This window comes from Clostridium lacusfryxellense, from assembly GCF_018861735.1.
GTDB lineage: Bacteria > Bacillota > Clostridia > Clostridiales > Clostridiaceae > Clostridium_AD > Clostridium_AD lacusfryxellense.
On sequence record NZ_JAHLEB010000001.1, the window covers coordinates 115,344 to 173,014 of the forward strand.

General features: G+C 31.0%; 63 protein-coding genes, 1 pseudogene and 3 riboswitches (2 of these 67 cut by a window edge). Of the genes and pseudogenes, 46 read left to right on the forward strand and 18 right to left on the reverse strand.

Annotated elements, in window-relative coordinates; genetic code table 11:
* Positions 1-82, reverse strand: the beginning of a protein-coding gene (locus tag KPL55_RS00545) for an alpha-helical endospore appendage domain-containing protein (protein ID WP_216304752.1). 215 nt of this gene lie to the left of the window's left edge; the window shows 82 of its 297 coding nt (coding positions 1-82); the start codon lies at positions 80-82; its stop codon lies beyond the left edge, outside the window.
* 533 nt (positions 83-615) lie between these two features.
* Here KPL55_RS00545 and KPL55_RS00550 point away from each other — a divergent pair.
* A complete protein-coding gene (locus KPL55_RS00550; protein ID WP_216304753.1) occupies positions 616-1,263 on the forward strand; it encodes a hypothetical protein in 648 nt (215 codons plus the stop codon).
* Between the two features lie 60 nt (positions 1,264-1,323).
* Here KPL55_RS00550 and KPL55_RS00555 read toward each other — a convergent pair whose 3' ends face one another.
* Positions 1,324-1,575, reverse strand: coding sequence for an RpiB/LacA/LacB family sugar-phosphate isomerase (locus KPL55_RS00555; protein ID WP_246599250.1), 252 nt, complete (start codon positions 1,573-1,575; stop codon positions 1,324-1,326).
* Here KPL55_RS00555 and KPL55_RS00560 point away from each other — a divergent pair.
* Positions 1,527-1,910, forward strand: a pseudogene (locus KPL55_RS00560) (iron-containing alcohol dehydrogenase); the annotation flags it as partial. The gene KPL55_RS00555 and the pseudogene KPL55_RS00560 sit on opposite strands and share 49 nt — an antisense overlap.
* 97 nt (positions 1,911-2,007) lie before the next feature.
* On the opposite strand, the gene KPL55_RS00565 reads toward KPL55_RS00560, so the two are convergent.
* On the reverse strand, positions 2,008-2,175 hold the full coding sequence (locus tag KPL55_RS00565) for a winged helix-turn-helix transcriptional regulator (RefSeq protein WP_246599251.1): 168 nt from the start codon (positions 2,173-2,175) through the stop codon (positions 2,008-2,010).
* A 104-nt stretch (positions 2,176-2,279) separates the two neighbouring features.
* A complete protein-coding gene (locus tag KPL55_RS00570; protein ID WP_216304755.1) occupies positions 2,280-2,609 on the reverse strand; it encodes a rubredoxin-like domain-containing protein in 330 nt (109 codons plus the stop codon).
* A 314-nt stretch (positions 2,610-2,923) separates the two neighbouring features.
* On the opposite strand from KPL55_RS00570, the gene KPL55_RS00575 reads away from it, so the two are divergent.
* From KPL55_RS00575 to KPL55_RS00650, 16 genes are all read left to right on the forward strand, one after another.
* Positions 2,924-3,472 (forward strand): manganese efflux pump MntP, encoded by a 549-nt coding sequence (locus tag KPL55_RS00575; protein WP_216304756.1) that lies wholly within the window; start codon positions 2,924-2,926, stop codon positions 3,470-3,472.
* A 281-nt stretch (positions 3,473-3,753) separates the two neighbouring features.
* Positions 3,754-4,575 (forward strand): permease-like cell division protein FtsX, encoded by an 822-nt coding sequence (locus KPL55_RS00580; protein WP_246599252.1) that lies wholly within the window; start codon positions 3,754-3,756, stop codon positions 4,573-4,575.
* An 86-nt stretch (positions 4,576-4,661) separates the two neighbouring features.
* A complete protein-coding gene (locus tag KPL55_RS00585) occupies positions 4,662-5,429 on the forward strand; it encodes a DUF4931 domain-containing protein (protein ID WP_216304758.1) in 768 nt (255 codons plus the stop codon).
* A gap of 173 nt (positions 5,430-5,602) precedes the next feature.
* Positions 5,603-5,783, forward strand: a riboswitch (Lysine riboswitch).
* A 165-nt stretch (positions 5,784-5,948) separates the two neighbouring features.
* Positions 5,949-6,764 carry a transporter substrate-binding domain-containing protein gene (locus tag KPL55_RS00590; protein WP_216304759.1) on the forward strand — a complete coding sequence of 272 codons (816 nt, stop codon included), beginning with the start codon at positions 5,949-5,951 and terminating at the stop codon, positions 6,762-6,764.
* A 15-nt stretch (positions 6,765-6,779) separates the two neighbouring features.
* Complete coding sequence (locus KPL55_RS00595; protein ID WP_216304760.1) at positions 6,780-7,508, forward strand: amino acid ABC transporter permease; 729 nt, start codon at positions 6,780-6,782, stop codon at positions 7,506-7,508.
* A gap of 70 nt (positions 7,509-7,578) precedes the next feature.
* A complete protein-coding gene (locus KPL55_RS00600) occupies positions 7,579-8,319 on the forward strand; it encodes an amino acid ABC transporter ATP-binding protein (RefSeq protein WP_216304761.1) in 741 nt (246 codons plus the stop codon).
* 234 nt (positions 8,320-8,553) lie between these two features.
* Complete coding sequence (locus tag KPL55_RS00605) at positions 8,554-9,126, forward strand: glycoside hydrolase family 130 protein (protein ID WP_246599253.1); 573 nt, start codon at positions 8,554-8,556, stop codon at positions 9,124-9,126.
* Positions 9,101-9,262 carry a hypothetical protein gene (locus tag KPL55_RS00610; RefSeq protein ID WP_216304762.1) on the forward strand — a complete coding sequence of 54 codons (162 nt, stop codon included), beginning with the start codon at positions 9,101-9,103 and terminating at the stop codon, positions 9,260-9,262. Before KPL55_RS00605 ends, KPL55_RS00610 begins: the two co-directional genes overlap by 26 nt.
* 23 nt (positions 9,263-9,285) lie before the next feature.
* On the forward strand, positions 9,286-9,453 hold the full coding sequence (locus KPL55_RS00615) for a YfgJ family double zinc ribbon protein (protein WP_216304763.1): 168 nt from the start codon (positions 9,286-9,288) through the stop codon (positions 9,451-9,453).
* A gap of 327 nt (positions 9,454-9,780) precedes the next feature.
* Entirely contained in the window at positions 9,781-10,593 is an 813-nt protein-coding gene (spo0A, locus tag KPL55_RS00620; RefSeq protein ID WP_216304764.1) for a sporulation transcription factor Spo0A, read from the forward strand.
* 131 nt (positions 10,594-10,724) lie between these two features.
* A complete protein-coding gene (locus KPL55_RS00625; protein WP_216304765.1) occupies positions 10,725-11,087 on the forward strand; it encodes a 4Fe-4S dicluster domain-containing protein in 363 nt (120 codons plus the stop codon).
* A gap of 214 nt (positions 11,088-11,301) precedes the next feature.
* Positions 11,302-11,532 carry a hypothetical protein gene (locus KPL55_RS00630; protein ID WP_216304766.1) on the forward strand — a complete coding sequence of 77 codons (231 nt, stop codon included), beginning with the start codon at positions 11,302-11,304 and terminating at the stop codon, positions 11,530-11,532.
* Between the two features lie 219 nt (positions 11,533-11,751).
* Positions 11,752-13,497: an ABC-F family ATP-binding cassette domain-containing protein gene (locus tag KPL55_RS00635; RefSeq protein ID WP_216304767.1), complete on the forward strand. Its 1,746-nt coding sequence runs from the start codon at positions 11,752-11,754 to the stop codon at positions 13,495-13,497.
* A gap of 220 nt (positions 13,498-13,717) precedes the next feature.
* Positions 13,718-15,640 (forward strand): OPT family oligopeptide transporter, encoded by a 1,923-nt coding sequence (locus KPL55_RS00640; RefSeq protein ID WP_216304768.1) that lies wholly within the window; start codon positions 13,718-13,720, stop codon positions 15,638-15,640.
* Positions 15,627-15,968: a PqqD family peptide modification chaperone gene (locus KPL55_RS00645; protein ID WP_216304769.1), complete on the forward strand. Its 342-nt coding sequence runs from the start codon at positions 15,627-15,629 to the stop codon at positions 15,966-15,968. Before KPL55_RS00640 ends, KPL55_RS00645 begins: the two co-directional genes overlap by 14 nt.
* A 208-nt stretch (positions 15,969-16,176) precedes the next feature.
* Positions 16,177-16,338: a hypothetical protein gene (locus tag KPL55_RS00650; protein ID WP_216304770.1), complete on the forward strand. Its 162-nt coding sequence runs from the start codon at positions 16,177-16,179 to the stop codon at positions 16,336-16,338.
* Between the two features lie 151 nt (positions 16,339-16,489).
* Here KPL55_RS00650 and KPL55_RS00655 read toward each other — a convergent pair whose 3' ends face one another.
* Together KPL55_RS00655 and KPL55_RS00660 are read right to left on the reverse strand one after the other, a co-directional pair.
* Positions 16,490-17,002, reverse strand: coding sequence for a DUF3189 family protein (locus tag KPL55_RS00655; protein ID WP_216304771.1), 513 nt, complete (start codon positions 17,000-17,002; stop codon positions 16,490-16,492).
* Positions 17,003-17,094: 92 nt separating this feature from the next.
* The gene (locus KPL55_RS00660; RefSeq protein WP_216304772.1) at positions 17,095-17,850 is read right to left on the reverse strand and encodes a PHP domain-containing protein; all 756 of its coding nucleotides are present in this window, start codon (positions 17,848-17,850) and stop codon (positions 17,095-17,097) included.
* A gap of 1,035 nt (positions 17,851-18,885) precedes the next feature.
* Here KPL55_RS00660 and KPL55_RS00665 point away from each other — a divergent pair.
* On the forward strand, positions 18,886-20,979 hold the full coding sequence (locus KPL55_RS00665) for a cellulose binding domain-containing protein (RefSeq protein ID WP_216304773.1): 2,094 nt from the start codon (positions 18,886-18,888) through the stop codon (positions 20,977-20,979).
* 128 nt (positions 20,980-21,107) lie between these two features.
* On the opposite strand, the gene KPL55_RS00670 is transcribed toward KPL55_RS00665, so the two are convergent.
* Positions 21,108-21,965, reverse strand: coding sequence for an AraC family transcriptional regulator (locus KPL55_RS00670; protein ID WP_216304774.1), 858 nt, complete (start codon positions 21,963-21,965; stop codon positions 21,108-21,110).
* Positions 21,966-22,185: 220 nt separating this feature from the next.
* Between KPL55_RS00670 and KPL55_RS00675 the strand changes: the two genes are divergently transcribed.
* The 8 genes from KPL55_RS00675 (at position 22,186) to KPL55_RS00710 (ending at position 32,923) form a co-directional block, all read left to right on the forward strand.
* Positions 22,186-23,982 (forward strand): sensor histidine kinase, encoded by a 1,797-nt coding sequence (locus tag KPL55_RS00675; RefSeq protein WP_216304775.1) that lies wholly within the window; start codon positions 22,186-22,188, stop codon positions 23,980-23,982.
* A 2-nt stretch (positions 23,983-23,984) separates the two neighbouring features.
* Positions 23,985-25,589, forward strand: a complete 1,605-nt coding sequence (locus KPL55_RS00680; protein ID WP_216304776.1) for a response regulator transcription factor — start codon at positions 23,985-23,987, stop codon at positions 25,587-25,589.
* Between the two features lie 118 nt (positions 25,590-25,707).
* Positions 25,708-27,096, forward strand: a complete 1,389-nt coding sequence (locus KPL55_RS00685; RefSeq protein WP_216304777.1) for an ABC transporter substrate-binding protein — start codon at positions 25,708-25,710, stop codon at positions 27,094-27,096.
* Between the two features lie 81 nt (positions 27,097-27,177).
* A complete protein-coding gene (locus KPL55_RS00690) occupies positions 27,178-28,128 on the forward strand; it encodes a carbohydrate ABC transporter permease (RefSeq protein ID WP_216304778.1) in 951 nt (316 codons plus the stop codon).
* A gap of 39 nt (positions 28,129-28,167) precedes the next feature.
* Entirely contained in the window at positions 28,168-29,037 is an 870-nt protein-coding gene (locus tag KPL55_RS00695) for a carbohydrate ABC transporter permease (RefSeq protein WP_216304779.1), read from the forward strand.
* Positions 29,038-29,093: 56 nt separating this feature from the next.
* On the forward strand, positions 29,094-30,809 hold the full coding sequence (locus KPL55_RS00700; protein ID WP_216304780.1) for a glycoside hydrolase family 3 protein: 1,716 nt from the start codon (positions 29,094-29,096) through the stop codon (positions 30,807-30,809).
* Positions 30,810-30,840: 31 nt separating this feature from the next.
* Positions 30,841-31,950, forward strand: a complete 1,110-nt coding sequence (locus tag KPL55_RS00705; protein WP_216304781.1) for a glycoside hydrolase family 88 protein — start codon at positions 30,841-30,843, stop codon at positions 31,948-31,950.
* A 91-nt stretch (positions 31,951-32,041) separates the two neighbouring features.
* Positions 32,042-32,923 carry an HAD hydrolase-like protein gene (locus tag KPL55_RS00710; protein ID WP_216304782.1) on the forward strand — a complete coding sequence of 294 codons (882 nt, stop codon included), beginning with the start codon at positions 32,042-32,044 and terminating at the stop codon, positions 32,921-32,923.
* 240 nt (positions 32,924-33,163) lie between these two features.
* Here the strand turns inward: KPL55_RS00710 and KPL55_RS00715 are convergent, their stop codons facing one another.
* Complete coding sequence (locus KPL55_RS00715) at positions 33,164-33,856, reverse strand: sensor histidine kinase (protein WP_312887177.1); 693 nt, start codon at positions 33,854-33,856, stop codon at positions 33,164-33,166.
* Between the two features lie 104 nt (positions 33,857-33,960).
* Here KPL55_RS00715 and KPL55_RS26230 point away from each other — a divergent pair, with 104 nt between their 5' ends.
* The 3 genes from KPL55_RS26230 to KPL55_RS00730 all read left to right on the forward strand — a co-directional run bounded on the left by KPL55_RS26230 (position 33,961) and on the right by KPL55_RS00730 (position 36,994).
* Positions 33,961-34,503: an ABC transporter substrate-binding protein gene (locus tag KPL55_RS26230; RefSeq protein ID WP_312887187.1), complete on the forward strand. Its 543-nt coding sequence runs from the start codon at positions 33,961-33,963 to the stop codon at positions 34,501-34,503.
* Entirely contained in the window at positions 34,469-34,924 is a 456-nt protein-coding gene (locus KPL55_RS26235) for a type 2 periplasmic-binding domain-containing protein (protein WP_216304785.1), read from the forward strand. The genes KPL55_RS26230 and KPL55_RS26235 overlap by 35 nt, the downstream gene beginning before the upstream one ends.
* A gap of 394 nt (positions 34,925-35,318) precedes the next feature.
* Positions 35,319-35,398, forward strand: a riboswitch (glycine riboswitch).
* Between the two features lie 55 nt (positions 35,399-35,453).
* A riboswitch (glycine riboswitch) is annotated at positions 35,454-35,566 on the forward strand.
* 54 nt (positions 35,567-35,620) lie between these two features.
* Complete coding sequence (locus tag KPL55_RS00730; protein ID WP_216304786.1) at positions 35,621-36,994, forward strand: alanine/glycine:cation symporter family protein; 1,374 nt, start codon at positions 35,621-35,623, stop codon at positions 36,992-36,994.
* Between the two features lie 263 nt (positions 36,995-37,257).
* Here the strand turns inward: KPL55_RS00730 and heR are convergent, their stop codons facing one another.
* Complete coding sequence (heR, locus tag KPL55_RS00735) at positions 37,258-38,043, reverse strand: heliorhodopsin HeR (RefSeq protein ID WP_216304787.1); 786 nt, start codon at positions 38,041-38,043, stop codon at positions 37,258-37,260.
* Positions 38,044-38,234: 191 nt separating this feature from the next.
* Between heR and KPL55_RS00740 the strand changes: the two genes are divergently transcribed.
* Positions 38,235-38,840 (forward strand): lactate utilization protein, encoded by a 606-nt coding sequence (locus KPL55_RS00740; protein WP_216304788.1) that lies wholly within the window; start codon positions 38,235-38,237, stop codon positions 38,838-38,840.
* Between the two features lie 92 nt (positions 38,841-38,932).
* Here the strand turns inward: KPL55_RS00740 and KPL55_RS00745 are convergent, their stop codons facing one another.
* A complete protein-coding gene (locus KPL55_RS00745) occupies positions 38,933-39,304 on the reverse strand; it encodes a pyridoxamine 5'-phosphate oxidase family protein (RefSeq protein WP_216304789.1) in 372 nt (123 codons plus the stop codon).
* Positions 39,305-39,494: 190 nt separating this feature from the next.
* On the opposite strand from KPL55_RS00745, the gene KPL55_RS00750 reads away from it, so the two are divergent.
* The 9 genes from KPL55_RS00750 (at position 39,495) to KPL55_RS00785 (ending at position 44,640) form a co-directional block, all read left to right on the forward strand.
* The gene (locus KPL55_RS00750) at positions 39,495-39,992 is read left to right on the forward strand and encodes an RrF2 family transcriptional regulator (protein WP_216304790.1); all 498 of its coding nucleotides are present in this window, start codon (positions 39,495-39,497) and stop codon (positions 39,990-39,992) included.
* A 147-nt stretch (positions 39,993-40,139) separates the two neighbouring features.
* Complete coding sequence (locus tag KPL55_RS00755; protein WP_216304791.1) at positions 40,140-40,652, forward strand: RNA polymerase sigma factor; 513 nt, start codon at positions 40,140-40,142, stop codon at positions 40,650-40,652.
* Positions 40,649-41,107 carry a hypothetical protein gene (locus tag KPL55_RS00760; protein ID WP_216304792.1) on the forward strand — a complete coding sequence of 153 codons (459 nt, stop codon included), beginning with the start codon at positions 40,649-40,651 and terminating at the stop codon, positions 41,105-41,107. Before KPL55_RS00755 ends, KPL55_RS00760 begins: the two co-directional genes overlap by 4 nt.
* Positions 41,088-41,618: a hypothetical protein gene (locus KPL55_RS00765; protein WP_216304793.1), complete on the forward strand. Its 531-nt coding sequence runs from the start codon at positions 41,088-41,090 to the stop codon at positions 41,616-41,618. Before KPL55_RS00760 ends, KPL55_RS00765 begins: the two co-directional genes overlap by 20 nt.
* Positions 41,611-41,916, forward strand: a complete 306-nt coding sequence (locus KPL55_RS00770; protein ID WP_216304794.1) for a LiaI-LiaF-like domain-containing protein — start codon at positions 41,611-41,613, stop codon at positions 41,914-41,916. The genes KPL55_RS00765 and KPL55_RS00770 overlap by 8 nt, the downstream gene beginning before the upstream one ends.
* Positions 41,917-41,965: 49 nt before the next feature.
* Positions 41,966-42,334 (forward strand): family 43 glycosylhydrolase, encoded by a 369-nt coding sequence (locus tag KPL55_RS26505; protein WP_312887179.1) that lies wholly within the window; start codon positions 41,966-41,968, stop codon positions 42,332-42,334.
* Positions 42,307-43,572, forward strand: a complete 1,266-nt coding sequence (locus KPL55_RS00775) for a glycoside hydrolase family 43 protein (RefSeq protein WP_312887180.1) — start codon at positions 42,307-42,309, stop codon at positions 43,570-43,572. The genes KPL55_RS26505 and KPL55_RS00775 overlap by 28 nt, the downstream gene beginning before the upstream one ends.
* 141 nt (positions 43,573-43,713) lie before the next feature.
* Positions 43,714-43,890 carry a hypothetical protein gene (locus KPL55_RS00780; RefSeq protein ID WP_216304795.1) on the forward strand — a complete coding sequence of 59 codons (177 nt, stop codon included), beginning with the start codon at positions 43,714-43,716 and terminating at the stop codon, positions 43,888-43,890.
* Between the two features lie 582 nt (positions 43,891-44,472).
* Positions 44,473-44,640, forward strand: a complete 168-nt coding sequence (locus KPL55_RS00785; protein WP_216304796.1) for a hypothetical protein — start codon at positions 44,473-44,475, stop codon at positions 44,638-44,640.
* Positions 44,641-44,695: 55 nt separating this feature from the next.
* On the opposite strand, the gene KPL55_RS00790 is transcribed toward KPL55_RS00785, so the two are convergent.
* The 4 genes from KPL55_RS00790 to KPL55_RS00805 form a co-directional block, all read right to left on the reverse strand.
* The gene (locus tag KPL55_RS00790; protein WP_216304797.1) at positions 44,696-45,592 is read right to left on the reverse strand and encodes a DMT family transporter; all 897 of its coding nucleotides are present in this window, start codon (positions 45,590-45,592) and stop codon (positions 44,696-44,698) included.
* Between the two features lie 132 nt (positions 45,593-45,724).
* Positions 45,725-46,660: a flavodoxin family protein gene (locus tag KPL55_RS00795; protein ID WP_216304798.1), complete on the reverse strand. Its 936-nt coding sequence runs from the start codon at positions 46,658-46,660 to the stop codon at positions 45,725-45,727.
* Positions 46,661-46,691: 31 nt separating this feature from the next.
* Positions 46,692-48,143, reverse strand: a complete 1,452-nt coding sequence (locus tag KPL55_RS00800; protein WP_216304799.1) for an MDR family MFS transporter — start codon at positions 48,141-48,143, stop codon at positions 46,692-46,694.
* Between the two features lie 107 nt (positions 48,144-48,250).
* Positions 48,251-48,820, reverse strand: coding sequence for a TetR/AcrR family transcriptional regulator (locus KPL55_RS00805; protein ID WP_216304800.1), 570 nt, complete (start codon positions 48,818-48,820; stop codon positions 48,251-48,253).
* Between the two features lie 304 nt (positions 48,821-49,124).
* On the opposite strand from KPL55_RS00805, the gene KPL55_RS00810 reads away from it, so the two are divergent.
* Positions 49,125-49,868 (forward strand): hypothetical protein, encoded by a 744-nt coding sequence (locus KPL55_RS00810; RefSeq protein ID WP_216304801.1) that lies wholly within the window; start codon positions 49,125-49,127, stop codon positions 49,866-49,868.
* Positions 49,869-49,999: 131 nt separating this feature from the next.
* Here KPL55_RS00810 and KPL55_RS00815 read toward each other — a convergent pair whose 3' ends face one another.
* Both KPL55_RS00815 and KPL55_RS00820 read right to left on the reverse strand, forming a co-directional pair.
* Positions 50,000-50,494 carry a hypothetical protein gene (locus KPL55_RS00815; RefSeq protein ID WP_216304802.1) on the reverse strand — a complete coding sequence of 165 codons (495 nt, stop codon included), beginning with the start codon at positions 50,492-50,494 and terminating at the stop codon, positions 50,000-50,002.
* 114 nt (positions 50,495-50,608) lie between these two features.
* Complete coding sequence (locus tag KPL55_RS00820) at positions 50,609-51,058, reverse strand: staygreen family protein (RefSeq protein ID WP_216304803.1); 450 nt, start codon at positions 51,056-51,058, stop codon at positions 50,609-50,611.
* 239 nt (positions 51,059-51,297) lie between these two features.
* Between KPL55_RS00820 and KPL55_RS00825 the strand changes: the two genes are divergently transcribed.
* From KPL55_RS00825 to KPL55_RS00840, 4 genes are all read left to right on the forward strand, one after another.
* Positions 51,298-52,647: a DUF4317 domain-containing protein gene (locus KPL55_RS00825; protein ID WP_216304804.1), complete on the forward strand. Its 1,350-nt coding sequence runs from the start codon at positions 51,298-51,300 to the stop codon at positions 52,645-52,647.
* 168 nt (positions 52,648-52,815) lie between these two features.
* Positions 52,816-53,406, forward strand: coding sequence for an RNA polymerase sigma factor (locus KPL55_RS00830; protein ID WP_216304805.1), 591 nt, complete (start codon positions 52,816-52,818; stop codon positions 53,404-53,406).
* Positions 53,396-54,325 (forward strand): hypothetical protein, encoded by a 930-nt coding sequence (locus KPL55_RS00835; RefSeq protein WP_216304806.1) that lies wholly within the window; start codon positions 53,396-53,398, stop codon positions 54,323-54,325. Before KPL55_RS00830 ends, KPL55_RS00835 begins: the two co-directional genes overlap by 11 nt.
* A gap of 87 nt (positions 54,326-54,412) precedes the next feature.
* A complete protein-coding gene (locus KPL55_RS00840) occupies positions 54,413-55,558 on the forward strand; it encodes a hypothetical protein (RefSeq protein WP_216304807.1) in 1,146 nt (381 codons plus the stop codon).
* A 99-nt stretch (positions 55,559-55,657) separates the two neighbouring features.
* Here the strand turns inward: KPL55_RS00840 and KPL55_RS00845 are convergent, their stop codons facing one another.
* Positions 55,658-56,500, reverse strand: a complete 843-nt coding sequence (locus KPL55_RS00845; protein WP_216304808.1) for a nitroreductase family protein — start codon at positions 56,498-56,500, stop codon at positions 55,658-55,660.
* A gap of 215 nt (positions 56,501-56,715) precedes the next feature.
* Positions 56,716-57,456: an alpha/beta fold hydrolase gene (locus tag KPL55_RS00850; protein ID WP_216304809.1), complete on the reverse strand. Its 741-nt coding sequence runs from the start codon at positions 57,454-57,456 to the stop codon at positions 56,716-56,718.
* Positions 57,457-57,623: 167 nt separating this feature from the next.
* On the opposite strand from KPL55_RS00850, the gene KPL55_RS00855 reads away from it, so the two are divergent.
* A protein-coding gene (locus KPL55_RS00855) for a TspO-related membrane protein (RefSeq protein WP_216304810.1) crosses the window boundary here: on the forward strand, positions 57,624-57,671 show its start. The gene runs 741 nt beyond the window's last position; only the first 48 of its 789 coding nucleotides appear in the window; it begins with the start codon at positions 57,624-57,626; its stop codon lies off the right edge, out of view.

The window sequence follows — 57,671 nt, forward strand, 5'->3', positions numbered from 1 at the left end:
ATGCTATTGATTCGATTATATCTGTAATTGCTTGTTCCCTAGTTACTGGATATTTAGGTGCTTGAATTACTGGTGCTGACATATAAACATCTCCTATATATTTATTTTTTACGTATTCTCATTTAAATTGTTCAATCATTATTACAATAATATAATATGTAGCAACACTACTAATTGCCCTTGAATTTCACTTCGTTTAAAAATATAAAAGCCTCTTCATACAATCTACATAACCTTGGATTATAATACCAATATAGATTGTTTGGAGGTGTTATTATGGATTGTTCAACTTTAGTTCAATGTATTCATGAATGTATCGCACATGGCGTACGTGGTCAAGAATTAGCAAATTGTATTATGATGATGGTAAAGGCTAAATAGACTTTTTTAAATTTAACATTTATGTTACTTTAAAATAGAAATAAAGAATACTTTTTACTACAAAAGTATTCTTTATTTCTATTTATTTATTAGTTCATCGGTTATTCTCAAGATAAAGAGATCTATTTTGTTAAATTTAAAAGAACTATGTTATGATAAACATACAAAGAGGGCAACATATGATAAACTAGTAAGACTAACAAAACTTACGAGGAAGAATAGAGGTGTATTAAAATGGAATTTATCAATGGCATATTTAATAAAAAAACCCAAAATGTAATAAATGATTACATAAATAAACTTCCAGAAGATATACAGTACATAGATTCTTATATAGAGACAATGAAACCAGCCTTAGCGAAGAATAATATAACTACTGTTGAATTATTTTATTCATTTGATGGAAGAGAGTTATTCGATAAAATCAAGAATGAAAATTCATCGAAGAATATTTTAGTTCTATACAAAGGAAATATTGATAATGTAATCGCAAAAAATGGATATATAAATGTGTATCATTCAAAAAAAGGCAATTACTCTTTAGTTGTTTTTCAACATCAATTTATATATGAAGAATTATTTGGAGTTGAATTATGGAATGATGGAAGTTCAACACCTCAGAAAATACATGCATTTAACTGTTACATAGCAGAAAAAATTAATTATTTTGCAGGTATGAAATGTAAGGTTATGGGTATTGGTATTGGAAATATCAACAAGAAACAGTATCAAAATTTAATGGAAGATTATCACAACATAGTTAAGACACCATTAAATAAAACAACTCCAGGTAAAGTAGCAATATATACAGGAGTTGCATCAACAATTGGGGCCGGATTGCTTTTAGGTCTAAAGATATGGTCGAAAAAGGGAAAAAAATAATAAAGAAAATTATATGTTTAATAAAATAAGTCACGCTTATATTAGCGTGACTTTTTTATGCTATATTTCAGATAGTTTTTTTAAATGCTTTTCAGAAATTTCATTTATTTTATCCACTCTCAATTTATATTTTTTAGTATCAACAAGAAAATCTGTAGTTAACCATGTATTCACGATTTCAAGTGCTATCCCTGAACCAATTATTTTTGCACCGATACAAAGGACATTTGTATTAGAATGTGAACGTGCTAATTTTGCACAAAATGGATCTTGAAATAGATCATTTAAAATCAGTAAAAGGAACCAAGGCAATGCTCGTTATTGGTTCTCAAAGATGAATAAAGGATGGAACAGTTCCAAAGATACAAGAATTATTGAAACAAGCTAATATTGAAACTTCAATATTTTCAGGAGTTGAAAATGATCCTTCAGTTGCAACAGTTATGAACGGTGTTGAAGCTATGAACAATTTTAATCCTGATTTAATAATTGGTATAGGTGGGGGAACTCCAATAGATGCTGCTAAAGCAATGTGGATATTTTATGAGTATCCAGAATTCACTTTCGAAGAAGCTGCTAAACCATTTAACTTACCAGAGCTTAGACAAAAAGCTAAGTTTATAGCTATATCAACTACAAGTGGTACTGTGGTACAGAAGTAAATTTCTAAATATATACAAAAGGTATAGCTAATTAAATTAATAATTAGCTATACCTTTTATTTTTTATATAAATAAATAGATTTTAAGATTTATGATTTGGGTGATTGTAATTATCTACAAAATACTTTCCCCATTTATCCATTGCTTCTAAAATAGGAATTAAATCTTCTGCCATTTTAGTAAGTGAATATTCAACCATAGGCGGTACTTGAGAATAAACAGTCCTATGAACTAGTCCATCTTCTGGCATAGTATCACTTCCTTGTACCATAATTATATATGAAAGGTACTAGTGAAAGCAATTTTCAAAAATTCATTCATAAGACAAGTGGTTATTTTAAAATAGTTTATATTTTACCACTTACCTAAACTCATATGTCCTGCAAGCTCAGCCTTTGATCTTTGTTTAATAGTCCAAGCTTCATTTTTTGCTTGTGTAAAGGCTGCTAAACATTTAGGATCAAGATTATCTTCTATTCCTTCTTGACTAAGGAATGCTATTTTTTCTGCTAACGCTATGATTTCAATATGAATATCATTTGATTTATTTGAACGATAAATTTTTTCAGCTGCTTCGCTGCTCAATTCTTCAAATTTATTTGCATCCACACCACATTTAGGACAGTTTTCTGGAGCACCCTCACTTACATAACCACAAACAGTACATTTAAATAATTTTTTCATATTTATTCCTCCTATTATGTATATATATTTAATTTTGAACTAAGTAGAAATTAGTAATTTCTTATTAAATTCTATTGTTTATAAAGGAATAATAACATAGCAATTGGTATTTGTAAAGAATTGTTTTTAATTAATAATAAGTATTTCATAAGCGAAATAAATCATGAATTTCAGCAGTTATTCTTAACATAGTTTTTAGATTTATCAGATGAATATATGTAGCATACCATGTAATGATACATATAATATAGCATAATTAGTTACATAGTTTGTCACCATAGATAATTACTTAAATTTAAAAAGGTGGTGAGATTATGCAACTAATATATTTATTTACCATAGCATTTCTTAATAGTATAGATAATATAGGTGTAGGAGTAGTATATAGTGTGGCAGGTGTAAAAGTTAAGTTATTTAGTAATATAATATTGGTTGTACTTGCTTTTGGAGTTTCTTTTATTGCTGCACTTTCTGGAAAATTATTATCTAACTTTCTTAGTGAGGAAGCATGCTCGATTATAAGTATGCTAATTTTAGTAATCATGGGAGTCAACATGATATTATCAGCCTACAATAAGAAATTAAATGTTGATACTCATAAAGTTAAGGAATTAAAATATAAGGAAGCATTATATGTAGGTGCTGCCTTAGCATTTGATGATATAGGCAGTTCAGTTAGTTCTGCATTGATAGGATATAGTCCATTTATGATATCTCTTCCGTTCTTCATAATTAGCTTGGCAATTTTCTTTTTTGGTAATTATACATTAAAGTATACTACCAAATTCAAATTAGGGAATATACCTACTATTGTAGCTGGGGTTATGATGATTTTATTAGGTATAAGTCAAATTTTTGGATAGTAACAAATAAAAACCACTGAAAGTTTGGTTTTCAAACTATTTCAATGGCTTTTATTTGTTACTATTTATTAAAACTTACAAGTATAAATAGTTCTATTTTGATAAGCGGTGTAAACATACTTAATTTATGTTAATTATGGTATTATTAAGTAGGTATTAATATTCTGGATGTAAGATAACAGTAATTGATTCAAATTTAAATCTATTCTAATATTATATTTCTAGTAAAAGAAGCTGAAATGGAATATTAAAAGGAGATAAAGAAAGGAGTAGTTATGATTATGAGGATTAGTACCTTGAATTTATTATCAAAAGATGCTTCAAAAAATCTTAGAAACAATGCTACTAGTAGTATTAGCTCAATTGCTTCAATAATGGCAACGCTATTTATCTTAGGAATATTTGTGCTATTCATGTTGAACCTTAAAATGGGCATAATCGGAATATATTCTCAATTTGGATTACGGGTTACTTTAAAAGATAATATAAAAATTACTGACCGACAAAATATATATAAAAAAATACAAGCATCAAATCTTGCAACCGATATTACTTTTGAAAAGAATACTCCTCTACCAGACTCATATACAATTAAAGTGAATGGAGCGGATGGTATATCTAAAATAATTTCTCAACTTAAGGGCGTCCAAGGTATAAATAAAATTAACAGTGGTCAAAATGTTCCTATGAATATTTTGGGAATGATTAAAATGATTCAATGGTTAGGAATGATACTTTTCATTATACTTATGATAGCAACTTTTTTGTTAATTAAATGGACAATAAAACTTACAATATATCCAAGACTTAATGAAATTAATATAATGCAATATCTTGGTGCAACAGACGGGTTTATTAGAGGCACATTTATTTTCGAGGGAATGATAACTGGTTTTTTAGGAGCAGTGTCCGCAGTAATAGCAATTTACTTCTTATATAGTTTTGCATATAGACAATCAAATTCTTATTTTGCTACAAGATTCATTAGTTTTATAGACCCATCTTTTATATTCACAACTATATCATGGAGTTTTATACTTATTGGAATAATTCTTACTAGCTTAGGAAGCATTTTTGTTATAAAAAAATTCTTGATTATATGATTTAAATCATCTATTATATTGATAAAGTCCGAAATGATTGTATTAGATAAAGTGGTTAAATATTATACAGGGAGCAGGGGAGTAAAATGAGTTCTAACAGACATTTAAAGTTTTCATTCAATATAGGTAAAACTAAGCCAAACAGTATTAGAAACAAGAAGACTCCATGTCCATTTTGTAATCGAGAAGCGTTAACGGATATTATAGATGAAGACGGACAATTCATTTTAGTGAAAAATAAGTATCCTACATTAGAAGATACACATATGACAGTGCTAATAGAAACAAGTAGTTGCGATGTTGATATTAGAATGTATGATAAAGAATATATGAGAAGTTTGTTAAGATTTGGAGTTCGTCATTGGCTGGATATGGAGAAAAGTGGTGATTATAAATCTGTAATTTTTTATAAAAATCACGGACCTTATTCTGGTGGAACTATCAATCATGCACATATGCAGATTGTCGGACTAAAATCTATAGATTATAAAGAATTTTTGAAGGACGAGTTTTTTGAAGGAATAGTAATAAATGATTCAGATGGATGTGTGCTTAATGTTTCGACTAAACCTAAAGTTGATTTTACCGAGTTCAATATTATAATAAACGATATTAATAATTTAGATATAATGGCTGATAATATACAGAAAGTCGCTTCTTATATATTAAAAGATTTTTATGTGAAATGTGATAGTTTTAATCTTTTTTTCTATGAATGGAAAGGGAGTATAATCTGTAAAGTTATACCTAGATTAATTACATCTCCATTATTTATAGGTTTTAATATTTCTCAAGTTACAAGCGAAAAAGATGAAATGGTTAGTCAAATTAAACAGTTGTATTTTAAATCTTAATTTATAAATCAACTAATAAACTCTATTGATTATAATTTTTAAAGTGCCGTATATTTTTGATGAATATAAAAAGATAAAGTTCGTTTGAAGTATATTCCAAACAAAAGTAGGTTGACAAATTCAATATTTTATTATAAAATTAATTATATATTTTAATAAAACCTCAATTTTATATGTGGGGTAGAGGCGCGACATTTAACAGTCCTTAGTGGAGTTTGAGAAGCATGGATACTAAGGAGAAGGAAAGGTCGCCGAAGCAAATAAAAACTCTAAATTATTTGCTGGGTCTGCAGTTAAGAGCTGCAGGACTGTCTCAATAAACTTCCCGGTTTATTGAGTTGCGCTATCTCATTTGGGAAAAGAAGGTTTAGGGACAACGAATGTTGAGACCTGAGTTTATCTCAGGTCTTTTTTGTTTGGAAAAAATCCTGATAGGATTAATTAATGTCACGGAATGTAAATGTGACATTTATAATTTAAATATATATAAATTTATTTAAAAAAAGGAGTGGAGTAGTTATGAAAAAGAAATTATCATTATTAATAGCAGTATCTCTATCAGCAGTTATGCTCTTAACAGGATGTGGGTCAAGTAGTAGTTCGAAAACATTTAAAGTTGGTCTTGAAGCTGGATATGCACCATTTAACTGGACTCAAATGGATGATTCTAATGGTGGCGTTAAAATTGAAGGCGGCAAAGAATATGCAGGCGGATATGATGTAGAAATCGCTAAAAAGATTGCTAAGGATTTAGGTAAAGAATTAGTTATAACTAAAACTGAATGGGATGGTCTTGTACCAGCATTAACTTCAGGCAAAGTGGATGCAATTATTGCAGGTATGTCACCTACAGCAAAACGTGCAGAAGTAATTGATTTCTCTGACAACTACTATAAATCAGATTTAGTTATGGTTGTTAAAAAGGGTGGGAAATATGATGCTGTTACCTCTATTAATGATTTTAAGGGAGCAAAAATAACAGCTCAATTAAATACATTCCACTATACAGTAATAGATCAAATTAAAGGTGTAAAAAAGGAAACAGCTATGGATAACTTTCCTACAATGAGAGTTGCTCTTGAATCAGGAATGATTGATGGATATGTATCAGAACGTCCAGAAGGTGTTAGTTCACAGGCTGCAAATAAAAACTTTAAGATGGTAGAATTTAAAGAAGGATTTACTACATCAGAAGAGGATACATCAATTGCTGTAGGTCTTAAAAAAGGTAGTGATTTAGCTGAAAAAATCAATAAAACATTAGCGGGCATATCTGAGGCAGATCGAAAAAGCATTATGGATACTGCTATAAAGAACCAACCAGCAGCTAAATAGTTAAGGAGGAAAAAAATGAGTTTTGAATCAATAGTGAAAATAGTTTCAGATTACTGGCCAATGTTTATGCGAGGAGCAGGTACTACACTCTTAATTTCCATGGTTGGTACTATTATAGGATCTTTAATTGGATTATTAATAGGGGTTGTGCGTACTATTCCAATTCCTGAACGAGGAATAAAAAAAGTTTTGCTTAAAGTCGTTAATGCTATTCTTTTTGTTTATATAGAGATATTCCGTGGAACGCCAATGATTGTACAAGCAATGGTAATCTATTACGGATCTGCTTTAGCATTTGGTATAGATATGAACAGGTTATATGCAGCGATCTTTATTGTTTCAATTAATACAGGTGCTTACATGTCAGAAATTATACGTGGTGGTATTGTATCTATAGATAAAGGACAATTTGAAGCAGCTCATGCTATAGGTATGAATCATTTTCAAACTATGATTAATGTAGTAATACCACAAGTAATTCGAAATATTCTGCCAGCAACGGGTAATGAATTTGTAATCAATATAAAAGATACATCAGTACTTAATGTAATTGCCGTAACAGAATTATATTTCCAAACAAAATCAATTGCAGGAAACAACTATTTGTATTTTGAAACATTTTTCGTTGCATGTGTTTTGTATTTTATAATGACATTCACAGTAACAAGAATTTTGCGTTATATCGAAAAGAAGATAGATGGTCCAGAAAATTATGTTATGAATGCTAATCAAATGCAGGTGTAAACTCATTAAGACATAGGATTTAAAGCAAAAATAGTGGTGGGAATAAATATTAGATTAGGAGCATAAAAATATGGAAAAAGTAATTGATATACAACATTTAAGTAAATCCTTTGGTACTCATGAAGTGCTAAAAGACATTGATTTTTCAGTGAATAAAGGGGAAGTAGTCTGCGTTATAGGTTCTTCTGGATCTGGAAAATCAACGCTTCTTCGGTGTGTTAACCTTTTAGAAAAACCAAGTGGTGGTGAAATCATCTATAAAGGAGAAAATATTTTAGATGATAAACATGATATCTACGCATACCGAACAAAGCTTGGTATGGTGTTTCAACAATTTAACTTATTTAATAATCATAATGTTTTAGGAAACTGCGTGGTTGGACAAATGAAAGTGTTAAAACGTTCCAAAGAGGAAGCAGAAAAAGTAACTATGAAATATTTGAAAATCGTTGGGATGGAGGAATTTGTTAACGCAAAACCAAAACAATTATCTGGTGGTCAAAAGCAACGTGTAGCTATTGCAAGAGCACTTTCTATGGAGCCAGATGTTATGCTCTTTGATGAACCAACATCAGCTCTCGATCCTGAGATGGTAGGTGAAGTTCTTAAAGTTATGAAGGAACTTGCTGAGTCTGGTCTTACTATGATAATAGTAACTCATGAAATGGCATTTGCAAAAGAAGTATCTGACCGTGTTATATTTATGGATAAAGGGGTTATAGCCGAAGAAGGAAGTCCAGAGCAAATTTTCAATAATCCAACTGAGGAACGTACCAAGGAGTTCTTAAAGCGCACATTAAAGCAGATGTAATATAATTTGCAATATATTATAAATAGAAACAACAGAAAAAGCTTATTTCATAGAGATATCTATGGGATAAGCTTTTTCTTATTATTTAATAATAAATTGATAAACTTTATTATTAAAGTAAAAGTAGGTTGGAATTAAAGTAAATAGTTGATATATTATTAATATAAAGGTTTACATTTTAAAGTTGATGGTGTATTCAACTGTGGAGTTTGTAAATATAATGGTGAATATCTATTGTTATGCAGAGTTGCAGAATCTGTTAAAGTCTATAAAGAAGATGAAGTAAAGATACCTATAGTAGTAAATGTAGATGGAAAGGATATAATAGATATAGTTTCCTTTAATAAGAAAATAGATACGGAGTATGATTATTCAGACTCTCGTTCATTAGGGATTATTGAAAATGGTGGAGCAAGAAAAATTGCCTACTTAACTTCATTATCACATATAAGAATTGCAAGATCAAAGGACGGAGAAAACTTCAAAATAGAAGATGAAGCCTTTATTAAACCTATAGCTTCCGAGGAGGAATGGGGAATAGAAGATCCAAGAATAACTCAAATAGAAGATACTTATTATATAAACTACACATCTGTAACTAGAAATGGCGCTGCAACTTCATTAGTCTCTACAAATATAGCATTTAACAGACCAGTTCCATATGCAATTGGTGGGGCGGATATGTGGATTGCGGAGTCTCCAGATTTAGAACATTGGAGAAAACAAAAACATTTTTATGGTGTTTCAAATGAAGAATCATGGGAAAATGGAAGAGTTGTTGGTGGAGCAGTACCATTCTACTGTTAGAGTTGAAAAAGATTTAATGGGGCGTAAGGCTTTACAAAGGTTATTGTGGAGAATGGATAACAAAAGTGATATGAATGAAAATATAATCATGAGTGTTTCCGTAGTAGAAAGAGATTCAGTAGGTTTTAAAAAGTGAAAATCATAATTGGATGTGAAAAAATGGAAAAAGAATATTATTGTCCTGAGTGTAATACAAAATTAGAAAAAATGATTGGCTGTGGATCAATAAGCTATTTTTGCGGAAAATGCAAAAAACTAATATCAAGGAAAAGAATTTTAGAAGGAGGGCAAAACAAACTGATAAAAGGGAGGTCATTTTACTTATGAACTCCCTTTTAATATATTTATATATTCAATTTTTAATTAAGTAGAGTATAGTGATTTATTTTAATTAAAGTAATTTATATTTATCAATTAAACTTATACTCATTCTTCCTAAAAAATAAGAAATATATTGATATTAAACTATAAATATGGTAGGATTATTATGGAATTAAAGTAAAAAAATATATTAAGAAAATTAAAATTAGAAACCAGTATTGTTTCTACTAGTTTTAAAAATTAGCAAATAGATATAAATTATTTTTCTGAAATAAGATGGGTTGCCAATCTTTTTTAGAAGATCCAACTAATATGTAAAGGGGTTGTTGAATTATGGAAGAACAAAAGATAAACATAATTATTGTTGATGACAACAAAGAGTTTTGCGAGATCCTTAAAAATTATATGCTGATAGAAAAGGATATTGTTGTTACTGGCATGGCACAGAATGGAGTAGAAGCATTAAAATTAATTGAAGAAAAAAAACCCGATTTAGTAGTGCTTGATATAATTATGCCTATTCTTGATGGTTTGGGTGTTCTAGAGAGACTAAATACAATGAAGTTAGATCCGTTTCCTCGTGTAATAGTTTTATCAGCAATTGGTCAAGAAAAAATAACCCAAAGAGCATTATTACTAGGAGCAGATTATTACATTGTAAAGCCTTTTAATATGGACGTATTAATTAGAAGAATAAGACAGACGTTAAATAACACTATAAGTAATGACGATGTAAAAAAACCGCTTACTGATACTGCAGAAAGTAAAATTAATATAAATCAACGAGAACCAGTTGATATGATTGCCCAAATAACTAATATTATACATGAAATTGGAATTCCTGCACATATAAAAGGTTATATGTTTTTAAGGGAAGCGATAAATATGGTAATGAATGACTTTGAACTTTTATCAGCAGTTACAAAAGAATTGTACCCAGCAGTAGGTAAAAGATTTAATACCACCTCTAGCAGGGTAGAAAGGGCAATGAGGCACGCAATAGAGGTTGCATGGACTAGGGGGCAAGTAGAAACAATTAATAAAATTTTTGGATATACCATTCGTAATGAAAAAGGTAGCCCTACTAATTCAGAATTCATAGCAATGGTGGCTGACAAGCTAAGATTAGAAAATAAGGTTAGTTAAATTAGTATTTATACTTTTTATCGCTACGGCGAGGTCACAAGACCTCTATGGGTTATTATAACAACCCATAGAGGTCTTTATTGTCTGCAATTTTATACGTTATCTATTTATATTTACATTAGAAACAATATATGGTATTTTTAACAAATGAGGTTATATTCTGTACTGGCTGCAGCTATTGTATGCCATGCCCAGCAGGTGTTAACATTCCAATGATTTTTGGTTATTATAATAATAAACATATGTTCCATGATAAAACACCTCAATATGAATACCTAGGCATGACAATAGGAACAGATGGTGGTAAACCCTCATATGCTTCATTGTGTAAAAATTGTGGTAAATGTGAACAACATTGCCCTCAGAAATTGCCAATACGAAAACATTTAAAGGAAGTTTCAAAAGATATGGAAGGTTTTTATTTCAAACCCGCTGCAACTTTGATCCACGGCTACTACAAAATACGAAGTATAATGAGCCCTAAAATTAAATAACACTTATGATTGTTGTTCATAGTTTACTTAAGCACTGACATTACTGTTAGTGCTTTTATTTAACTTTTCAAGATAGCTTAAACGTTGTGATTATTTAAAAATATATGTATAATAAACACATATAAATGAAACAAAAACAAGAGATTTTTTAAGAGTAAAAGGATCGCCTGTTGGAATTATAAAGTATAGAGAATATAGAGAGGAGAATAGAGATATGAAATTAAGTTATAGAAATAGAAATATTATTCTTTTGTGTATAGGGTTCATGTTAATAGGATTACCTGTTTTTAAGATGGTTTTTAAAATTAATATTGATGATAAAATTTTCGCAAATATAGGGAATGGTCTTTTAATGGTGGCGGTTTTAATTTTTATTGTAGGGAAAAAAAAGAAAGTTGAAGAAGTTAAAGAAGTTGTAGAAAATATAGAAGACAAACATTTATAAATCAGTTTAGTGAATATTAGTACCGCCCTATTACTGGACTATATAAGCTTTAATATGTAATGATTGAATTTATTCGTAAAAAGTGTTATAATATTAATGGTAAACTCACTAGAATGTCTTTACTATATAAAATTAAGAGAAAAATTGCAATTAAGAATAGAATATACTGAAGAGCCTATTTTTATAGGCTCTTTTTTAGTGATAAAGAGAGGTAATAATATGATAAAAGTTGATAATTTGTCCTACTCATTTCCGCAAAAGGATCTATATAAGAATATTTCATTTACATTAGAAGAAGGTCAGCATTGTGCTTTTATAGGAACAAATGGCAGCGGGAAAAGTACACTGATAGATATAATTATGGATCCAGAAAAATATATGTTTGACGGCACGCTCGAGATGGACCCAAATTGTAGTATTGGGTATGTAAGTCAATTCTCACAACAGGGCGAAACAAAAGAAATTACAGTTTTCGAATATATAGGCGAAAAATTTATTAAAATGCAAAATGAAATAACATCTATTTGCAGTGAAATGGAAACATCTTCTGATATTGATTCACTACTAGAAAAGTATCAACAAGCTTTAGATGCATTTGAAGTAATTAATGGGGATGATTTCGAAAATAAGATTAATAAAAACCTAAATCTTGCAGGCTTAAGCAAATATAAAGATGTAATGATATCTGCACTTAGTGGTGGGGAATTCAAACTTATTCAAGTAATTAAGGAAATGCTAAATAGCCCAGACTTAATGATTATGGATGAACCTGATGTGTTTTTAGACTTTGAAAACCTTAATGCTCTTAAAGATCTAATTAATTCACATAAGGGAACAATTTTAGTTATTACGCACAACAGATATCTATTGAATCATTGTTTTAATAAAATCTTGCATCTTGAAAACATGGAGCTACAAGAGTTTGATGGAAACTATATTGAGTATAGCTTCTTTTTACTTCAAACGAAAATTGAGTTACAGGAACTTGCTGCTGCTGATGATGAAGAACTTCATCGGAATGAGATGTTAATAAAGAAATTTAGATTTGAGGCAACGGAGTATAATCAATCTGCTAAAGGGAAATCTCTAAATGCTAGAGTTAAAATTCAAGAAAGATTAGAAGAAAGTAGAGTTAAATCGCCATTTGTAGAGATTAAAGAGCCGAATATCAGTTTAGATATAGATAATGAAATGGTTGAAACCATTGCTTTAAAAGTTACTGATTACAGTGTTAGCTTTGATGATCTGCTTCTAGAAAATGTTAACTTTGAAATTAAATCTACTGATAAAGTAGCCATTGTCGGGCCAAATGGTACCGGAAAAACGACTTTACTCCGAGAAATATTTAAAAACAATAATGATTCGATTGAGATAAATGAAGATGTTGAAGTGGCTTATTTATCTCAAATTCAAGGCAAAACACTAAATGAGTCTAATACCATACTTGAAGAGTTCTTCGAGGCTGGGCTCAAAACTAATCAAGAGATTATAGAATATATTTTAGGTTATGGTTTTGAAGAAGAATACATTAATCAAAAGATAGGGTCTTTGTCTGGTGGAGAAAAAAATATACTTCAATTGGCAAAAGTTTCTGCTAGTAAAGCAAATATGTTGCTTCTTGATGAACCGACAAGTCATTTAGACACCTATTCACAAATAGCACTGGAAAAAGCCATAGAAAATTATAAAGGTGCGATTCTAATGATTTCTCATGATTTCTATTCTGTAGTAAATTGTATGGATTTTGTTTTAATGATTGAAGATAAGACAATTCGAAAAATGAGTATGCGAAAATTTAGAAAGATGATTTATGCGAGTCATTTTGACAAAGACTATTTAGAAATTGAACAAAAGAAAAAATTACTTGAAACAAAAATAGAATTGGCTTTAAAAGATACTGATTTTGAGCTTGCAAAAGAGTTATCGCAGGAGCTTGAAGAGTTGATTAAGTTACTCAAAGTTTAGTAAGTAGTCAGCAAATAAAGATAATAAATCCAGTAGAGAGCAGCAATAGCTTTCTACTGGATTTATTGTTTGTATGTAAATAAAGCATAGATTGTATAATTATTATGACTATTGCAAATAACTAAATATATTCATATAGTCACAATATTGAAAAAGATCGTTTTATGTCGAAAGCGTGTTATAATAATTTATTCATAAAATAAAAAGGGGGGTTTGACTTATGCATAATAAGTTATCAAAAGATGCATATGGTGGCGTAGAGGGTAAAGACTACGTACCGTACATTTCAAATGGTTCTAAATCTGGTGGAAACGTTGCAGTATTAATAATTGGTATTTTTTTAGCCGTTATATTCGCAGCATCAACTGCCTATTCAGGTATGAAATCTGGACTTACAGTTGCTGCTGGTATACCTGGATCTATAATAGGTTCAGCACTTATAGCCGCATTCTCTAAGCAAAAGGGTATATTCGGAAAAAACTTAGTTCAAGGAATGGCAAGTGGTGGAGAATCCGTTGCTAGTGGTATAATATTCGTTTTACCTGCAATTCTTTTAATAGGTGCTAAAGTTACATTCTTAGAAGGTTTTATTGTTGGTGTAGGCGGAGTTTTATTTGGTATAGGAATAGCTTCTCTTGTTCACAATTACTTAATGGTTGAAGAACACGGTAAATTAATGTACCCTGAGTCAATGGCTATATCTGAAACACTTGTTGCTTCAGAAGGTGCTGGAGACGCTATAAAGTACATGGGAATAGGGTTTGGAATAGGTGGTATTATAACTGTTGTAACTAGTTCATTTTTGAATGTAACTAACAACGTTATAAGCTTTGTTAACGAATCTTTCTACAAATGGAAATTTGAAATTGAAGTTAACCCTCTATTATTAGGTATAGGATTCATAGTTGGTTTAGATGTTGCTTTAACTATGTTTGCTGGTTCTATATTATCTAATTTCGGTATCATGCCTTTAATAGGTTATTTCGCATCGCTTGGGAAAGATGGTGCAACTGTATGGAATAATCCTGATGTTGCTATAAATGCTATGCAAGTTAAACATATAGCTGGTAGTTATGTGAAATATATCGGTGCTGGTATGATGATTTCTGGTGGGTTAATAGGTGCTATAAAGCTTATACCTACTATAATATCTTCTTTAAAAGAAACTATGAGTGCTAAGTCTTCAAACGGTTCTGGAAGTTCATCTTCAGAAAACATAATATTACTTGGTGGTATAGTAATCGCTTTTATAGGAGGGTTCATGATATCTGGTGGTAATATATTAATGGCAATAGTTGCTTCTATTTTGTCATTATTTTTATCACTACTATTTGCTATAGTTTCTGGTCGTTTAACTGGTACTATAGGAACTTCAAATCTTCCTGTATCTGGAATGACTATAGCTTCTCTAGTTCTTGTAACATTATTATTTGTTGTAATGGGATGGAAAAGTCCTACAAATAACAGATCTTTACTTTTATTTGGTACATTTATAGTTACTGTTATATCTGTAGCAGCTGGTTATTGTCAATCACAAAAAGTTACTTTCATAGTAGGTGGAGACAAAAATGAAATGCAAAAATATTATGCTATAGCTGGTGTAGTTGGTGTTGCAGTAGTTGTTGGTACTATATTATTACTTTCTAATAAACTTGCAATTACTGGTGATAATGTTCAGTTTGCATTACCTCAAGCTAACTTAATGGCAACATTAACAGGTGGTATAATGTCAGGTACATTACCTTGGGTTATGATAATTGCTGGTGTTGTTATGGGAATCGTTTTATTCTTATTAAAACTTCCTATAATGACAATTGCTATAGGGTTCTACCTACCAATAGCTACAACTTCTATAATATTAATAGGTGCATTTATTCGTATATATATAGAAAAAACTTCTAAATCTGAAACAGAAAAAGAAGTTAAAGTTTCTAATGGGATAAGTTTATCTTCTGGACTTGTTGCCGGTGGTTCAATACTCGGACTTATAGGTATAATACTTCAAGTAACAGGTGTTATAAAAGGAAATGGGCCAAGTGGATTTGCTGCTTCTAATGGAATAGCATTTGTAATATTAATAGGTCTAATAATAGCTACTATAATACCTATAATGAACAGCAAGGTAAAAAATGCTAAAAAATAATGCAGATGTTTTAAATATGATATTTAGAATCTCTGATAATTTAGAGTACGAAGTAGATAAAGACAATATAGTGACTATACTCGAAAAACAAGAGCATATGATCCAAAAGTTATTTAGAAAACTTAAATTCAGAATTCCAGAGTATAAAAAAACTTCTTTAGATGAATATGGAAGTTGTGTGTTTTTACAAATAGATGGCAAGAAAACTGTAGAAGATATTGGAGAAAGTTTAGTAGCAAAGCATGGTGATAAAGTTAAACCACTTTATGAAAGACTATTGTTGTTCTTAAACCATATCGATGTTAATTGTCACTATATAACAAAATAAATTTACAAGAGTACTTATGTAAAAAAATAAGGAGTAGTTCACTTTTAGTGAGCTACTCCTTAAACATATATAAATATATTTGATTTAATTAAGTAGAGTATAGTAATTATTTATTATATTTATCTAATAAATAATAATTATTTAGAAGGAAATAACTCTTAAATGTAGAATAGATATTATGAAAGATTATTTTAAGGAGGTCAAATAAATGCCAAAATTTGAAATTCCAAAAGATAAGGACGGAATAAAGAAACAAATTAAAGCCTTACAGAGCCTATTGATTATAGATGATAAGACAAGAGATAGCAAAAGTAAGCAAATACATCATGATGAAATTAAAGCCCTTAAAAAAGCATTAAGTCTCCTATAAAAGATATTAACTATTCATATAAGTTAAACAGATACTTGTAAATGAAAAGAAAAGTATTAAGGCGCAAAATGCTGTAATCCTTTTCTTTTTATTGATTTGAAGCTATATTTGACAATGGCTTTAAATTTAAATTATGGTGACGAGCATAAGTTTATTTTTTCTTGAACTCCTTATTATCTAAAATAATAACGCCTGAATTATCTTCCTTTGCAGCTTTCTTTGTGTGATTTACAACTTTTATAACGTCCTTGTATGATTGTTTAGCTCCACTTACAAGCAAGGGAACTCCTATAAAATCAATTTTTAGCCATCTAGAAAATAATCCACCAAACGTCATTTGTAATGGAACAGTTGGTGACGTATTGGAAAATATAATTTTCTCATTTAATAGATTTTCTTTATGAAGCATAGAAGCTAAATTATATAATCCTGGAATTAAAACCTTTGAACGGCCCCTACCTACAGCATAGACTTTATTTCCATCTTCATCATTTCCATAATAAAAAAGTTCTCCACGATTACCATATACTAACTTATTAAAGTTAGGCAATTCCAATATTTCATCCTTAGTCGGTTCTCTGGTTTCATCCAGTATTTTTAAGTGATAAGAAATTGCTAAAATAGATGAGTGAGTACCCCCGTAACAATTATATATGTATATCATTTAAATCACCTGTTTCCTTATTTTTTAGTTTTGTTTTAGTAATTGTAGTATATGCATTAAAAATTGATATTAAACATTTTATTAATCCAAACCTAATCCCTTAATAATTTCATTGATCTGTGTGCGCTTCCATTAGCATTAACAATATCATCATCTGTAAGGCCTGCCTCAACTGCAATATCATAAGCTTTACCAAAATACCCTACATATTCAGATTTGTGTGAATCGCTCCCCAATGAAAATTTAACACCCAACATCTTTAACTTTTTTATTGTTTCAATATCCATATTCCTATGACTTCTGTTAATTTCCAAAGCAGTATTTCTTTGAGCAGCAACCTTTCCAATTTCGATAATATCTGGATTAACATGTTCTAAAGGATGATTTAATATTGTAATATCATATTTATTAATAGCATTAATTGCAGCTTCTGTATAATTCCTTAATAAAAATGGATTTTGTAATGCTCCGGGATGATAGCCCGCACAAATTATGTCCAGGTAATCAATTACTTCATCTTTAATATCTATATCCCCTTTTTTGGTAATAATATTACATTCTACGCCAAGAAGAATCTTAAAGCCATTCTCTATAAGTAACGAACTCTTATTAAGATCGTCGATTAATTTACGTAATTCTACATACTGATTTAGTTTCATCCCGAAGGTAATATGTTTATAACCATGATCAGTTATGGCGATTTCTTTTAACCCTCTTTTTATTCCAGCTTTGACATTCGATTCAATAGTTCCTTTTGCATGTTCTCCCAAGATAACATTAAATAAAGGAATATGACCCTTTGCAATATTAGTATGAGTATGATAGTCTGCAATAATCTTAAAACTCATTTTATCCCCTCCATGATTTAATATCTCTTAATTAGCTACACTCTTATCCAATTTTATTTTACCCATATTACTAAATAATACTTACATTCTACTATTTACGCATATCTCACTTGACTTTTATATATAATATTTGTAAGATATAAAAAAGTGGGTGATTAGAATTAAGGAACTTTTTAAAGCTTATAAAAGGAATATAATATTTTGAATTATACTTATAATATTTTTGTGTTTTTCTATAACTATCGCAGCTATTTCTATGTTTTTTATATCTTATTACACGCAAAATATATGGTTATTACGGCTTTCGTGTGCTTTGATTTATAGTATATTGCCTTCTATTTGTTGTTTGATTTTTAATGTGAAATATGCAAAACAATTTGAAAATAAACTTTTAACATTTTTGAAATTTTCAATGTTCTCATATATTCCTATTTTTGTATTAGGATTTATAATATCCTTGCTTGTAAGCAGTAAATAAATATATTGTTAATAAGGGGAGTTCACTTTGTGAACTCCCCTTATTAACAATATATATAAATATTTAATTTTAATTTAAGTAGAGAATAGTACTTTTAAATTTAAAGTATTTTTACTTTGTCTTATCACATATATTTAAGACCTCTTATTTATAAAATTGTACTAACCTCTATAAACTTTAACAACTTAATCTGAACCATTGGACTATCCCCTTTCTATTAGCAATTATTTTACTTTATCTAATGAGGGTAAATATCTTTGTGGAATCACTTCCACTTCTTGAACTAATTAAATTCTGTTGCTTTTATTATGAATTAATAATACCATACTAATGAATGTCTGTAAATAACTATTTTCAATTAATAACAAATATCTCCGGAGTAATATAAAGAAATATATTTGGTGGTTTAGGATTAATGGTTTAAAATATTTCACGAAAACATGTCAATATTTCTAAGCCTTTTTTAATTTTAGAAAGGAAATTTTTAAAATAAGGGAATATAATAAAGTTACGTATACGTTTATATGCTGAAATTTAAAAACTGGAGGATGAGAATTATGTTTAAGAAAAAACTTGGTAAGTTGAAGAAATTCATCTCTAATACACTTGTTGTATCGATGACAATTTCATCATTGCTACTTACAACCACTGTAAGTGCTGCAACAACATCATTAGAATTAAAGTACCAATGTGGTGATGCAGCAAATGGAAATGCAGTAAAGCCATACATATCACTAATAAATAATGGTACAAGTAGTGTTGCATTATCCGATATTAAGGTAAGATACTGGTATACAAAAGATAGTAGCGTATCAGAGAATTTTGTAGTAGACTATTCTCCTACTATTAGTGCGAGTAACATAACAGGTGCCTTTGAAGATGTTACAAATGGTCACTATTTGGAGACTGGATTTGCAACAGTTGCAGGAAACTTAGCAGTTGGTGGTAATACTGGTACATTAAAATTAAGAGCTAACAAGAGTGATTGGTCTAACTATACACAAACTGATGATTACTCATTTGACGCAACAAAAACAAGTTTAGCAGATTGGACTAAGATAACAGTTTATTATCAAGGACAGCTTGTATGGGGAACTGAGCCAGGTGCAGTTACAAATCATGCACCAGTACTCAATACAATCGGAAGCAAAAGTGTAGTGGCAGCTAGTGCACTTACATTCACAGTTAGTGCTACAGATGCAGATAGTGATACATTAACATATAGTGCTAGTGGTCTTCCAACAGGAGCAACCTTTAACACTTCGACAAAAACATTTACATGGACACCAACAATTTCGCAAGTGGGAAGTTATACACCTACATTTACAGTAAGTGATGGGCAAGTTACAGATAGTGAAACACCAACCATTACAGTTACTTCATCAGCATCTACTAATAATGCACCAGTAATTAATACAATTGGAAGTAAAAGTGTAGTAGCAGCTAGTGCACTTACATTCGTAGTTAGTGCTACAGATTCAGATGGGGATGAATTAACATATAGTGCTAATGGTCTTCCAACAGGAGCGACCTTTAACACTTCGACGAAAACATTTACATGGACACCAACAACATCACAAGTAGGTAGTTATACACCTACATTTACAGTAAGTGATGGACAAGTTACAGATAGTGAAACACCTAATATTACCGTTGCGGCTCAATCATCAGGTACTAAAATTATTTGTTCGACGGTTGCTCAGATTCAAACCGCTTTGACAAATGCAGCGCCAGGAGATGATATTGTTATAAAGGCTGGTACTTATACTGGTGCAAAAACTACTTTAGATGGTAAATCAGTATATTTTAACTCAGCAAATAATGGAACATCAGCAAAGCATATTACTATCGAAAGTGAAGATGCATCTAATCCAGCTGTTTTATCTGGTTCATCTATTACATCAGCAGGATATGCACTTTATATTACCGGAGATTATTGGGATATTAAAAACCTTAAAGTTACTGGCGCGCAAAAAGGTATTGTGTTAGATAATTCAAATCATTCGCTTATCTATGGCTGTGAGGTTTATGGAGTAGGTCAGGAAGGTATCCATTTACGCGATGGTAGTTCAAATTGTATCGTAGACAGTTGCAATGTACATGATACAGGAACCGGAAGTAGTTCTGACAAAGGGTACGGAGAAGGAATATATGTTGGTTCAGATAATGGATCTTGGTCATCATATGCCTATGCATGTGACAACAACATTATTCAAAATTGTAGTGTTGGTTATAATGTAGCAGCAGAATGTATTGACGTAAAAGAGGGAACTCAAAATACTGTAATTCAAAATTGTATATTTGACGGAAGTGGAATGTCTGGAGTTAACTCATCAGATGATATGGTTGCTCTTAAAGGAGCTAATGCAGTATTATATAATAATCTATTTAATCAAAATGGCAATTCAATCATTTCAGATGCAATTCATTTAAATAATCGTGGAACTGTCTATTCAGGAACAGGAACAGGAATTTACTATAATACTTTCAACATGGACAGTGCAACTGAATATTTAGTGCAAAGTAAACAAGGAGCATGTACTTACAAAGTATGGGGTAATACAAGAAATCCAGCTGGGAATACGTGGGGAACAAATTCTGGAACAACATTTACAAGTACAAATCCGGGTTCGTCTTGGCCACAACCATAATATTAACGGGTAAAGCTGACATATGGATATGAGGCGGTATATGTTAAGATTACTAGCTATTTAACTAAAAATGAACCACATATTGGTTCCAATATGTGGTTCATTTTGGCGCTTAGAAAATTCTACTTTTATATTTTACTCCATTCTTGCATTGAATATTTTTTAGGGGATATCCCAATATTTTTTGTAAATGTAGAAATGAAATATGTATAGCTATTAAATCCGACCATTTCACAAACCTCAGTAATAGAAAAGTTCTTTTTAAGTAATTCTCTTGCTTTTAATAGCCTTAAGTTTATTATATAATTATTCAAGGTTGTGCCTGTAGTTTTTTTAAATAATCTAGATAAGTAGAATTTGTTAAAATGAAATGTTTGAGCCAAATGTTCAAGGCATAGTTCATCATTAAGATAAGTTTTTATATATTGTAAAATAGGTTTAATGGCCCTAGTGTCATTATCTGTGGTGTGTGAAATTGATAATTCGTCTGAGTGGAAAAAAGAGCTAATTAAAAGTAGGATTTCAATTAATTTTATCCTTCTATATATTTGATATCCAAAGGTCCTATTTTTATGATGATATAAAGCATCATCTAAAAGACTAATTAGCTTTAATGATTGGTCATTATGTAGGTGAATTGCTTGTGAACTCTTTGCACATTTATTAATAAATATATCCAATAAATCTATCTCGGAAGTGGAAAATACGTTAACCAATTCCGGAGTAAACATTAGCACGTAACGATCAAGATCTATGTTAAGTGGGGGTTGCGTAAGATGAATATCCATATTGTTAATTAAGACAAGGTCTCCTTTTTTTAAAGTGTAAGATTGGTCATTAATATAGCAATGTGTTCCATCTGTTAGATTATAAAAAACCTCGAATTGGTCGTGAAAGTGGAAGTCCGTTTTCACAGGCTGGCCTATTCTATGGGTTAACATGAAATCATTAATATAATTTTGTTTAAGCTCTTTATCTATTATCATAGTAGCCCAACTTTCTTTATAAGAATTATTATTCTATTTACATGTATACAATAATAGTATAGCACAAATTATATCTAATGATATATAACAGAATTTCTCCAAGTGAACATATTAAAATAATTAGGGGTATAAAAAAAATATTTGGTAAATAATTAAATATGGTTGTATAATTAATATATTAAAATTACATTATTATTACTATTAATTAGAGGGGTGTGTAATGACTACTGCGTCAATTTTTTTAAAAAGGAGTATTGTACGTTTTAAAAATTTAAAACTAAGGAATAAAATAGCTCTAGCTACAACATTATTGATTTCAGTGTCAACAGCAAGTACATTATTCTTTCTGTACATACAATCTAAGAATATAGTTTCACAAAAAAGCTATAATGAAACACATGAGATAACTGTACAGCTAGCAAAATATTATGATGAAAAACTTACTAAAATAATTAACTTAACTCAAGGTATTTTTCAAGATCAAACTTTTAAGCTGTCATTAAATAATATATTATGGAATCCACAGTACAACTATGCAATAGAATCAACCACCATGCAAAATCTATTTCAGCAAACTAGGTTAAAGGATACATATGTGGATTCTATTTTTATGTATACTACCAAGGGTGTATTTCATGAGAATAATAACAAGGTAAGAACAGGATTTGATTTTACTAAATCTAATCTTTATAAAGGTTATCAAATAAATCACATTATTTCCTGGCAATCTGGTTGTCAAGATGTTATTGTTGATAACAATTCCGACGTAATTCCTGTTGTATTAAGTACAACAATAGATGGAGTGTATGATAAGGCAGTAATGGTACTTAATTTAAAAGAAAATGCGTTTAAAGCAAACTTCGAAGACATTAGTTCAAATAATAAGGGAAGTATATTTTTACTTAATACTGATGGAAGCGTTGTCACGTCTGTTGATAATAAGGACTATGCACCATTATTAAAAGATAAAAATTTTCTGTACAAACTAAATAATAGCAGCGGGTATTTTAAGTATAATTATAATAAGCAAAAGCTTTATGTAAACTATGCCATTGTAGCAATAAATGGATGGAAAACCATAATGATTCAACCAGAGTCTGAACTACTTAAAGATGTGAATAGTTTGCAGATAACGGTTTTATTAATTGGGTTATTTACCATAAGTTTTGCCGGTATGATGTCAATACTTGTAGCATCAACTATAACCAAACCTATTTATAGATTGAGGAATACTATTTTAAAAGTTCAGAGTGGGGAATTAGATTCCAGATTTAAAAATATCTATTCAGATGAAATAGGACAACTTGGAGAAAGTTTTAATGGAATGTTAGACGAGATACAATATCTAATAAAGGATCTTGGACTTGAACGTGAAAAGACTAAAGAAGAGCAAAAGCAAAAGTCTAAAGCAGAAATAAAGGCCCTTCAAGCACAAATAAATCCTCATTTTCTTTATAATACTTTAGACTCAATATATTGGAAGTCAAAGCTAGGGGAAAATCAAGAGGTAAGTGAAATGATAATTTCATTGTCTAAGCTCTTAAGAATTGGGTTAAGCAAAGGCCAGGATAAGATTCAAGTTGAAAGCGAGATTGAGCATGTAAGAAATTATTTGTATTTAGAAAGTAACATGTATAAGGGGAAATTTGATTATGTAATTAACATAGAAGGCGACATATCTAGATACTATATCGTAAAGACTATCCTTCAGCCGTTTGTGGAAAATTCGTTGCTTCATGGATTTGATGGTATTGACTATAAGGGAAATATAATTATAGATGTGAAAGTGAAGGAGAATAATATTATCTTAGTGGTTAAGGATAATGGGCGAGGAATGAATATTGAAGTTATTAAAAAATCTCTACAAGATAATGTAACTGAATCAGAGGGATATGCGTTAAAGAATGTATATCAGAGATTAAAGCTAAATTATGGAGAAGAATGTAGTATTAATCTTAGAAGTGAGCCTTTTAAAGAAACTTCTGTTGAAATAATAATACCTGCGGAGGAAATATAGTTATGTATGGAATGATAGTAGTAGATGATAAGGAAGATATTGTAATGGGTATCGAGAAATTAGGCAAATGGAGAGAAATTGGTGTTGAGATTATAGGTACCGCATCAAATGGATTAGAGGCATTAAAATTAGTGAAAAAGCTTAAACCCAAAATTATTATAACAGATATAAAAATGCCAGTTATGGATGGACTGCAATTGACTCAAAAGGCTATAGAGTTTGATGAGAACGTCAAAATAATATTGCTAAGTGGATATGGTGAATTTATGTATGCCCAACAGGCTATGAGGCTGGGAGCAAAAGAATATCTGTTAAAGCCAGCTACCATTGAAACCATAACGGAAGCGGTACTTAGAGCAAAAGAAGAGATATTAATAGGAGAAATGAGGTTTAATGAAAATATAGAACTAATTCAACGAGTTAAAGAGAATCTACATTTGGTTAAAGATAAGTACTTTGCTTATTTAGTAACTCATGCGGAAAATGATATTGAAGGAATGAAGGAAAGACTGAGTTACTTGGAAGTCGACCTTGATGTTAAAAATTTCAGAGTTATGGTTGTTTCAATTGATGATTATGAAAATGTTTATTCTTTACATTCGGGTGAAAACTATGATTTGGTAATGTTCGGTATTGTAAACATACTAGAGGAAACTATAGGCATGTTTTGCAAGAATGTTGTATTTGAAACTGATAAGTCCACAATATCTATTATAATGAACGATCAGTATAATAATATTTTCTCTATTGCCGAGAAGTGTAAGGAAAGTATAAACCAATATCTGCACTTATCAATTTCTATTGGAATTGGGAGACATTATGAAAGGACTCAGGATATTTATGTTTCTTATAAGGAGGCTATGCGGTCGGTAGAAAACAGATTTACTATAGGTAAAAATAGCATTATTAGTATTAACGATATAGATGTAAGTGGAGATATAACGTTTAGATACCCTCATAAGATCTTAGAAAATCTTATAAAGTACATAAAAATAGGAGCGGTAGAGCGGGTTGAGGAGATTTTTGATTCTTTTATTGAGGAGATACGCAACAAAAATCCTAATTTACCAAAGCTAATAAAAAGTTATCTAAGTGAATTTATATTTTCAATCTCAAAAGAGCTTATGGTAGAAGAAATAAGTATAAAAGAAATTTTAGGAGATGAGTTGGAGTACGTAAACAAATTAAATAAACTTGAGACATTAAGCGAAGTTAAAGATGAATTAAAGAAAATAATCATTGAAATAACTAATTACATTTTCAAGCTAAAAAAAGTAAATGGGAAAACAAATATAGATCTAATTAATGATTATATTAATGAAAATTATATGAAAGATATATCTTTAAATAATATATCAAAGAATATATTTATAAGCCCTAGCTATATATCAACACTTATTAAAGAAAATTACAATGAAAACTTTGTTGATAGGGTAACACGGCTAAGAGTTGAGGAGGCGAAACTTCTCTTGCTTTCAGGGAGAGACAAGGTTTATGAAATAGCAGAAAAGGTAGGATATAAAGATAGAAGGTATTTTAGTGATATATTTAAGAAATGTACGGGACTAACGCCCAAGGAATATGTTGAGAAATATAGAAAACTTTAAAAGGATGGTATATAACCTTTTAAAGTTTTTCCCCCTTTTTTGAAGATAGTCGCATTGTCTGTTAATGCTATATATATTAAACTAAACATACAGAAAATAATTAATGGGGGGTATGAATATGAAAAGAAAGTGTATACGGTTTCTAACGCAGGTATTAGCTTTTAGTATAACAGCAACTCTACTTGTAGGTTGCGGATCATCAAATGGTAAAGCAGTAAAATCAAGTGGGCAGACGAGTACAGTGACTCCGGTAAAACTAACATGGTGGACTTTTCAAAATTCTGATTCAGTCTATATGAAAGCTATGGTTGCAAAGTATAATAAAGAAAACAAGGTAGGAGTTACAATTGATTATGTAGTTCAAAGTTCCAATAATTTTAGGCAAGCACTGGATTTAGCTTATCAATCAAACCAGGCGCCTGATATATTCACGGGCCAAGACATAGCAAGTTATTATGTTCCAAAGGATCAAATTGAGCCATTAGACAAATATATAACACCTGAGATGAAGACGCGTTATGGAAAAATGTTATATAGTGAGGGAGATAATGGCGTAGATAAAAAGATTTACAGTTTAATTAATACGGGTATAACTTATAGACTTATGTATAATAAGGATTTATTTAAGAAAGCTGGTATTGATGGTCCTCCAAAAACAGTTAATGAAATGGTTGAATATGCTAAGAAGATAACAGAAGTAGGAAAAGCAGACAAAGCATATGGGTTTGCAATTAATATGAAGAATACTCAAACATCTATTGAGAGATCAATTAATGTAATTGGTATGAAGAGCGGTTTCAGAAATTATGATTATAAAACTGGTTTATTCGATTTTTCTCCATATAAACCTATTGTACAAGCTTTCGCTAGTATGGCTAAAGAGGGATCTATGTTCCCTGGTTATGAATCTCTTGACATAGATCCAATGAGAACACAATTTGCGCAAGGGAAAATAGGAATGTATTTGTCAGGAGCATGGGAACCATCTTGGTATGATGCTTTATCTCCTAAATCCAAAGTTGACTATGCAGCGGCTCCAGTTCCTACAATTGATGGAACTGTAAAAGCACCAGCTTATATAAGCGGCCTAAGATGGTTGTTTATGAGCAGTAAGTCAGATAATAAAGATCAGGTTTGGGATGTAATGAAATTTTTCTACTCAGATGAGGTACAAACGGGCTACAATGAAAAGGGCTTAGGCGTAGTTATGGTTCCAACAGTACTTGCGAAGTCGAAACCATCAACGGTTAAAGCTATGAGTGATTTCTTACCTACAAAAGACGATGCTATTTATCCATCAATACCTAATGTAAGAGCACTTAAAATTGAAGGAAGTCCTTTTAATGATATATTTGCAAACATTATTACAGGAGGTACAACCTTTGATAAAGAGATAGGTGGTCTTAATAAAAAATATAATGATGCTCTACAAGACGGAATTAAATCAGGAGCAGTAAAAGATTACAAGATACCCGATTTTGAACCATCATCCCTAATTGTTAAATAAGTAGTAAGTATAAATTAAATGTGCCTGGCTCCGGAAAGACAAAGGAGTACCAGGCACAATTTTAAAAAAGGGGGAAGAGACATGCAAGTTACACAAAGAAATAATACTAATAAATCTTCAAATTATAACAAGAAAGAAAATCTAAAAGAAAGACTGCAGACATATGGAATGATTCTTCCTAGTTTTATTTTTCTTTTGGTATTTTCTATATATCCATTACTATGGGTTCTTAGGTATATGTTTTCTGAATTTGACGAATCAACACCAGCTAAGTTTATAGGCCTGGAAAACTTTGTTAGACTTTTCACAAGAGATACTTATTTTTGGAAAACAGTTATGAATACATTTGTGTATGGTGGTGGAAAAATCCTTTTGACTATTCCGATATCCTTTCTTCTTGCATTATTTATAAATGAAAAATTAAAAGGAAAAGATATAGTTAGAGCTATGATCTTTATGCCTACAATTATCAGTACTGCTGTAATGGCCATGATGTTTTATTACATATTGAATCCATACAATGGTGTACTTAACCAGATATTAATAGGATTCCATTTAGTCAGCCAGCCTGTTAATTGGCTTGGTAGAAAATATGCTATGCTGTCAGTAATTTTAGTAGCAGTATGGGGAGCAATAGGTAATTATATGATCTATTTTATTGCGGGTCTTCAATCAATACCGCAAGAAATATATGAAAGTGCGGAGATTGATGGTGCAAATAAGTTGCAAACAACCTGGTTTATAACTATTCCTATGCTTGGACCGGTTATGCAGGTTATTATAATGATGGCGATAACTGTATCACTTAAGGGATATGAAAGTATTATGGTTCTTACTGGCGGAGGTCCAAATGGATCCACAGATGTTATGTTTCTTTATGTATATAAGTTATTTTTCCCTATGTCTGATGGTTCTGATTTCAGAACTGATTATGGTTATGGTGCTACTGCAGCATTTGTATCAGCTATTATTGTTGGGTTAATAACTTGCGCATATCTCTATTACTCTAGAAAATCAAATGAGGACACATAATAAAATGAGGTGAAGGGCTAAATGAAAGGTGGAATTAATATGAAAGCTAATTCAAATTATAAAAATGTAAAATTTTTTTTGAGGATATTCCTTGATATATTGAAATGGATTTTTATAATTTCTATGGTTATATTTACATTGTTTCCTGTTATTTATATTATTTTAGGGTCATTTAAAAGTAATAATGAACTAATGATAGGTGGTAATATCATACCAAAGGTATGGAATCTTACAAATTACATTGATGCATGGCAAAAAGCCAATTTTGCAATATATACTTGGAACAGTCTATATTTTTGTGTCTTTGTTACTGTGGGAGCTTTATTAATTTCCTCAATGGCAGGATATGTGCTTGCAAGGAAGGAGTTTTATGGTAAAAAAATTTTTAAAGGAGTGCTTCTATCTACAATGTTTATAACTTTAGGAGCAATTGTATACAAACCATTGTATATTATGATGGTAAGTATCGGACTAAACAACAGTATGTGGGCAATAATTCTAATCCAAATAGGAGCTCAAGGTATGAACATATTTATAGTTGAAAGATTCGTAAAAGGAATTCCAAAGGAACTTGACGAAGCTGCAAAAATAGATGGTTGTAGTTCGTTTAGAATTTATTGGCAAATAATAATTCCTTTAATCAGGCCTATACTAGGGGTTGTTGGATTATTTTCGTTTAGAGACGCTTGGAATTCATACGTATTGCCATCTATATTTTCAATAATGAATAGAAGTCTTATGACCTTGACCGTAGGAGTTGTAAACCTAAAATACGCTGATGGCGCTGCGATTCAATGGAACATAATGGTGGCTGGAGCTTCTATAGCATTGATACCAATGCTTATAGTGTACATATTTGCTAGTAAGCAATTTATTTCTGGTTTAACTGTTGGCGGTGTTAAAGGATGATTTTGAATTCAAGGGTTTGAGTGTGCCCTTGTAATAACTTATATGGGAGGAGAATTATGAAGACCGAGAATAAATACGTGAAAAATTTAGTTTCTAAGATGACATTGGATGAAAAGGTTGGAGCCTTATTAACACTAGGTTTTAGTGGAACTATGGCAATGCCACATACATACGAGTTTATAACTAAATATCATTGTGGTGGTTTAAGGCTTTCTCCAACTTCAAGAAGTTTTGGAAGTTATGTAAATCCTAAATCAGGAGAAACTGTTGTTAATGTTGTAGACGAAAAAGGTTTTAAAAATGGTATAGAGCCTCCAAATACAACTGCTTCACAATATAAAGAATTGCTTGATGGATTTCAAGAATTAGCTATGAGCAGGCCTCACGGAATACCCCTTCACTTTGCTTATGATCAAGAAGGTGGTACTAGTTCAGATTTTAATTTTAGTGGAGTAAATATTTTCACGAAGCCAATGGGAATAAGAGCAACTGGTGATAGTAAACTAGCTTATGAAGTTGCGTTAGCTGTTTCTAAGCAAAGTAAAGCTGTTGGATTTAATTGGATACATTCACCAGTTATCGATATTAATGTAGATCCTAGAAATCCTGAAGTCTATACGAGAGCTTATTCTGATAGAGTAGAAGAAGTAGTGGAATACTCAGAGCAGTCTTGTTTAGGATTCAAAGAGGGTGGTTTGATTGCAACAGGTAAGCATTTTCCAGGAAGAGGTGATTCACCTGTTGATGCTCACTTTGAAGTGCCAGTTATAAATGTGGATAAAGAGACTATGTTGAGGCGAGAATTATTACCTTATAAGGTACTTATAAATAAAGATTTATTACCATCAATAATGATTGCACATAGTATATTTCCGGCATTTGATAGCGAGCATATTGCTACAGTTTCAAAGAAGATAATAACTGGATTACTAAGAGAGAAATTAAAATTTGACGGGGTAATTGCTACAGACAGTATGACCATGGGCGCAATTGCTATAAAGTATGGTGTTGCAAATGCTTGTGCATTATCACTTGAAGCTGGGGCAGATCTTGTACTCATGAAAGCTGAGGGGAGCCTTGTTGAAGAAACTTTTAATACTATAAAAGAATTTATTAAAGAGGGTAAGATCAGTATTGAGGAATTAGACAAAAAAGTGTATAGAGTATTAAATGTAAAGTATGAGTATGGCCTATTTAATTATGAAACAATGACAGGTGAAAAACCTGAAGATGTAATTAACGAAAAGAGAATAGTTGCGTTATCAAAACTCGTTGCAAGAAAATCTGTAATTGTAGCAAGAGATAGAAATAGATTGTTGCCTTTAAGCTGTGATGAAAAAATCTTAGTTATAGAACAAATAAATAAAACACCAAATAATTTTAGCTGGCATCCAGGAATACTGTTTAAAAAATGTATTAAGTACAATAAAAATATAGAGTATCTAGAAACAAATTATACCTTTGATAAGCAAGATATAGATAACATTAGGAGAAGAATTAAAGACTTTAATATAATAGTTGTAACTAATTTCTATATACGAGGAAAACTTGCAAATAATGATATTATAAAAGAAATCGCTGGGAATAAATCTAAAAAAGTAATACTTGTTACCAATACTCCTTATGAAGTATTAAGTATACCAAAAGAAGCAGATTCAGTAGTTTTAACTTTTGCAACATCACCACACAATATAGAAGTTACTGCAGGAGTAATATTTGGTGAAGTAGTTCCTGAAGGGGAATGGCCTATTGAGTATAAACTTGGTGAATAAACATATGAGAATACTTTTGGGAGGCACGGAGATGGGAAGGTTAAGTATACAAGATATATTAGAGGAAATAGAAAAAAAAATTAACACAAATATGGATGATCTAAATGCTAAAGCCAGCCATATGACTAAAGATGGTGTTTATGATTGTAATAGCTATGATTGGTGGACATCAGGATTCTGGCCTGGAATGCTTTGGGTTATGTACGAAATGACTGGAAAAGATAAATATAAAAATGCTGCTTGGGACTTTGATGAGAAAATAGAAACGCTATACTTACTAGAAAATAGGTTCCATCATGATGTAGGATTTCAATTTTTACCAACAGCAGTTATAAAATATAAAATAACAGGTGATGAGGATGCAAGGCGACGTGGGCTTTTTGCAGCAAATTTTCTAGCAGGGAGATTTAATATTGCGGGGAAGTTTATTCGTGCTTGGAATCAGGTTGATAAAATTGGTTGGTCAATTATTGATACGTGTATGAATTTATCTTTACTATTTTGGGCCTCAGCTGAGTCAGGGGATCCAAGATTTAAGCATATAGCAGTAGCCCATGCAGATACAGTAATTCGTGATTTTATAAGAGAAGATGGTTCAGTAAAACATGTTGTATGTTTTGATCCGGAAACTGGCGAAGTTGTAGATGAAAATGGAGGACAAGGCTATGGACCAGGTTCATCTTGGAGTAGAGGACAAGCGTGGGCAATATACGGCATGGCTAACTGTTATAAATCTACAGGTGATATTAAGTATTTAAAGGCATCAATTAAAGTTGCAAAATATTTTATTTCTTGTTTGCCTGAAGATAACATAGCATATTGGGATTTTAGGTTACCATCAAATATTGGTGAACCAAGGGATACTTCTGCGGCTGCTTGCGCAGCTTCAGGAATGCTTGAAATAGCTGAGTGTCTTAGCAAAGAAGAGGGGCTCATTTACAAAAACTGGGCAGAAAAAATATTATTTTCTCTTACTGAAAATTATTCAACCTTTAATAAACCAGAAGAGGAAGGGATTTTAACTTCTGCCACCAGCAATAAGCCAGGTAATGTTGGAATAAATGTTTCACTGATTTATGGAGATTACTTTTTTATTGAGGGAATATCCAAATTATTAGGTTGGAAAAGGAGTATTTTTTAGTATTCTAAATTTACTTTGGGATTAGGATAGACAGAACTAAATTATAAAGTATATTTTTATTCCTAAGGTATAAATGAGGAAGGTATACAAAATGGACTCAACATTAAAGTTAAAAGAGATGGAAAAAGAAAAAGAGTTTTTATTATGTGTTGATTCCGATGGATGTGCTGTAAATACCATGGAATACAAACATAAACAAATTTTTGGACCTAATATGATTAAGATATGGGAATTGGAAAGTATAGCAGAGGATGTTACACAAGTATGGAATTATGTTAATCTTTACTCGCAGTGGAGAGGAATAAATCGTTTTTTGGCATTGGTAAAAGTCTTTGAATTATTAAAGGATAAAAAAACAATATTAGCTAAAAAGTTTGAACTTCCAGATTTTAAATCTCTTTGTGAGTGGACAAAAAAAAGTGATAAATTATCAAATATTTTACTTGAGGCTAGGATAGAAGAGCATAGTGATGTTTTTTTAGATAAAGTTATTATTTGGTCTAAGTCAGTTAATGAGGTAATTTCAAAATCTAAGGTAGATTGTTTACCTTTTGAAAGTGTTCACAAAAGTTTAGAAAAGGCACAAAAATATGCTGATATAGCTGTAATTTCTTCGGCTAATTCGCAGGCACTGAAAAAGGAATGGAATGAACATGGTATTGCTGCTTTTGTTAAGGTGTTAGCAGGGCAGGAAATGGGATCTAAAACCTCATGTATTGGAATTGTAAAAGATAACAAATATGATAACCATCATGTACTGATGGTGGGTGACTCACCTGGAGATTTACAGGCCGCTATGGACAATGGAGTTTTATACTATCCGATAATTCCTAGTAAGGAAGATATGTCATGGCAAAAATTTTATGATGAAGCTTTCGATAAGTTTATAAATGGAAGCTACAATGGTAAATATCAGGAGCAGTTAATTTACGAATTTAATGAGATGTTGCATTCTAAGATACGTTGGGAGTAGAAGTTACTCTTTGTGTTACAAGGCAAACCATGTTGCAATTTAAAAACCATCAATGCAATTGAAAATAAAAAGTATAATCCCAATCTGGAATTAGCAATCATACATGAAAACCTCCCCCATTATTGGTCGAGGTTTTTCTGCACTGAAGCGTTGTATTAAGAAGTAAAACCTGTCCACATGCGCTTCCCAACTTATGTAAGCACTAGATGTTTAACGTTGAGAACAACTTTATTTGAGCTTCTATTTTACTACAGGGAAAGATATCTTTACAGAAGTCCCCACATTTTCTCTGCTGTCTATTAAAAATGTTGCCTCATCCTTAAAGCAAAGTTTAATTCTTCTATATACATTCGACAGCCCAATGCTTTTTCTACTGCTATCAAAAGTGTCCTTTTCTAGATTCTGCATAAGCAATTTTAACTTCTCCTGGGACATACCAATGCCATTGTCTGAGATCTCTATGTTTACGCTTCCATCCACAATACGTCCCTGAACGGTTATAATACCTTTATGCCTTATATTATCAATACCATGTTTTATAGAGTTTTCTACAATTGGCTGCAGAATCAGCTTTACTGTTTTACAGTTTTTAAGTTCCGCGTCTATTTCAAGGAGAATTTCAGATCTACCACGGCAGCGGATTTCATGGATATAGATATAACTTTTTAAATGTTCTATTTCTTCTGCAAAAGTTATAAGCTCTGTTCCGGTAGATACGCTTCCACGAAAGAAGTTTCCGAGAGCTGTTATCATACCACAAATATCTTCAGCACCTTTTTTGTAAGCCATCCATTTAATTATATCCAGAGTATTATATAGAAAGTGAGGATTTATCTGCTGTTGAAGTAGTAGGTCTGTTAATATACGCAATACCTCTAATTTTCCTCGCGAATACCAATACCGATTTTTTGTAATTATTTTTCTGAACTCCAAGAAACCTAAGGTCTCCTATTGTATTATCCGCAACAGGTTGTGACAGATATTAATTAATAATCTACCTGTTTCGACACAAAAATATTTGCCACTATGAAAAGAAAATTGATATAGCTCTAATGTCTGGTGATACTACAGATGTATTTTTTACAACAAATCAGATTTCACAATCTAAATATGTTTTAAATGGATCTAAATTAGCATTAGATGATATTGCAAAACAAAGTAATTATAATTTAGATGAAAAGTATGGAAGGTACCTTCATAAGGGTGACGGTAAAACATATGGAATACCAAGTTCACCAACCTACTGGTTAGTATTTTATAATAAAAAGATTTTTGATGATGCAGGCGTAGCTTATCCTAGTGGATATTGGACATGGGATCAATATGTAGAAACTGCGAAAAAGCTTACTAATCCTTCTAAGAAGATATATGGATCCTTTATGAACAATTTTGATGCAAACTTTTATATGATAGCAAACCAAAAAAGGGTAGATGGATATAAGAAGGATGGTACTTCGAATTTTGATGATACTGCATTTGCAGATTCATTGAAGTTCTATGGAGACTTAGAGAATACATTAAAGGTTCAGCCAAGCTATTTGGAATATGAATCAAAAGATTGCAGCAGAGAGCTTTGTTAGTGGAAGTTATGGTATGTGTTTTACCGGCACTTGGTTATTGGCAGACTTGACTGATACAGCTAAGTATCCAAGAGATTGGAAGTGGGGCATAACCCAGGTTCCAGTTCCAGATGCAAACTCAAAGAATAATGTTGGCGCATTAAGTTATACTGTTGTAAGCAAAAATGCTAAGAATAAGGAGGCCGCTTTCAAACTAGCTACTTATATAGGCGAAAATCAGTATAAAGTAGCAAATGAACTTCCAGCACTTCAGACATTTTCTAAAGATAATTATTTAAAATTATTCAGTGATATAGCAAGCAAATCTGGCAATAGCGTAACATCTAAAGAGCTATACGACGCGCTAATTAATAATGGCTTGGGATTTAGAGCTGAAAAGATTACTGGATCAATTCCTGCACAATATATTGAAGAAATTTAGATACAAAAGAACTTTAAAAGAGAATAGAGTTAATAAATTACTATTGACAATATTGATGCTTATACTTTCCATATTGATGATAGTTCCATTTATGCTTATGATCTCTGCTTCTTTTAAACATTCTACTGTTGCTTTTACAAATATTTTTGAGGTGATACCTAAAAAGACTTATTATGGTAATTATGAGGCGCTTTTTAAACATCAATATTATTTCACATGGTTTTTAAATTCAGCCTTTGTGGCGATTTTAACTATAGTATTAAAATTTATCTAATGAGGTAAGCAGAATATATATTTTATTATTTGATTTTTTAAATATAAAAACTTGCATAATAAGTAAGAAATATGTATAATTATAAATGGCTTGTTAATAAAAATTGAATATTGTGTTCGGATGAAGATTGTGGGAGAGAGATGGCTTGCCATCCGCCGAAGAGGAAAAACTTTCAGGCACCTAAGGATTTTTAAAAAGAAACTATAAATTAATAGTTGGACTTAAAAACCTATTTATTAGGAGAAAACCGTAATTGGACGAGCCTCTGGAGAGAGCTGGTTAAACAGACACCGAAGGAGCAAGATAGTTTTTGTAAGATTTACATTAAGCTATCGAATCTCTCAGGTAAAAAGGACAGGGGATAGAAATTATGAAAAAAATTTTGTCTCCTCCATTATATTAAATTAAGGGAGGATTTTTTAATGACAGCATTTACGGAATTACTTAGCAAAATTGACACATGGCTTTGGGGACCACCGTTACTTATTTTACTAGTAGGTACAGGATTATATTTAACTATAAGATTGGGTGTATTACAGGTTACTAAACTACCACTTGCAATTAAGTATTTATTTACTGAAGAAAAGGATAATGATATAGTAGGTGATGTATCATCATTTGCAGCTTTATGTACAGCACTAGCTGCAACAATAGGAACAGGAAATATTGTTGGTGTTGCAACAGCAATTAAACTTGGTGGACCAGGAGCTTTATTCTGGATGTGGGTAGCTGCTTTCTTTGGAATGGCTACTAAGTATTCTGAAGGCTTACTTGCAGTAAAATATAGGACTGTTGATGAGAATGGACAAATGGCTGGTGGACCTATGTATTACCTTGAAAATGGACTTAAAAATAAGTTCTTAGCAAAAATGTTTGCAATCTTTGGTGTAGGAGTTGCCTTTTTTGGAATAGGTACATTCCCACAGGTAAATGCAATAACAGAGGCTGTATCAATAACATTTAATATACCAACTATTGCAACAGCAATAGTAATAACGCTTTTAGTTGCATTAATAACTATTGGGGGAATAAAAAATATAGCAGCAGTAGCAGAAAAGACTGTTCCATTTATGGCAGTGTTTTATGTTATAGGATCTTTAATGATTGTAATAATCAATATTAAATTATTACCAGGAGCATTAGCTTTAGTTGTAAAAAGTGCATTTACGACTACCGCAGCAGCAGGCGGGTTTACAGGGGCAACGATTATGCTTGCTATGCGGAGTGGTGTTGCCAGAGGAGTATTCTCTAATGAATCTGGTTTAGGTAGTGCGCCAATAGCAGCAGCGGCAGCAAAAACTAAGTCTTGTGTAAGACAAGGACTTGTATCTATGACAGGTACTTTTATTGATACAATAATTATATGTACTATGACTGGGCTTGTTTTAATAATGACTGGAGCTTGGAATTCAAAACATGCAGGAGCAGCTATGACAAACTATGCTTTTAGCACTGGATTTCCTGTTGCAATGATAGGACAGTTAATTGTGACTATTGGACTTATTTTCTTTGCATTCACAACAATACTTGGTTGGAATTATTATGGAGAAAGATGTATTGTATATTTAGTAGGAGTAAAAGGAATTAAACCATATAGAGGAATATTTATTTTCTTAGTAGCATTAGGTGCATTCTTAAAATTAGAAATGATTTGGATAATTGCAGATATTGTAAATGGACTTATGGCGATTCCAAACTTAATTGGACTTATTGGACTCAGTGGAGTTATTATAAATGAAACAAGAAAATATTTTAGAGAACTTGAAGATGATGGAATGCTTAAGATGCGAAAATAAATAATTGGAAGGAAGCTTTTGGCTTCCTTCTTTTTTTTTTCGGGTTCTGTTACAGAAATTGTAACGTAGTGAAGAAGTTCTGTTTCACCAATTGCATTGATTTTCATATGAACTATATTTGTTTAGTGGTTTATTAATATTACAATTGGAAATCCACCTAATGAAAGACCAGAAGTTTCTATTAAGGAAAATGAATCTGAAGCACTAGATAATGCAGAAGACAATTTACTATTTATAACCAAATAATAAATTGTCTATAAGTATTATTGTGGCTGCATTACACCTGAAAAAACAAGCCATGCTAATATTGATTTCGCTACTAAACTAAGGATTATATAACCTCTTTCACCATAGATATAGTTTTTCCATTTTCCTATCTTTAAATATTGTAACACCATATTAATAGGAAACAAATTAAAGAATATAAAATATGAAGCAAATACTGCATAAACAAACCATGGTACTTTATCTAAGTTTGAATTACCAAATGCATACATAATTATTATAATCCAAGGGCCAAAACCAGCGATGGATCCAAATATAAATGCATACCAATCTGTCTTTTTTGTATATTGGTTTATTCTTTCCATTAGCAAGCCAAATAAATTCATTGAAGCATTTAAAACAAATATTGCTATTAAAAGACCAATATCATATACCCCAAATAATAAGGCAATTAAAGTTATCATTAAAGAGGAACTAATGGAATATTCATACCATCTAAATGGATTCATCCCTTTTTCTATATTACGATTATATACATCATTTATCTTAGGCATTACAATTAAGAAATGAAATAGTGCAGATAGTAATAAAAAAAGAGAAACACCTATAGCAAATGGAACATCCAATATCTTTTGATTGTCAGTTACGAGTCTCATTGTGGTAGTGTCAAATTTTAAAAAATTCGAATATACTGGAAGCTTAAAAGCAATAACTTTTTCAATTGTTAAAGCAAAATATAACATCAGTGCTCCTTGGATAAAGTGTAAAAATCCCATAATTAAATTGAATTTGCGAAGTGATTTGAATTTATTATTTTTTTCCATTATAAACCCCCTGTTAATATATATTATAATAAATATATTATATTCTATGTTGTTATAAAATTCAACTAAATAATAATAATTATTATTTGATTATTATTATTATTATTATTATGCTTACAAAATCGCAACAAAAATATAGTATAATAAATATATAGATAAAAGTTTAAGAAATAAAACAACCGGAGGGATCTATGAATATTGAAAAAACAATTACAGCACTTAAGAAAAACAATTATGAGGTAAGCTTCTTTAAAACTGCCGAAGATGCGGCGCATTATTTAGACAGTACCCTTAATGACAAATATATTGGATTTGGTGATTCTGATACTATGGTGCAGATGAACTTGTTTGATAGACTTGCCTCACACAACAAGGTTGTTGATCCTAAGCATTGGGTGTCAGGGAAAACATTCGGTGATATTGCAACAGAGTGCCTGACTACAGAAATTTTTTTGACTTCAGTCAATGCTATCTCAGAATCAGGAGAGTTTGTTAATATTGATGGCACAGGTAATCGTGTAGCTGGATCGCTGTTCGGGCATAAGAAGGTATATTTTATTGTCAGCACAAATAAAATCTCGCATTCACTTGAAGATGCTATTTGGCGTGCCCGTAACATTGCTGCTCCTCGTAATGCTATGAGATTAGGATTGAGAACCCCTTGTGCAATAAAAGGAGATCGTTGTTATAATTGTTCCAGTCCAGATCGTATCTGCAATGGTCTTGTAATTTACTATAAAAAGATGCATAGCATGGATATGGAAGTCGTATTGATAGATGAAGAGCTTGGCTTTTAAGGTGTCTGTCTTATAACTTTGCTTCAATTTAATATAAGAGGAGTTCACGTTGTGACCTCCTCTTATATATATATGAATATTTAATTTTAAGTTTAAAGTGTTTGTTTTGCGGATGTAACTGTTATTTCTAAAACTCTATTTAGAAAAGAAAATTTTTCTTTCATCATATCAAAATCTGCACCTGATTTAACAAATTTTGCAGTTCCTTCGATTAAGAAACCAGTTCCTAAGGACCTATATCCCATAACTTCTTTACTGCCTACTGTAACTTTGATTTTATCATTTTGTTCTATGTTCTTTTGGGTTTTTATCATTCCAGCAGCGGGTATTAATAACCTACCATCTTCAGTTGCATTAATATAAGAGTTCCAAGTATTAGCTACGTGTGATTCATTGTTACTACAAGTAACTAGAGATACGACTCCCTCATGGGAAATAACTTCAAGCAATTTTTCATTTAACATTAAATTTTCCTCCTTTAATTTACATAACTGGTTATATACAATATGGATAAGATAGATACATGTTGTCTATAATTATTATATAGTGATTAAATTAAAAAGTCAACAATAATTAAATTAAGGTTATTGACTGTTAAAAAATAATAAAGTAATATGTGAGAAGGTTATATTTTTATTTAGGAGGCCGATCAGAATGCAATTTTCCATAGGAGTAGAGTATGCGTTACATTGTTTATTATATATGATAGATATTCCATCAGGAAAAGCTGTTGGAATTAAAGACTTAGCAGCATTTCAAGGAGTATCAGAAACTTATTTATCAAAGGTATATACAAAATTAAGAAAAGCAGGTATTGTAAGATCAATTATAGGTGTTAATGGTGGATATGCGTTAGTACGTGACCCTGAAAGCGTAACGTTTTGGGACATAGTTCAGGCTGTAGAAGGAAACACTCCATTATTTCAGTGTGCAGAGATTAGGCAAAATGAAATTTTACTAGATAAAGAAAATTTGCCTGATGCATATACAAAATGTCCTTGCCTTATAAAAGTTGTTATGTTAGAAGCAGAAGAACAAATGAGACTGTATTTAAACAATAAGACACTAGGGTGGTTACATAATCAAGTAGGTAATAAAATACCAGCACAGCACAAAGAAGAAACAGTTGAATGGTTTAATAAACTTAAATGATGGTATAACTGAAATTCAATTAATAAGAGGAGTTCACTTTGTGAACTCCTCTTATATATATTATATAAATATTTAAAAGTATTATATAATTATTGAAGTGTTTATTCATTCTTAATCGTTATATTAAGTGTAGGGACAAAAAAAGGGGTGATGGTTATTCAAAAGGAACAGTTTTCAATCTATATAAAAAAATATGAACGTCTAATCATCACTATTTGTCTATCCTTTACGAAAAATTATTTTGATGCAGAGGATTTGGCACAACAAACCTTTTTGTCTGCATATACGAATTACGGTAAATTTGATGGAATGAATTTTAAGGCTTGGCTTACAACAATTGCTGTAAATAAGTGCAAAGATTTTCTTAAAAGTCCTGTAAGGGTTGTTCATAACTTATCTGATGAAGATTTTGAATATTTAGAGGATTTGGGCGATTCACCTGAGGAGAAACTTATAAAAAAATATAGCAGAGAAAAAATACACAGTTTATGTGGAAAATTAAAAGAGCCTTACCGAGCGGTGGCAGTAAATTATTTTTGTGAAGATATTAAACTTTCTGATATGGCGAAAAATACAGGTCAAAGTCTTAAAACATTGCAAACCCATCTTTATAGATCAAAAAAGCTTCTGAAAGTTTTATGGAAGGAGGAGTGTATGTGAGTAATACATTATTTAAAGAAAACGGACACTTAACTAAAACATCACTAATAGCGTTTAAAGACGGTTCTCTTAGTGATAATGAACTAATTATATTATCAGAACATATTTGCAATTGTGAAGGTTGCGCTGATGCTTTAGGGGATAGTTTCAACAATGATGAACTTGCAGATGCCCCTATAGGATTTGAAGAAGCAATACTTAGCAAAATGAAAAAGAAAAAAGAAAGAAATACACAGTTTATCTTTTATTCTCTTAGGGTAGTAATGGCAGCAAGTATAGCATTAATATTTGTTTTTTCAAACCCATTAAATTTTGTGACTAACACAAAAATTGCAACATTAAATGTAAATCCTATTAGTCTAAGTGCTATAGACAAAATAAATCTAAATCTTAATGATTTTTCACAAAAAATAATAAACACGGAGGTTTTTAATAATGAAAAAGGAAAAAAGTAAATTCTTAACCTTTTGTTTCTCAATGTTACCAGGAGCAGGTCATATGTATATGGGATTTATGAAGATGGGACTATCATTTATGGCTGTTTTCTTCGGTTTAATATTTCTTTCTAGTTGGCTTAGTATAGGACCACTACTATTTGTTTTACCATTAATCTGGTTTTATTCATTTTTCGATTGTATGAACAAACGTTATTCTACTGATGAAGAATTTTTGCTTTTAGAAGATGACTATTTGTTTTCTCTTGATGAGCTAGTAAAAATAGATAAAGGTATATTTAAAAAAAATAAAATGTTTTCAGGTATACTACTTGTGCTTCTTGGCATTTATTTAATATGGAATAATATTATAAATAGCCTACTTGGACGTATGCATATGTCAGGCGAACTATATAATGTTATTAATGATATATCAAGAGTGGCTCCACAGATAATAATAGGTGTTGTAATAATTGTTGTTGGTGCAAAACTTATTATAGGTAAGAAAAAAGAGTGTGATCTGAATGATTAAGGGACGTCGCGTTGGCACATTTACAACTGGAATAGTGTTAGTTATATTTGGAATAATGTTTTTAATACATTTAATATATCCAAGTTTTAGTTATCTAAGAGTAGCATCACTGTGGCCCGTAGTCTTAGTCCTACTTGGAATCGAGATAATTGTTGCCTGCTTAATTAATAAGGAAGAACTAATTAAATATGATTTTTGTGCAATAATCTTGATATTAATGTTATCTCTTTTCTCAATGGGTATGGGCGTTATGGAGTATATGATTACTCACACTCAAGAAATTAGAACTATATTTTAAGGGAACCCAAGGGGGAAAATATTTATAATATAGAGAGGAAGTTGATCTTATGCTGATAGCTAAAAATCCAATATTAAAAGGCTTCAATCCAGATCCCAGCATCTGCAAAGCTGGAGATGATTACTTTATTGCCACATCAACTTTTGAATGGTTTCCTGGAGTTCAAATTCATCACTCCAGGGATTTAGTCAATTGGGAGCTTATAGCACATCCTTTAAACAGGGTATCCCAGTTAAATATGCTTGGGGTTCCTGATTCTGGCGGAGTTTGGGCACCTTGTCTTTCATATAATGAAGGAATATTCTATTTGATTTATACAATAGTCTTAAACTCTGGAAAGGTCAAAGACACTCATAACTACTTGGTCACATCCAATGATATCTGTGGAGAATGGTCCGAACCTGTTTATCTTATTTAAGTGGATTTGATCCTTCATTATTTCATGATGACGACGGTAGAAAATGGCTAGTCAACATGAAATGGGATAATCGTATAGGTAAAAACCGTTTTGCAGGACATCTACTGCAGGAATATGATATCAAAAATAAATGCCTTGTTGGTCCTGTGGTAAATATTTTCAAAGGTACAGAACTAGGTTGTTCCGAGGGGACTCATTTATATAAGCGCAATGGTTACTATTATTTGATGGCTGCAGAAGGAGGTACCTCTTACAGTCACGCTGTAACCTTGGCTAGATCAAGGAGTATTACAGGTCCTTATGAGGTTCACCCGCAGAACCCAATTCTTACTTCCAAGGGCAGTGATAAAGATCAATTTCTTCAAAAATCAGGTCATGCAAGCATTATTGAAGGGATTAACAAGGAGTGGTTTATGGTCCATCTTTGTGCAAGGCCAATACCTAAAACAGATAGGTGCATTCTAGGAAGAGAAACTGCCATTCAAAAAGTTCAGTGGAGGGAAGATGATTGGCTGTATTTAGTTGATTCACCCGGTAAACTTCCATCATGGGAAGTAGAAATTTATTCTGAACCTGAATCTCAGTGCACAAAAGCTATAAGAGTTAAAACGGAGCAATATGATGATTTTGACAACAACTTCATGGATATTAACTTCCAGTCTTTAAGAATACCAGCGCAGATGTTTATGTCTTTGACAGAAAGACCGGGTTTTTTAAGATTATACGGAAAAGAATCATTAGGTTCTAAATATACCCAAAGTTTGATAGCAAGGCGACAGCAATCTTTTTCCTATTGCAGTGAAACCTGTCTCCAATTTGAACCAAAAACATCGCAACAGCTTGCGGGGCTAGTTTGTTATTATAATACAGAAAACTATTATTATTTAAGAGTGAGTTATGATGAAGAATTAGGCGGAAAATGTATAGGAATACTCGCTAGCATAAATAATGACCTTTCCGAGGCTATGATTGCTGATGATAATATTTTAATAAACGAGGCAGATAGAATTTACTTAAAGGTGGAGGTACATTACTGCGAATTAAGGTTTTTCTATGCCATCAAAAAAGATGATTGGAAACAGATTGGCAAGGTTTATGATGCTAGTACTCTCTCTGATGATGCCATCGAAGGTTCTTCGGCGTTTACTGGGGCTTTCGTAGGGATTGCATGTCAGGATCTGTCCGGGATGAATAAACATGTTGATTTCGATTATTTTTCATACGTTGAAAGAGAGTAGAGAGTAATAATTTCCTTAAATTTTTCTTTTAAGAAACGGGAACACAGAGAAAGAGATACTGAAGGAAGCGGAAAATTTAGAATAAGATTAAATTTAACTGAAATTCAATTAAAATGAGAGGGCCAATTAAGCCTTCTTTTTTTGTGCACTACATATATTTCTATAAAAGTAGATAAAGTTATTTCAGTTGAAAAAGAAAAGTTGGCGGGTAATTTCATGTTAGTATTTACTTGCCAGAGTGTAATCAAAGCGGCAGAAAGAGTATATGAATTAAAATATGAACTAATTACATGTAAGTGGATTTTGTATAAGCTATAGTTCCGGACAAAACAAAATAAGAGGAGTTCACTTTGTGAACTCCTCTTATACATATATATATAAATATTTAATTTTAAATTAAGTAGAGATTAGCAATTTTAAGTTAAAAGTATTTTTACCTTGTCTTATCACATATATTTAAGACCTCTTATTTGTTAAATTGTACTAACCTCTATAAACTTTAACAACTTAATCTGAACCATTGGACTATCCCCTTTCTATTAGCTATTATTTTACTTTATCTAAGGAGGGTTAATATCTTTGAATTAAATTCTGTTGCTTTGGTTATGAGTTAATAATATCATAGTAATCGATGTTTGTAAAGAATTATTTTCAATTAATAATAAATATTATTGAGTAATATAAATAATGTATTTTATAACTGTAAAAATTATTAAGATATTATAAAAAGATAGATTTTAATGAACCTGTAGATTTGGTAGCAATAACTACCCAGTGAAAATAGAGCTATAAATCTTCCTCCAATAATGATATATCTTGATATATCTTGATATAATGGATACACTATTAATGCATTGAATAAATATAGTGTAATTTATATGTTCAAAAGGAGGATAATTTATGGATGAAAATAATTTAGAAAAAACAGAAAAAAGTACTGGTATTTCAAATGATGATAGTATGAATATTGATAATGATGTTGAACAAAAAGTAATAAAACAATCAAGTGCTGATCTAATTAATGAAGTTAATGAGACTATTATGAAGGATGAAATGAATTTGTTTTAAAAAAAATATCTATAAGGCATGATTTTCATGACTTATAGATATTTTGCTTCTTTTCTTATATAAATAAAAGCGATATACCTAACAAAGTTATAATTGCACCAAATATTTCTCTTGGTAAAATTCTTTCCTTAAACACAATAATTGAAACAGGTATTAGTAGTATTGGAGTAATTGATGTTATTGTTGAAACTACTCCAGTTGATGCATGTTGAACAGCTAATAAAGAGAGGGATACGCCTACAAATGGTCCAAATAGTGAACCAATAGAAATGTATTTCATAGCCCTCATATCTTTAACCGCAACAATTAGTTCACCCCATTTTTTTAATACAGAAATGACAATTGTAAACCCAATAATTGCTGCTATAATTCTAATTTGAGTTGCAGCAAATGGATCATATGATCCCATTCCAAACTTACTAAAAACAAGACCAAAAGCTTGTCCTAATGCACCTATAAAAGCATAGGATAATCCTTTAATTGGATGAGATAACTTTACTTTTTTATTACCTGAGTTTTTAGTTAGGATTACAAGGGCAATACCAACAATAGTTATTATCATTCCAGCAAGACCAAGCACCGTGATTTTTTCACCCATAATAAGGAAACCTGCAATCGCTGTTATTGGTGGTACCGTTGACATAATTAACATGGATATACGTGCGCCAACCTCAACATATGCCTGAAACAAAAATAGATCACCTATTACAAAACCAATTATCCCTGAAAAGGTTAACCATAACCAGGTAGAACTGGAAGCATCTATTGGAAAGATCATACCTCTAAAAAATAAATTACAAATTGATATTAATATAAATGCGATAATAAGTCTTATTAAATTTACAGATATCGACCCTACTTTTTTTCCTGCGGCTTCAAATGATACAGCCGTAATTGTCCAACATAATGCAGTTGCAAGTGCAGCTATTTCTCCTATGTGCGATTGAAACATATAATATTACTCCATTCTCCTTGTTCTTTAAGGATTAGTTTAATTTATTATATGATATCACTATATATAATAAATTGTAAAATATATTATATATAGTACGCAGAGACAATGGACTAAGTAGATTATAGCGATTTATTTTTCAGGTTTAGATGCAATAATAAATTTTTTATAGTTTTCTAAACGTTGTTTATAATCATCTGATTTCTTTAATTCCATGCTTATGGCAACAGTATTTTTGATGTCCTCAACATGAATAAGTTTCCCGGATAAAGTGTCATGAGCGTGCTTTAATTGTTCCTCTGGGAACTCAAATCTTACTTTACCATCTACAATTTTAACATCACCTTCAATACCACACATACAGCAAATTGCATGTGTAGATTCGCAATCTAAATAGAAATTTCTACTGTGGCAATGTGGGCAAACTCCTTCTTCTCCTTTATAAGAAGCATTTGCAATATCTTTTGCAGCTTTCGCAATGTTTACACCTATTTCATGTACTCGTGCGACTTTACTCTCATCTATAATAATGCCTGTAGACCAAGGAAATACTTCATTATCTATAAATTTCCACATAGGAGTTAATGCTTGTATTGCGCAGTCACATTGAAATCTTGTAACCCAGTCTGAACCGCCAAGTCCTATGTAAGAAACCACTTTATCTTTCAAGATTCTTGGATCAGGCGCTTTACCTCCTGTAGCGCGAGCAATTTTAGTTGCTACGATATTATTACCTCTATCCATTCTAGGACCGAAACGGTCTCTAATTGTAAGGAATAAACTTGGAGCGCCTTTACAGAAAATTGGATTTGCAAAAATTACGCCATCTGCATCTAGCATCTTATTTAGTAACCAATCAAAATCATCTTTTAATACACACATATTCCCTTTTCCTGCCATAAGTGATCCAACACATGCTGTACACCCAATACAATATTTTATATCCAAATCTAATAACTGAATAAATTCAACCTCTGCACCCGTTTCTTTTGCAGCCATCAATGCTTCTTTACACATTGCGTCATTATTACCATCTTTTCTTCCACCTGAAATACCTAAAATTTTCATTTTATATCCTCCTCATTATTCATTAGTTAAATTAAAGACCACTCACTTTTTTATTTTCTAAACCCACATCAGATAATGAACAAGAATTCTTATTCCCAAAACTTAAAGCAAAGGATAAACAAAGTCCCACTAAAACAAATATTACTGCGACTGTTGCACTTGAATGAAATCCAGTAGCTATTGCAACTTGCTCTGTAGCTGAATTATTTAAGGCTTTTAGTTGTGAAGATGACATAATACCAATAAATAATGAAGAACCAAGTGCTGCTGATATTTGTTGAAGAGTATTCATAACCGCTATTCCATGTGGATAAGCTTCTTTGGGTAGTTGTTTAAGAGAACTCGTTTGACAAGGTGACATCGTAATACCAACCCCAATGCAGACTACTATATATGATGCTATAATCTTAATAAGAGATGTATCACTATTTGAGCGTGATAAAACAAATAATGCCACAAGGATTATAGTAAAACCTACTGGTATTAACACTTTAACTCCAAATTTATCATAAATTTTTCCGCCTATAGGAGTTACAACCCCATTAGCAAGTGATGCTGGAAGTAATACCATTGCGGCTACAAAGGTTGTTGTTTTAAGTGCTCCTTGAAGGAACATAGGTAACATTACGTTCATAGTGAACATTGTCAAAAATGAGATCATAAGAAGTACTACCCCTACTGAAAATAGTGGATATTTAAATATCCGCATTTCTAACATTGGTTCTTTTAAAGACAATTGACGTTTAACAAATATAATTAATGATATTATGCCAACAATAAATATTAAGCTAATAATCTTCATATTTCCATCACCACTAAAACTACTTATGCCATAAATAACTCCTCCAATTCCCAGGCTTGATAATATAATTGATATAAAATCAATCTTAGGTTTTGTAAGAGTTGAAACATTAACTAAATAAATTGAACCTAAAATCATAGCTATTACTATAAGTGGAATTAACATTATAAACAAAACATGCCAACTAAAAAATTGTAATAAAATACCTGAAACTGTTGGTCCAAGTGCTGGTCCAAGCGAAATTACACAGCCACAAATTCCCATAGCTAATCCATGCTTTTCTGGTGGGGTTACTATAAGTACTGTATTCATTAGAAGTGGAATCATCATTCCAGTTCCCGAGGCTTGTAACATCCTTGAAATAAGTAACATTGCAAAAGAGCCTGAACAAGCTGCACATATTGTTCCAACTAAAAGTAATGTCATTGCACCTAAAAACAAAGGCTTTGTTTCAAATGTTTGAATTAGAAATGCTGTAATTGGCACCATAACTGATACAACAATCATATATGCGGTAATTATCCATTGAACCGTTCCTGCGGTAACATTCATTTCCTTCATAAGAGGAGATAATGCTACATTTAATATAGTTTCATTAAATACAGCTAAAAAAGCACTGAAAACTAATACTCCTATAATAACGTTTGAATTGAATTTTTTTGTAGGTTTTGTTGTTTCCATTAATTTCGTTCCTCCTAATATTAGACCAGTCTTTATAATAAACTCCTAAAAAAACACCTATTTATAAAATAGGTATTAATAAATCATTTAAAGTTTGTATTTTATTACTACATATTTATTAAATTAGGTATTTGTTTAGCTAGTATTCTAAGTGAATCACCATTTTTCTTTGTAAGTGATAAAGTAATTCCGCCTTCTATCATTGCAGTAATTACACAACCTAATTCATATGCTTTATCTTTACTAATTCCAGATTTAATTAATTTTTCTGCATATATATTTTCTAATGAAGCAAATATTTCGTCGCAAGCTTTTCTTAAAATTTCACTTGTTATATATGTCTCTAAAGCTATTAAACTTATAGAAATATCTGGAGTTATTTGCTCATTGTCAATAAGTATTGCAATGTTTTCTATATTAAATTTAATAGCTTCAATTGGATCTTCAATACTGTCTAATGCATTAATTATTTTAGTTATTATTTTTTGTCCTGCTAAGTTTACAGATTCTAAGGCAAGTTGCTCTTTTCCTTTAGGAAAATGATAATATAATGATCCTTTTGGTGCTCCACTTTTTTCTAAAATCTCATTTAGCCCAGTTGCGTTATATCCCTTAATTTGAAAAAGTCTTGATGCAGTTTCTATAAATTTTTCTTTTACATTAACCTTATTATTCATATTAGTATACTCCTCTAATAAATTATAGCTCTCTAATAAATTATAGTGACTGGTCTATATTTATAAATTGTACTTTATGTTATAACAAATGTCAATAATTAAAAAAGAAAGAGCTAAAATGTAATCTTTGTTTTAACAAAAGATACCTAAAAAGAAAGAAATAAGCATAATTACATTCACATTATGATATAGTAATTATAATGGTCATAGGTGGGTGTCTAAAAGTTATAGTGCATTAAAAATAGTGGAGGGGGAGAGCGATTGGGAATCCATTTGTATTCCCTTATAAATGGAGGAATATTTAGTGAGAAGGATGAAAGATATATTTTATATTAATGCTTTTCCAGAGAATAATGAGGTTGTCTATTATGGAGTTCAGTTAAAGGAGTTTTTAAAATATATTCCTACTGAGTTAAACCAATTGCTACTACTTGAGTCTGAGTATTATAGTCCAGGCTGTAGCTCTAGCACTAAACTTGAAATGGTTGATAAAGATGATATGGAGGAATTTTTAAATGAGAATATATATGGGTATGGTAATTTCTGCTGGGTTGATTATAATGAAAGAGAAAATGTGGAGAGCCTCGAACCTTTAGAATTAGCAGAGCTACTATATCTAGGACATATGTTTAAACCAGTGAAAAGTCCTTTTTTCGATAGAATTCAAAATAGGTATGCTTATCTTGCGCATGATGATGGATGGTTTTGTAGAGTCTACAGCAAATGTTATCCAGATTTTGAAGAGGTAATTGTGGGCAAAGTAATTGATGTATTGTCAAGCTCAAAGAGGAGAAAAATATACCCTTTTTCTAAAGAGTTGAGAGAGAAACTGTTAGAACTCGCTAAGGATGGTTTATTAATAGATTTTAATAATATCTTTAAATACGGTAATTCAATTGAGATACCAATATATTGCATAGGCAAGTTTCTTGACATGGATGAGATGTATAATGATTTAAAACGTCATATTAATAGATCAAAATATTCAGCCAGGTTAGTACAGAAAAATAAAAAGTGGATTATAGATTATATTATTGAGAAGCAGTAATTACATTTATAGAAAAGCAATATATATACATAGAAAAGTGCCATATGACTGGCACTTTATTTTAATATCGTGAAAGTAAAAACTGGAAGCTTGTACTTTCTAAAAGATCTGTTACTTAAATTAACTTACTATTATCCTACTTTTACAATAGTTACTGTTGTGTCTATAAATCCCATAATTTGCAAGCTTGCACTTATTAAAGTCAAGGATGAGTTACTAGTAGTTACGGGAACAAGAACTGTCTTAGCTAAATTTGATTTTTGGTTTTCCTCGAGCTGTGGTGTCAACACTTGTACTCTAGTTTCAGAACCATCTAGTAGCGTTTGATTGAGTTTTAATTGGATTATAGCCTCGTTGGTTCCATAGGGAAGTGTCGTCCAAACTGCAGATGTGCTGTAAGTTACTAAATACAGCCCTGGTACACAGAAAATTAATCTATTTCCGTCCAGGTGTATACATCTACCAGTATTTGTTCCATTAACTATTGAACCAAATGATATTGGATTATTTGATACTATATTCTGTAGACCTGGATATGAGGTCTCTATTGTACATAGTGATCTATAAGGTCTATCGCTTACGTGCTTATTACAATCTAAACATTCATGAGAATTTGTATTACCCATTTATTTTAACACTCCTTAAATTTAGATAATTTAATGGTCACTGTAAGGTATGCCACATTGCTAATATTGGTTACATAATTTTATATGCATTTGAATATAATTGCTATACAAACTTCATAATTTATAATCTGAAGGCGTTCCCCATAGTTCCAAACGGTTAAACATAGGATAAACTGAATTGAATTTCACATAAATAGGTGCTTTATATAAAAAGGGATTTTCTCTGAAAAATTCTCTATCTCCATATATAATTGCCTGCAAAGCTAGCGGTAATTCTTTTATGAAAATGTTATTACGTTTTGCTGATATTATTGGGTTCTTTTCTTTATCTACCATAACATTAACCATCAGTTGGTACTCGTTATTAAACATGATCCATTCTGCCAGCACTTCATCTCTCATGTCAGTGATTTTAGCATAATCGTACTTTGCTGCAATAGTCAAAAATAATTCTCCGGTAGTGTCTGAATGGGTAAGGGTATATTTCCTGGGAATAATCGGTTTTGTTTCACTTGTTCCCATGCCAAAATTAACGTGTAACATTTCTGTATTGAATTTGCTCAAAGTCTTCCCTCCATAATATAAATACATTATATATATATGACGTTAACTGTTGTTATGATCATAGTAATTCTATTGCTTATATTTTGTTTTAATAAAATAAAGGAAACCTTCTATTAATATAGAAAGTAATAAATGTAATTAAATAAATTTTAGCATTAATAAATCTAAAAAATACTAAAGACAAACCATTTAAGTTATAAATTCACAGAAGGTTCGTCTATAAATAGAGGAGTTTATACATGAGAAGAAAAGATATACTTGAGTTAAAAAAACGTTTTAAAAAAGAACAATGCACCTTCACTAAAATGTGCGGTTGCTATGTTAATGGAGAAAAACATACTATTTTAAAATTTAGAGAAAGCTTTCTAAATTTAGAAGAGGATGAATACTTTAAATATTTAGAAATTGCCAAAAAAGTACTGTCTGGAACTGTTGGGAATAATATTTTAGAACTTAACTTTGAAGTTAATGAAGATTTTACAAATGAAAGACAGACTTCGCTTATGCAGCTTAAAAACAGTCAATTAAAAGATGATGCTCTTGTAGATAATCTTTATGATTTGATTATAGAAAATTATGATTACACTGGTAATTTTCTAATACTATTTTTTCATGATGCTTATGATGTAGTTAGCAAAACCAAAGATAATATAAAGATAGATGAATCTGAAGAAGTATATGAATATGTGTTATGTGCAATATGTCCAGTTTCACTTTCAGAGCCTGGTCTTAGATACTTTGAACAGCAAAACGAAATAAAAGCACGTATTAGGGATTGGGTAGTCGAAGCCCCAACTAATGGCTTTGTGTTTCCTGCTTTTATTGATCGTAGTTCAGACGTTAACTCTGTTATGTATTATACAAAAAATCCAAAGGATACACATACTGAATTAATGGAAAATGTTCTAGGGTGTCCTTCAATAAAAACGGCTACGGTGCAAAAGGAAACATTCCAATCTATAATTAAAGATTCTTTTAGCGAAGACGAAAATAAAGCTGATAAAATTTTTATGGATATACAAGAAAACCTAAGCGTTATGATAGAAGAATACAATTCTCTAAATGATGATGTTGATAGTGAACCTATAAGCTTAACAAAGAAGGATATACAAAACCTTTTAATAGAAAGTGAGGTTCCTCGTGAAATTACAACTTTAATTGAAAACTCCTATGCAGAGAACTTTGGTGATGATATCACTTTAGCTAAGCATTTAATTGACGCAAAGGCTCTTAAGGCAAATGTGCAAAGAAAAAAAGAAGAACGACTTCACAAACAAGTGGAAGTACTTCAAGCTAGACTTGATCAAGTTAAACAAGAGAATACTATAGATAATGAAACTGACCTGTCTACAGAAATTAATGATGATAATGTGGTTTTAGAAGAACCCAACGCAACTGATTTAGAGGAAGTTCCAGATGTTTATGCAGAAGAAAATAATGTTAAGCCTCATTATGATGTTATTTTACAAGTAAAACCCGAAAAAGTATCTCAAATAAAATCTCAAATAATTAATGGCCAAAAATGCATAGTTATTCCTATTAATGACAATGAACAAACTACGGTTAATGGTATAGATAATTTAGTATGAACATGATTGTAGATTATAGTAAGTGGAACTAATTTCTTTTTCAAATAGAGGTAGGGGATATTAAATTATCTGTACCTCTATTTTTTTAAAACATTAATGAACCTTTTATTAATATGTAATACACTCTTATTATAGATAGGTGATCAAAAAAGAAAGGAGAGATAAAACATGGATAAATTAGACTTGATAGAACACTTCCAGCTGGGTGATATGTCAAGCTTTAGTGAACTTTATAAATTATATGCTAAGCGCGCACTGGGAACTGCTTATCTCATAGCAGGCCAAAAATCTCTTGCTGAGGATATCGTGCAGGAATCATTTATTCAATGCTTTCACTCTATAAAAGGATTAAAAAATATTGAAACCTTTGACGTATGGTTCTATAAAATAATAACTAGAACAGGTTGGAGGATGGTTTCTAAAAATAAAAGTAATTTACTCCTAGATGAACCAGAATCCATAGATACTATAATAGATTATAATTCCTTTGAGAAATTTAACTCTTGCGACGCAAATATCACAATTTATGAATCCTTAGCAAAGCTTAATCTTTCCCTGAGAACAGTCATAGTTTTATATTATTTCAATGACATGACTATTAAAAATATCTCAAAAGTTCTTGGATGTTTTGAAGGAACCGTTAAATCTAGACTTCATAATGCAAAAAAACAGCTAAGACACATTATTGGAGAAGATGTAGAAGAACCTGTTGTTAAAACAAATTATGCTGAAAAGGAGTGCGTAGATCATGGAAAATAAGCAAGACTTTGAAGAAAGAATTAGAAAGGAATTAAAATTAAAAGGCAATGAACTATGCCCATCTGATGAATTGTACTCTAGAATTATAAATGATGTTGTAAATAATAAGAAAGGAAATTTTACAATGTTTAAAAATAGAATTTCAAATATTGGAGGTAAAAGATTATCAATAGCCATTTTGTGTGCTTTTATGATACTTAGTATTGTTTCTTTTAGCACCTCAAATAATCTAAAAGCATTTGCTACAGAAACAATAAACCACATAAAAACTATCTTTGTGTTAGATGAAGAAAATAAAGTAGTAGAAAAGGCTGCTGACACCACGTTTATGGTGCAGTCAACGTCAAAAAATACAATCTTAAGTGATAATGAACTCACAAAGAAAGTTGGCTATCAAGTTTTTTTTCCAAAAGTCCTTTGTAACGAAATGAAGCTTACTGATAAATCCGAATCAATTCGCATAAATAAAATGCCCTATACAGATGGTCAAAATCTTCAACCTAGTATGCTTAAGGCCATTGATGATGAAACTGTGTTTAAGAGCTTAACTGCCTATGAACCAACAAGAGGTGTTAATGCAGAATATATTAATGATAAAACCCAATTATATATTTCTATTATACCTATTTCAGCAAAAATAAATAAAGATCTTTTCTCTTCGCCCTCAACAAAAGTAGATTTAAATGGTACAGTAGGCTATTGGTATGAAGCACCAGTCCTATCATATCCATATATAAAGAATAATGGTATCACTCAAAATGATATGACTAAGCGACCAAAGGTTATTAAAACTGTACATACACTTTTCTGGTCTTCAAATGGAATTTTTTATGCAATGGGTTTTTTCACAGAGAATGAACCTTCAATGGATGAAACAGTGGCTATCGCAAAATCCTTTATAAAACAATCTACAAAATGATAAAAGAATTTGCTATTAGAGTATACATTTAGTTATCCAGCATATATATTAAATATTATGTATTCTGGAGGGATCAATATAAAAAATATGATAATACCAAATTTTTGGGATATGCATTTAGCTTATAAAGAAAAACCTCAAATAAGTAAAAAGAATTTAAACGATGATGAATTATTAAAAATTGAGGCTAAGAAAACTAAAGAAACCCGTATAAAACTTGGGCTTCATGGTATTGTAGGTGATCTCCAGTATGTTCTTATAAATGCTGAATTCCAGACACAGGAAGAGGTTTTAAAGGATTTTTTAAGATATACAGGCCATGATTTATACTCTGCGATGGAAAATGAGTATCAAAAAATATTCGTATTAAAGAATACGGCCACAAGCTCCGCGGACGTTTTAATAAAAGCTAGAAAAAAAGGTGAAAATCCTTATCTAGATTTTAATATTCATCCTAGTACTAAGCATTTACCAAACACAAGGCTAGAAGCTTTTGTATTTAAATGTAGTAATGTTAAGAAATATTATGAAATTCAAAAATCAAGAGGAGTTAATTTTTTAACTGATAACATAATTGAAACTGATAACTATTACTATATTCAAACCATACCTTCAAGTTTCACAGGATTTTCATATGGATTAATAGAATGGAAAAATATAGTTGGAAATTACTCGGATAAAGGATTTACTTTATTAAATTTAGATTTTAAGAAACCTTCAGACGACTATGTTAATAACATTAAGGCTCTTGACCATGCTGCTACAAGAGTATTGGCAAAGGATAGAGATGCGGCAATACTCGAACTTATGGAGCTAACTAATTACAATTTTGATTTTGCTATATATGTGAAATCCATGAATTCTATTACATCAGTGGCAAGAGTTATAGATGGACAATTTGCTATGGTATTCACCTCTGGAATTAAGCCTTATGTATCTGATGAAGGATCAGGACCTACTGAAAGATTTGTACATTATTATGGTTCAAGAGTGCATCATCTTGCTTTCAATACAGAACATATTGAATATACTTTTGAAATGCTAAAGAAAAATGGAATGGACTTTTTAATAAAATTAGTAGGTTCTCCTCGAGAAGGTTTAAAACAAACTTTTAGTTACCCATCTAAAAACACATTCTTAATAAATGAATATATCTACAGATACAATGGTTTTGATGGATTCTTTACAAAAGAAAATGTAGCGGATTTAACTGGTGCAACTTCAAAGCAATAATTATATCTTGTGGTTATTTGAGATAAACCGTAAATGCGTCAGGGCTAATTATAGAAAAATACCACCATACATTCACTATGTACGGTGGCATTCCATTTTTTATTCCCTTATCCAAGAAAAAACATACTCCATATTCTCAGGCAACTCTAGATTCGGCTTAGATGTCGTATTAAAATGACCTTTAATATTTTTTTCTTTAAGTGAAAAATCAAAGTGTGCTGCGGCAATACCCATATCTACTCTTTGGATATCGTAGGGGAATCTATCGCTATATCCAGGTTCTTTATATTCATAAAAATGGAAATCGCCATCTTTAAGAAGTATTCTCCACGGCTGTTTATTTGATGCTGATGGTGCTAAACGAACCATTTCTAGTGGAAAGGCAAGACTACCAGCTTCTTCACTCGAAAGAGGAGACTTAAAATCATTTTTATAAAATAATTGATCCCAGTCTTTACGTTTATCTGCTTGAATCATTGTTCTCATTTCTATCTCTTTTTCATGCTTATTGGCAGCGGCATATCCATAAGGTGTTATGATTGGGAATAATTCTCCTTCTTTAATCTTCATAGCATCTGCAAAGCCCGCGCGGTCGAAGGTTCCTCCGAGCCAACAAGTTCCAAGACCAAGATGTTCTAAATAAAGAATTACTGCTTCCAATTCATAGCCCAATGCTTCGAGTGCCATTGGTTCTAATTTAATAGTTGTTCCAATGTATTGCTTTGCTCCTTTAATAACGCCGTAGGTTCCAAGTTTTTCTTTGTTTTTTATGTCATTGTCATCAAGATAGTGAAAATTGACTTTATTTCCAAATGGATTATCCAAAGAATCAATAAAAGATTCAATAGCTTTTCTTTTAACCGGTTCAATTTCTCTTTCTACATAGTTTCGTACACTGTACCTTTTTTTCACTACATCTTCAATTGAAAAATCAATATTCATTTATTATACCTCTTATAAAATATATTTAGGTTATCAAAGGAAACCTATAATCCTTTCTAATAATGCGATGCATCAATTAATATCAATTGCATTCAATTACATTGTATACAATTGATAATGAGTTGTCAATAAAAAGAATACTCTTTTTTATTTTGCCGGGTAAATGATGAATTTAAAACAATATGTTAAATTATAGAGGTATAGACTTACACTCCCTAATCTCCACTCATAAATTTCACTATAGATTTTCCTATAATATTTTGCTGCTCATCTCTTGTTATAGTCGCTATATTGTCACCCTTTTGGAATCCATACCAACCATTTTGAGAATGATTACCTCCATTGATAGGAATCCATTTTGTACTTGTTGGCAATAATTTTTTAGATTCATCAATCTTATCTTTTCCGATGAATCCATCTTTAGTTCCATACATTGATAAAACATTTACTTTACTTGATGATAGATCGTTTTTCTGTTGCGGATATGATGCTAAGAGTATTAAACCATTAATTTTATCTTGGTTTTTGTATGCAAATTGTGCTGCCATAACCCCGCCAAGGGAATGACCAGCTATATACCACTGCTTAATTTTTGGATGGTTTTCTATTACCTTTTCAGCTTTATTAGGAGAAAGTACAGCTAGGTTCAAGGGCATTGGTACAATTACAACTAAAAAACCAGACTCCGCTACGGTCGCGGCTAGTGGTGCATAAGCCTCAGGTGAAACTTTCCCACCTGGATATATAATTAAACCTTTGGTAATTATTTTGTTTTTAGCAGTATATTCAATCCAAGGCGAACCTTTATATTCAACCTTATCATTTGAACGCAACATACTTTTAGCTTCTGGCATAGCTCTATAATAATCGTTTGTATATATTGCAATTATTGTAACTATTATTATTGGAATTATAAACAGACAATATTTCCACTTTTTCTTGATAAAGATTTTCATATTGTATCCCTCCTCATAAATAGATTACTCTATTTTATAATATTCACTACTGAAAGTTGTGTAACAGTTATTCCTAAATCTAAAAAAACGATATTTATATTTATGGTATATTTAAGTAAATAAGAGTAAGATTATAGTTAATAACAAGATAGGAAGGTGATTTAATAATGTCACAAGAAACATACGTAAAAGTTCTAAAAACTTTCACTGTGATC

Excerpts from the sequence above, each read along its gene's own strand:
- KPL55_RS00550 (WP_216304753.1), top strand. The coding sequence starts at position 616 with ATGGAATTTATCAATGGCATATTTAATAAAAAAACCCAAAATGTAATA.
- KPL55_RS00565 (WP_246599251.1), bottom strand. The coding sequence starts at position 2,175 with ATGCCAGAAGATGGACTAGTTCATAGGACTGTTTATTCTCAAGTACCG.
- KPL55_RS00570 (WP_216304755.1), bottom strand. The coding sequence starts at position 2,609 with ATGAAAAAATTATTTAAATGTACTGTTTGTGGTTATGTAAGTGAGGGT.
- KPL55_RS00575 (WP_216304756.1), top strand. The coding sequence starts at position 2,924 with ATGCAACTAATATATTTATTTACCATAGCATTTCTTAATAGTATAGAT.
- KPL55_RS00580 (WP_246599252.1), top strand. The coding sequence starts at position 3,754 with ATGAGGATTAGTACCTTGAATTTATTATCAAAAGATGCTTCAAAAAAT.
- KPL55_RS00585 (WP_216304758.1), top strand. The coding sequence starts at position 4,662 with ATGAGTTCTAACAGACATTTAAAGTTTTCATTCAATATAGGTAAAACT.
- KPL55_RS00590 (WP_216304759.1), top strand. The coding sequence starts at position 5,949 with ATGAAAAAGAAATTATCATTATTAATAGCAGTATCTCTATCAGCAGTT.
- KPL55_RS00595 (WP_216304760.1), top strand. The coding sequence starts at position 6,780 with ATGAGTTTTGAATCAATAGTGAAAATAGTTTCAGATTACTGGCCAATG.
- KPL55_RS00600 (WP_216304761.1), top strand. The coding sequence starts at position 7,579 with ATGGAAAAAGTAATTGATATACAACATTTAAGTAAATCCTTTGGTACT.
- KPL55_RS00615 (WP_216304763.1), top strand. The coding sequence starts at position 9,286 with ATGGAAAAAGAATATTATTGTCCTGAGTGTAATACAAAATTAGAAAAA.
- spo0A (WP_216304764.1), top strand. The coding sequence starts at position 9,781 with ATGGAAGAACAAAAGATAAACATAATTATTGTTGATGACAACAAAGAG.
- KPL55_RS00625 (WP_216304765.1), top strand. The coding sequence starts at position 10,725 with ATGGTATTTTTAACAAATGAGGTTATATTCTGTACTGGCTGCAGCTAT.
- KPL55_RS00630 (WP_216304766.1), top strand. The coding sequence starts at position 11,302 with ATGAAATTAAGTTATAGAAATAGAAATATTATTCTTTTGTGTATAGGG.
- KPL55_RS00635 (WP_216304767.1), top strand. The coding sequence starts at position 11,752 with ATGATAAAAGTTGATAATTTGTCCTACTCATTTCCGCAAAAGGATCTA.
- KPL55_RS00640 (WP_216304768.1), top strand. The coding sequence starts at position 13,718 with ATGCATAATAAGTTATCAAAAGATGCATATGGTGGCGTAGAGGGTAAA.
- KPL55_RS00645 (WP_216304769.1), top strand. The coding sequence starts at position 15,627 with ATGCTAAAAAATAATGCAGATGTTTTAAATATGATATTTAGAATCTCT.
- KPL55_RS00650 (WP_216304770.1), top strand. The coding sequence starts at position 16,177 with ATGCCAAAATTTGAAATTCCAAAAGATAAGGACGGAATAAAGAAACAA.
- KPL55_RS00655 (WP_216304771.1), bottom strand. The coding sequence starts at position 17,002 with ATGATATACATATATAATTGTTACGGGGGTACTCACTCATCTATTTTA.
- KPL55_RS00660 (WP_216304772.1), bottom strand. The coding sequence starts at position 17,850 with ATGAGTTTTAAGATTATTGCAGACTATCATACTCATACTAATATTGCA.
- KPL55_RS00665 (WP_216304773.1), top strand. The coding sequence starts at position 18,886 with ATGTTTAAGAAAAAACTTGGTAAGTTGAAGAAATTCATCTCTAATACA.
- KPL55_RS00670 (WP_216304774.1), bottom strand. The coding sequence starts at position 21,965 with ATGATAATAGATAAAGAGCTTAAACAAAATTATATTAATGATTTCATG.
- KPL55_RS00675 (WP_216304775.1), top strand. The coding sequence starts at position 22,186 with ATGACTACTGCGTCAATTTTTTTAAAAAGGAGTATTGTACGTTTTAAA.
- KPL55_RS00680 (WP_216304776.1), top strand. The coding sequence starts at position 23,985 with ATGTATGGAATGATAGTAGTAGATGATAAGGAAGATATTGTAATGGGT.
- KPL55_RS00685 (WP_216304777.1), top strand. The coding sequence starts at position 25,708 with ATGAAAAGAAAGTGTATACGGTTTCTAACGCAGGTATTAGCTTTTAGT.
- KPL55_RS00690 (WP_216304778.1), top strand. The coding sequence starts at position 27,178 with ATGCAAGTTACACAAAGAAATAATACTAATAAATCTTCAAATTATAAC.
- KPL55_RS00695 (WP_216304779.1), top strand. The coding sequence starts at position 28,168 with ATGAAAGCTAATTCAAATTATAAAAATGTAAAATTTTTTTTGAGGATA.
- KPL55_RS00700 (WP_216304780.1), top strand. The coding sequence starts at position 29,094 with ATGAAGACCGAGAATAAATACGTGAAAAATTTAGTTTCTAAGATGACA.
- KPL55_RS00705 (WP_216304781.1), top strand. The coding sequence starts at position 30,841 with ATGGGAAGGTTAAGTATACAAGATATATTAGAGGAAATAGAAAAAAAA.
- KPL55_RS00710 (WP_216304782.1), top strand. The coding sequence starts at position 32,042 with ATGGACTCAACATTAAAGTTAAAAGAGATGGAAAAAGAAAAAGAGTTT.
- KPL55_RS26235 (WP_216304785.1), top strand. The coding sequence starts at position 34,469 with ATGAATCAAAAGATTGCAGCAGAGAGCTTTGTTAGTGGAAGTTATGGT.
- KPL55_RS00730 (WP_216304786.1), top strand. The coding sequence starts at position 35,621 with ATGACAGCATTTACGGAATTACTTAGCAAAATTGACACATGGCTTTGG.
- heR (WP_216304787.1), bottom strand. The coding sequence starts at position 38,043 with ATGGAAAAAAATAATAAATTCAAATCACTTCGCAAATTCAATTTAATT.
- KPL55_RS00740 (WP_216304788.1), top strand. The coding sequence starts at position 38,235 with ATGAATATTGAAAAAACAATTACAGCACTTAAGAAAAACAATTATGAG.
- KPL55_RS00745 (WP_216304789.1), bottom strand. The coding sequence starts at position 39,304 with ATGTTAAATGAAAAATTGCTTGAAGTTATTTCCCATGAGGGAGTCGTA.
- KPL55_RS00750 (WP_216304790.1), top strand. The coding sequence starts at position 39,495 with ATGCAATTTTCCATAGGAGTAGAGTATGCGTTACATTGTTTATTATAT.
- KPL55_RS00765 (WP_216304793.1), top strand. The coding sequence starts at position 41,088 with ATGAAAAAGGAAAAAAGTAAATTCTTAACCTTTTGTTTCTCAATGTTA.
- KPL55_RS00770 (WP_216304794.1), top strand. The coding sequence starts at position 41,611 with ATGATTAAGGGACGTCGCGTTGGCACATTTACAACTGGAATAGTGTTA.
- KPL55_RS26505 (WP_312887179.1), top strand. The coding sequence starts at position 41,966 with ATGCTGATAGCTAAAAATCCAATATTAAAAGGCTTCAATCCAGATCCC.
- KPL55_RS00775 (WP_312887180.1), top strand. The coding sequence starts at position 42,307 with ATGGTCCGAACCTGTTTATCTTATTTAAGTGGATTTGATCCTTCATTA.
- KPL55_RS00785 (WP_216304796.1), top strand. The coding sequence starts at position 44,473 with ATGGATGAAAATAATTTAGAAAAAACAGAAAAAAGTACTGGTATTTCA.
- KPL55_RS00790 (WP_216304797.1), bottom strand. The coding sequence starts at position 45,592 with ATGTTTCAATCGCACATAGGAGAAATAGCTGCACTTGCAACTGCATTA.
- KPL55_RS00795 (WP_216304798.1), bottom strand. The coding sequence starts at position 46,660 with ATGAAAATTTTAGGTATTTCAGGTGGAAGAAAAGATGGTAATAATGAC.
- KPL55_RS00800 (WP_216304799.1), bottom strand. The coding sequence starts at position 48,143 with ATGGAAACAACAAAACCTACAAAAAAATTCAATTCAAACGTTATTATA.
- KPL55_RS00805 (WP_216304800.1), bottom strand. The coding sequence starts at position 48,820 with ATGAATAATAAGGTTAATGTAAAAGAAAAATTTATAGAAACTGCATCA.
- KPL55_RS00815 (WP_216304802.1), bottom strand. The coding sequence starts at position 50,494 with ATGGGTAATACAAATTCTCATGAATGTTTAGATTGTAATAAGCACGTA.
- KPL55_RS00825 (WP_216304804.1), top strand. The coding sequence starts at position 51,298 with ATGAGAAGAAAAGATATACTTGAGTTAAAAAAACGTTTTAAAAAAGAA.
- KPL55_RS00830 (WP_216304805.1), top strand. The coding sequence starts at position 52,816 with ATGGATAAATTAGACTTGATAGAACACTTCCAGCTGGGTGATATGTCA.
- KPL55_RS00835 (WP_216304806.1), top strand. The coding sequence starts at position 53,396 with ATGGAAAATAAGCAAGACTTTGAAGAAAGAATTAGAAAGGAATTAAAA.
- KPL55_RS00840 (WP_216304807.1), top strand. The coding sequence starts at position 54,413 with ATGATAATACCAAATTTTTGGGATATGCATTTAGCTTATAAAGAAAAA.
- KPL55_RS00845 (WP_216304808.1), bottom strand. The coding sequence starts at position 56,500 with ATGAATATTGATTTTTCAATTGAAGATGTAGTGAAAAAAAGGTACAGT.
- KPL55_RS00850 (WP_216304809.1), bottom strand. The coding sequence starts at position 57,456 with ATGAAAATCTTTATCAAGAAAAAGTGGAAATATTGTCTGTTTATAATT.